This is a genomic window from Rhizobium phaseoli (assembly GCF_003985125.1).
Lineage (GTDB): Bacteria > Pseudomonadota > Alphaproteobacteria > Rhizobiales > Rhizobiaceae > Rhizobium > Rhizobium phaseoli.
Genome location: NZ_ML133565.1, coordinates 57,672 through 115,342 on the forward strand (window position 1 = coordinate 57,672; position 57,671 = coordinate 115,342).

Here is a 57,671-nt window from a genome sequence, read left to right on the forward strand (position 1 = left end):
GTATGCCGGCAAGAATGTGCTTGTAGGGATCCGCCCGGAGAACTTCACACCCGCCTCCGCTGGAGCTGGCAACCACATCGCAGTGGATGTCGATGTGGTCGAGCCGACAGGACCTGATGCCCTCGTCGTGTTCCAGCTTGCAAACGTCGAAGTAACCGCGAGATTGCCCCCGAACGTCACTCAATCGCGCTCTGAAGCATCGCTCGCCGTTGATGCCTCGAAGATCGTCCTGTTCGACGCCCAGACCGAAGCCAGAATTGATTGAGGTATGCCATGCAGCAGACGGCGGATGTGGTAATTATAGGCTCAGGCATCGGAGGAAGTTCGCTTGCCTACAGCCTTGCCGAGAGCGGCCTCAAGGTCATCATCCTGGAGCGCGGCGGGTACCTCAGAGACAGCGTGGAAGCTCGCGACGACGTCGCGATTTTCCAACGGGGCTTCTATCGGCCAGCGGAAGAGTGGCTTGGAACCGACGGTGAAAGCTTCCTTGCCAACAACTACTACTATGTTGGCGGAAATTCGAAATTCTTCGGCGCTGTGATGTACCGGTATCGAAAGGAAGATTTCGAAGCGCGTCCACACCTCGACGGAAATTCGCCGGGGTGGCCATGCACATATGAAGAGCTGGAGCCGTGGTATGAGCGGGCTGAGAAGGTGTTCCAGGTACGTGGCGCGCTCGGTCAGGATCCGACGGAGCCTTTCCATAGCAAACCCTACGCCCATCCTGCCGTTCCCGACGAGGCGCCGATTGCGTCGGTCCGCGACCGGCTGAAGCGGGCAGGTGTCCATCCGGCGAGCCTGCCGCTGGCGATCGACATCGAGGCTTGGCTTCACCGCGCAAAGACGGGCTGGGATGCGTTCCCGAACACAGGTGTCGGCAAGATCGATGCCGAGGTCGGCCCGTTGACGGAGGCGCTGCGTCATCCAAACGTTACCCTCATGACCGGTGCTAACGTGTCCCGCCTGGAAACGGACGAGACCGGCACCCGCGTGACTGCTGCGGTCTTCGTCAAAGACGGGTTCGAGCAGCGGATCTCTGCCGGCATATTCGCTGTCGCCACCGGCGCGGTTCAGACTGCAGCACTTCTGCTCCGGTCGGCAAGCAAGGCTCACCCAACGGGCTTGGCCAACAGCTCAGACCAAGTCGGCCGGAATTTCATGAACCACAACACATCCGCGATGCTGGTACTCGATTATCGCCGCAATGCCTCGGTCTACCAGAAGACCATTGCCTTCAACGATTTTTATAACGCCGATAACGACTGCCGGGCGCCGCTCGGAAACGTGCAATTGCTGGGGCACATCACCGGCAATATTTTGAAAGCGAATTTCCCAGTGCCCGCACCCTCATGGCTGGTCCGCCTGATCGCGCGACACGCCTATGGGTGGTTCCTCACCAGCGAAGATCTTCCCAATCCGGAAAGCCGGGTGATGGTCCGCGAGGATCGCATCGTCGTCAACTGGATCCGGTCGAACATGCGCGCCCACCAGGCGCTCATCAAGAAAACAAAGAATGTCATGCGAAAAGCAGGCTTTCCGGTCGTGCTCACGCACACCTTCGGTCGAAAAACAACCTCTCACCAGTGCGGCACCGCTCGGCTCGGGCATGATCCGAAAACCTCGGTTGTCGATCTAAATTGCCGTGCGCATGACGTCGAAAATCTTTATATTGCCGATGCCTCAGTTCTTCCAACATCGGCGGCAGTTAACCCGGCCCTGACCATCGCTGCCCTCGCGATCAAGGCGGGTGCTTCGATACGAGGTGTGTGATGTTGCTTCCCCCGTTTGGCTCTGCGCGCTACGGAATCAAGCCGCATTCTGGCAAGCACCATCGCTACGACTATATTGTCGTCGGCGGCGGGTCGACCGGCTGTGTGATCGCCTCGCGATTGTCCGAGGATGAAAATCTCCGAGTGGCTCTCCTAGAGGAGGGGCCTACCGATTCTAGCCCATACATCCACATTCCAGGCGCCTACTACAAGACTGCTCAGGGAAGCCTCTTGAAGCGTTTCGCCTGGGAGGCCGGTCCGGAGCTTGCGCGCAACGAGCAGCAGACGATGGTACAGGCGCGCGTGCTCGGCGGCGGTAGTTCGGTCAACGCGATGATCTATATTCGCGGTGTTCCCTCGGACTACCAGCAGTGGGTGCAATTGGGCGCTGCGGGATGGGCCTATGAGGACGTGCTTCCATATTTCAGGCGTTCCGAGGACAATAACCGTTTTTGCAATGATGCACACGGCGTCGGAGGTCCGCTCGGCGTCTCCGACATCGATCACGTCCATCCCTTGACGCGCGGTTGGCTACAGGCATGCCAGCAGGCGGGTCTTCCCTATAACCCGGATTTCAACTCCGGCAGTCAGGCGGGGTGCGGGCTCTATCAGATTACCGCAAGGGACGGTAAACGCAGCAGTGCTGCCGTCGCCTATATCAAGCCAGCGAAGGGACGACCGAACTTGCAGGTCGTCACTCGCACCACTGTCACTCGGCTGATCATCGAAAACGGCAGGGCTGTCGGTGTCGAATACATCCGCAATGGTGAGAAGCATGTGCTGCGTGCGGAGCGCGAAGTCATCGTGTCGGCGGGCGCGATCGCCACGCCGAAACTCCTGATGCTTTCAGGCATCGGACCAGCCACCGAGTTGAAGCGGCACGGGATCACCGTGCATGCAGATCTTCCAGGTGTCGGTAAGAACCTGCAGGACCACGTGGAAATATCACTGATCTATCAACTGAGTGGTCCCTACAGTTACGACAAATACAAGAAGATGCATTGGAAGGCGGCCGCCGGTTTGAATTACGCGCTTTTCAAGGGCGGGCCTGCATCATCAAACCTCATCGAGGGCGGTGCGTTTTGGTGGGGCAATAAGAGCGAACATGTCCCCGACATCCAGTTTTTCATGGTGGTCGGCGCGGGCATCGAGGAAGGTGTCGATGCCGTACCGGGCGGCAATGGTTGCACGATCAACCTTGGTCAGATCCGGCCGAGGTCGCGAGGCGAAGTCACCTTGCAAAGCGGCGATTTCAACGCCGATGCCCGCGTTGCGCCCAATTACTTCTCTGATCCGTACGACCTGGAGGCAATCACCGAGGGTACAATGGTGGCGATGGATATCATGTCAAAACCGGCGCTCTCGAAATATCTCCAGTCACGATATGTGCCGGCCCCGAGCGTCAGCACGCGCGATGACATCCGCGCGTTCTGCCAGAGAGCCGCGCACGCAGCACTGCATCCGTCGGGGACTTGCCGGATGGGTATCGACGAGATGGCTGTGGTCGACCCGCAACTTCGCGTCAGTGGGATCGAAGGCCTTCGCGTCGCCGACGCATCAGTTATGCCGACATTGATTTCTGGCAATCCAAATGCCGTCTGCATCATGATCGGGGAACGGGCGGCCGACTTTCTGCGCCTCACACACTAGGGCGACAGAGACAACTTGATCGAGCGGGCGATGTTGGCAACGACATCGCCCGCTTTCGTTTATCGCGAAGGAGTCCGTTCCACCAAAAGGTCCAAGCCACCTCGTGTGTCGCCGCTCAGGTTTCGTGTCGGAGCTTGAGCCCATGAAGCGCCATGCTCTTGGCGACTGCGAAACCGACGATGGCGACAAGAACAAAGCCGCCCATGATTACGCCAAAGCTTGTTGCCAGGCTCGAATGCTGGGCGACAAAGCCGAGCAGCGCCGGTCCTAGAAGCAGGCCGCTATAGCCCATCGTCGTGGCGATCGACATCGCCCGTCCGGCCGAATCCCCTCCAAGATGACCGGCGGCCGCAAAGACGGCTGGAACCAGGTTTGCTACTCCGATCCCGCATAAACCAAGGGCAAACATCGTAATGCTAATGCTGCTCGACACGACGATGACCGAGACCGAGACAGCGCACACCACACCGCCGATGCGAATGACATTGACATGCCCAATGCGCCTCGTCGCCCAGTCGCCCGCAAACCGTCCGAGTGCCATTGTCGCGGAGAAGGTTGCGAACGCATAGGCTCCGACGCTTTCGGAGGCCCCGTGTTCGGTGACGAGAAAGATTGCGGTCCAGTCCATCACCCCGCCTTCGGCCAACATGGAGAGAAAGGCGATGGCTCCGAACATGATGACAAGAACCAGCTGTTCAGGGCTGAGTTGTATTTTCTTCATCGCGTTCGACTTGGTGCTGCTGATGCGATGTTCAAATGACCGTTTTCTTGCGATCAGACGTGAGCCGAAGGCAACGAGGACGACGCTTGAACCTGCAATGCCGAGGCATAAGTTCAACCCGCCACCGATCGAAACCAACTGGCCGACAAGAAGTGCGCCCAAGAGCGCCCCGACACTGAAGACCCCATGGAAGGAGGACATCAGGTGTCGTTTCGATGTCCGTTCGAGGTGCGAGGCTTCGGTGTTCATCGAGACGTCGAGCGTTCCGAAGCCTGCGCCTGCCGCAAGGATCAGAAGGGCGGCGGTCAGGACGCCGGGAGCCAATGGAACCAAAAGGATGCACGCCCCGAACACCACGCAACCCGCAAGCGAGAACTTGTCGCTCTGCAGTCGGTCAATAAACCGTCCGATCGTCACCATCAGAACAATCGCGCCCAGCGCGAACCCAAGAAGGAGGAAGCCAAGTTCTCCCTTGCTGATCGCAAGCCTCGTCGAAACGAGCGGAAGGCTGGAAGCCCACGCTCCGATGCCTATTCCGGCCGCGAGGAAGAAAGCACAACATCTTGCCCGCTTTGACGAGCCGATGCGCCGGAGCACGCCTGTTGGTGCTGGCCTGGTAAACAACATTGAGACACCTGATTATCGCGGAAGGTGGTGCTTGGCGGTCCCAGCTTGAAACAGTGAAGTCCGCCGTCGAAGGTAAGTTTTCTAGGGGGCGAGTAAGTCACTCATCAGGTCTTTGAGTCTACGAGCGACCGCAAAACTGTTTTCTTGGTGATTGCGACGGCAAAAGAGCTCGCAACTCCACCATCCCTCGTAGCCGGTTGCTCTGACGGCATCCGTCCACTCCTGAAGATTTAGCACCCCTTCTCCGGTAGGCACGTCCCGGAGTACAGGCTCATCCGGAATGCCGCCATCGAACTTCAGGGAGTCGCAGACATGAATGCCGTAGAGCAGCTCCTTGTCGAGCTTGGCAATCCTCTCCGGCGTGTCACCGGACGTGTAGCAATGCCAGAAATCCACGAGCAGCCGCAGATTATCGCGGCCCGCTTTCTCGATTACCCTGAGCTGCTTGTCCAGCGTATTGAGCGGCGTCCATGACAGCGCTTCGAGATAGAGGATAAGATTGTGGTCGGCGGCAATCTCCGACAGCTCCCGCAGATTGGAAGCGGTAAGGTCGACCTGCTCATCTTCTGGAAGGTCGACCAAACCCCTGTAGAGATCTGCCGCCGTTCGTTGCCCACGCGCGACCTCTAGACTCAGCGGTCCTGTAATCACTTCGACACCCTCAGCGCCCACGGCACCCGCGAGTTCGAACAGACGGTTTGCTTCCGCAAACAGTTTGGTCTTGTCATCCTTCTGGCGCTCAATATCAATGAGAAAGCCGATTCCCGGGATGAATGTATCACCAACAAGGGATCTGAGCTCGCTTCTCGATAAGCCAGCGTCAAGGCAGTTCGCGATTTTGTCGCCAGACGCCTCTAAGCCGTCGAAGCCTATCTGCCGTGCAATTTCGACATCGATCGCTAACGTCGAATGCCGGGCGACCAGAGAATGAAGAATGATCTGATCAGGCTTTCTCACCGTTGCTCTCCTTGATGATGTGCGTGCACGTTGCGGAGCAGCCGAGAACTCTGCTCATGCCGTGCCCCTCGGTTTGATGTCGACAACGTCGCCCGACTGGGTCGACGCAATGATCGAGTTAATGGCGGCAAGGTTTGCCACGCTGTCCGCGCCAGTCGAAAGCCAGGTCGGCCTTCCATGAAGCCCGGTGACAAAATCCTGAATGGCAGCCACGTGCACGTCCTTGTCACGGATCGGAATAAGCTCGTTCTTGCCGCCGATCCTGCGCGTCAAAGTGCCGGATCCGCGACCGTAGAGCGTCCCAATGGCGGTCAGCGATCCCTTCGAACCCGCAATCATGACCGTGTCTTCGATCTCGGCGGTCAGGAAGCTTTCATGTGCTTGGAAGATGCAGCCGTCATCCATAGCGAGGACGAAGGCAAGGTGTTGCGACCCACCGCCCATCGGCTTCGAAATCCCGGTGGCCCGATGGGGCTCCGCGTCGGTCAAGAACCGGACAAGATCAACGTCCTCGATTGCCGCGTCGAAGAAGATGTCGCCTTCCAGATCGGCGAGTTGACCACGGCGATTGGGTGAAGGATGAAATGCGCCGCCGCGCGCCACGACAATCGAATGAATCTGGCCGATCTCGCCGTCGCGGATCAGGCGCTTCATCGTTTGATGAACGCTAGAAGCGCGCGCGATGTGATGAACGGCGAGCGTGACCTTGAGGTCATGACAGAGCGACACGAGCCGGGCTGCCTCTTCACGCTCATTGCTGATCGGGCCATCACAGAGAATGTGTTTGCCCGCTTTTGCGGCTGCGGCGATGTGAAACGAGCGTCGCTCCCGCGTGGCGCTGACATAGACGAAACGCACATCGCGATCGGCCCACACTCGTTCGAGGTCGTCGGTCGCATTGGGGATGTCAAGATCGCCGGCAAACGTGCCTGCGTAATGGGCATTGCGGCTGACCACCCATAGCGGTTGATGGCCAATCGAGCGTATCGCGGAAACCATTTGCTCGGTCGCGATGGTTTCCGTGCCCATGATCGCCCAACCGACTCTCTCGTTGCCTGCCAAGTGGTGGATTCCCTAGTGTTTCATCGGCCACTATGGCGTTGGATCCCTTATCGGAGCAATTTCGCAACGGGTTGAAGATGTTCTCAAAGTGGCGTAGAATTAGCGTCAGAGTGCTTCAGGTTCGAGCTTTGGGATAGGGTCATGAACTATATGATGGACGATCCGGCGTCGTTTGCCGCCAACTTGCGAACGCTGTGTGATCGCCAAGGCTCGGTGGCGGCCGTGTGCCGCAAGATCAAGGTCAATCGCCAACAATTCAACAAATATCTTTCCGGTGCCCATCTGCCTGCAGCGGCTAATATGCGTATTATTGCAAATTATTTCGGCTTGAGCGTGCCGATCCTGTTTTCCGACCCCGAGGAGTTCCGAACGCTCGTTGATGGTAACTTCTTTCATGCTATGTCGGCGGTCAGGCAACTGCCGGAATTTGCGCGTTTCGTTTCCGCAATGCTTGTCGAAAATTCCGTTCCCGACAGCGATCTCGTCGGAGTCTACGACCGATACCAATTCTCCTCAATCTACAAGGGCTTCGTGTTGAAGTCCGCATTCTGCATATACAGAGCAAACCAGTTCCTGCAGCATTATTACGTCGAGCGTTTCCCCAGTTTCGATGATCCCAAGAAGATGGAATATGTCTTCAAGTATTATGGTTTCTGTTTTCCAGTGGCGGATCGGTTATTCACAGCCGATTTCGAGGGCATTCAGTCGAACGAGCTGACCTTCGGCGTCTATGCTCAGGTCAAGCGCAACTCCAAGAAGTTCATGTTCGGGATTTCGAGTGGAATTGCGGCGACAGTGTTTCGTCAGCCTTACTCGACTAAGGTCGCCTTACATTACAGGGGACCCGGTTTATTGAAGAGGGAGCAGCTGAAAGGGATCACCGTCATGGACAAAAACGATCCGGCGATCCCTCGAGAGGCACTTCAATATCTGGGCGATGGCTCAGACATGATTCAGATGTCATGATCGGCTAACCCTGGCGCCCTGTCGCAATCGTCGATCAGGGGTGAAGCTCGACGGCAAGCCACACGGAATCGGTATCACAGTAGTAGCGGTGCCATGGGTAAGTCCATTTGTTTTCGCCGGTAACGCGGCAGAAGGGGTCGTGTGAATAGCCGATCGGCATCACGACATCTTCGTACAGCGTTCCCTGATCGCGTTCGTGGAATTTCTGCATGCGACCAAGCCCATGGATCTGCGTATGGACCTCGAGGAAGGGGTGCTCGTTGTGGATGAAGCAGTCGGTGTCGCCTGGCGCCCACCACAGGTTGAGCTTGAGCGTGAAGGGCTGTTCCGCCGTTGGAGCTGCGTGCTCGTTTGTGAACACCTTGGGGTCGACCGTAACCGTTCCGATCTCGTCCTGCGCCGAAATGAACAGCGGCGTGTCGCGCGGGAAGCTGCGGATTCTGTTGCCGAGCCAGTCCCATCCTCGAAACTGAGCACCGCCCAAATTGGTCGCCTTGCGGACCTTGATCAATGCAGCTCGCTCTGCCGACTTGATTCTGCCGCCCTTCAACCATGTTGATTTCCACGCCGGAACGATTGCAGGATGATCGGTGCCGGTGATCATCGGCGAGGGGCTGATGTTGACAACGACAGCATCTTCGACGTCGAGATCGACGACGTTTTCTACAAGCTTCGCCGAGATGAAATCGTCTGCAAATGCGAGGTCTCTGGTCTGGTTATGCACGATCATGGATCCCGAATGATGGAGATGATTACATCAAGCCATTTCGGGCGCGCCAAATAAATTGCGCGATAGTGCGATTAGCGGCGCAAAATGATTATCTTTTTGCGTCAATATGCGAAGGGAATGCGTTGGCGCAGTGGCCCGCAGGCAAGGGCCACGGTGAGCCCGAACCTTTGCAGGGCGAATGTTTGTTGAATGCCAAGGCGGAAGGGCCTGCGATCCTTCGCGTTACTTGCGTCATACTGCTCATCGCTTATCACCGCAGCGAAATTTGATCGAGAAGATTGCTGAATTATTCTTCATCGACAACCATTGGGGATGGAAGATGGAAGACGCAGCACTGGTGCCTGAAGCATCGAGCATTCGCTTCGAGGCGGATTCACTCGGGCATGTCCCGGTCCCGGCTTCGGCCTATTATGGGGCTCAGACGGCGCGCGCGATCGCAAATTTTCAGATCTCCGGCATTCCGATCGGCCACTACCCCGACCTTATCCGATCTCTCGCCTATGTTAAGAAGGCAGCAGCCAGCGCCAACTTTATCCTTGGGGACCTGTCGGAAGACAAAAAGGACGCGATCCTCCGCGCGTGCGACGAGGTTGCCGAAGGACTGTTTGCCGATCAGTTCGTCCTTGACGTCTTCCAGGGCGGCGCCGGCACATCCACCAACATGAATATGAATGAGGTGATCGCAAATCGCGCGCTCGAGCACCTTGATCTGCCGCGCGGGCGATTTGACGTCATTCATCCAAACAACGATGTCAATTTGTCTCAGTCGACCAATGACGTTTATCCAACCGCCATCCGATTGGCCCTCGTCCTCTCGACACGGAAATTGCTAGATGCGCTGGAATACCTTTCGGCCTCGTTTGACCGTAAGGCAGGGGAGTTCGGCAGCATCTTGAAGCTCGGCAGGACCCAACTTCAAGATGCCGTCCCTATGACGCTCGGCCAAGAGTTCACCGCTTTTGCAGTGACCTTACGGGAGGATATGTCACGACTGACTGAGGCGGTTGCCCTGTTTCATGAGGTCAACCTCGGCGGTACGGCAATCGGCACCGGGATCACCGCCGATCCCCGCTACGCCTCAACGGCGATAGGTGAGCTGGCAGCGGTCTCCGGTGTGCCTCTGCGGCCGGCCAGCGACTTTGTCGAAGCGTGTTGGGATACCGGTGCTTTCGTCCTGTTTTCCGGTACCTTGAAACGAACCGCCGTCAAGATATCGAAAATTTGCAATGACCTTCGGCTCCTGTCGAGCGGGCCTCGCGGCGGCTTCGGGGAAATCACGCTGCCGCCGATGCAGCCCGGCTCGTCGATCATGCCCGGCAAGGTCAATCCCGTCATTCCCGAAATGGTCAACCAAGTCGCTTTTCAGGTCATCGGCTCTGATCTTGTCGTCACCATGGCTGCAGAAGGCGGGCAGCTGCAGTTGAATGCCTTCGAACCTGTCATTGTCTTCAATTTACTTCAGTCGATATCGTTGATGACGAGCGCTTTCCGCACATTGGCCGACAGATGCGTCGCCGGCATTGTCGCCAATGAGGAGGCTTGCCGGCAGAACCTCGAAGCGGGTACGGCGCTTGCAACCGCATTAACGTCGCTCATCGGTTACGAGAAGGCGGCAGAGCTCGCAAAGCAGATACTCTCCACCGGCAGGACAATGCGGGAATTGCTGGAGGAGGACAGCAGCCTCTCTTCGAGCCTTATCGAACAGGCTCTCGAGGTGAAGTCGTTGACGCAGCCTATCAGGCTTCGGCGGGTTTGAAGTGTTAGTCGGCGCGGATGATCCGATAGCCCGCCTGCTCAAGGGCATCGCCTTCGCTGGAGTCGAGCGTCTCGTCGAGGACCAAATGATCGACGTCCCTGGCGTCGCCAATCCTGTACGGCGCGTGTTCATGGAATTTACCCGACGTGGCCATCACGATGGTGGTTCGGCTGTTCTTGATCAGCGTCTTTTTGAACTGAGCTTCGCCGAAGTGATGGACTCGAATTCCCCATTCGGCTGAGATGGAGCAGCCTCCAACAAAACTTCGATCGATGATCGTGTTTTCGAGAAACGAGACTGCCGCGGCATCGACGCTGCCACCAATCGCATGGTCGACCAGTCCGCCCACCAGAATGAGAGGATGCGCTGCTCTCGTCTTCACGGCAAAAGCCACGTCGATCGAATTTGTCGCCACAGCGACCTGACGATCGGTGGGAAGGTAGTCGACCAAAGCGATGTTGGTGGTGCCACTATCGATGAAGACAAGCTCACCGTCCTCAATAGTCCGAGCTGCGGCGCGCGCAAGCCTGCGCTTCTCGTTCAGGTCCTGAGTCAGCCGCATCGAGAAGGGTAGAGCGGAGCCTGGTATCGGCAGCGCGCCGCCATAGACCCGTCTGCAACGGCCCTCCGCCGCAAGCAGGCGCAGATCGCGCCGAATGGCGTCTTCAGATACATCAAATTCGATCGCCAGCGATGCGGCCACGACGTTTTGCCCAGCGGCCAATCGCATGGCGATCATCTCTCGACGCGACAGGGAAAGCTCGAGCTTCATGGCAACAAACCGCAGGCCTCCGATGGTGGGGGCAAGACAGCGGACGAAACGCGGTCGCCGGCGTTGGGAGAGATCTTATCTGCAAACGTCGTCATGTGGCTGCCATCCTGCGAATTCGATCCGCGGCTTCCGCCAGTCGCGTCGCTGGGAGCGTGCCGCGTTCGACGGCATCGACTATCGATGAGGAAAGATTTTCAAGATTGGCGCTGCCTGCAACGAGCAAAAGATCGGCGCCTGCGACCAATGATGCGATTGCCGTTTCCGCGAGCGAGCGATCGCGCATGGTTGCAGGAGCGTCGAGGTCGTCGCTGACGATCAGACCTGAAAAACCGAACTCTTTTCGTAGCAAAGAGATGATCGCCGGAGACGTGCAGGCGGGCTCGGCTGGATCGATCGAGCGAACAACCGTCGGTCCGACCATGACCGCCTTTGAGCCGGCGTGAATTGCCGCCCTGAACGTGGCCGCGTTAGCCAAGATTTCGTCAAGCGGCGTTTCAAGAGCAACGTCCTCAACAGCCGGATCTCCCGCGAGATCGTTAAAGCCTGGAAAATGCTTGGTCGCCGAAGCAATTCCCGCGCGTTGCACCCCAGTTACAAAGGCCTGCACCAGACGCGCGACCTCAATAGGGTCGGAACTCATCGTCCGCTTTTCAAGCCACGGGTTCGTGCCGGTGACGACATCGGCTACCGGAGCGAGAAAGAGTGTGACACCAAGCGCTCGGGCGGCGACAGCCATCTCAAAGCAGCGATTTTCGAGTTCCTGTCTGTCCATCGCAAGGGCCTCATCGAGACGCGGCAGCTCCGGGACGATGCCCTTGAGACGCTCGATTCCAGCCAACTCCTGATCGACGGCTACAATCAGATCAGGCCGAAGCCTCGTCAGCTTCTCAAGACGTGCCGCGAAAATCTCAGCCGTCTCGGATCGCAGGCGGTCGTCAGACATCGATCTGGCGACATATTCAGCCCGCGTTTCTCCGATCAGGATGGACCAGCCCCCGTTTTCAACAAACGGTACCATTACCTCGTCGAAGTCGAGGTTGGCGAATGCTGGCAGCAGGACAGCATGGGCATCCTCACGGATTGTGAAATTCATGAGCTATTTTTCTCCTGTCGAATTGTCCGCTTTTGATCTGGCCTCGACTACCTCGACACCGGCTTCTCTTATCCTCGAGATCAACGGTTCGCTCGTCGTTGTGGTGTAGAGCGTAGATATCGTCGAGATCGGCGCAACTTCGTAAGTTGCATTGCGGCCAAGCTTGTCGTGTGAAGCCAGGAGAAGCGTCTTTCCAGCCGCCTTCATCATCGCAGCCTTTAAAAAGGCATCCTCAATGTCGTCGGCCCGCAGTGTCAGGTTCTCGTCGACCCCGCAGGTTCCGAGAACGCAGATATCTGCGCGGACGCCCCGCACGGTCTCCGCTGTGAGCGCTCCGGTGGCGCTCCGTGTCAGGCGGTTGAGTTTGCCGCCGAGGAACGTGACGTCGGCAATCGGATGGTCGAGTGCGGCGGCAGCGATGTCTATCGACGTCGTCAGGATCCTAACCTGCAACGACGGCGGCAGGTTGCGCAAGAAGTGGAGAACAGTCGTGCTGGAATCGACGAAAATTGTGACGTCGTTAGGAATGCTGGCTGCCGCCGCGCGCCCGATCGCTGATTTGTCAGGTGCATCCAAGGCTTCTCGCCGCCTGAAATCGAGGACGGGTGCGGAAAGGCGCATTGCCCCGCCATGGAATCGCTGCACCAGCCGGGCATCGACGAGTTCCTTCAGGTCGCGACGGATCGAATCTTCCGAGACGCAGAGTTCGCGGGCGATTGCTGTTGCGAGTACGCGGCCCTCTTTATTGATCCTCTCGAGCAAGATGGCCTGGCGTTCTTCCGGCGAAGACGTAGGCACGACCTCGTGTCTGTTCTTCATGGGCACAACCCGGTTTGCGAAAGTAGACCGAGCGCGACGAGTCGCCTCTCAAGATCCTCAGCCGTTGAGAAGTGGACGGTATGGAAACCCAGCTTGTTGGCGGCGGCGATGTTTGCCGCATTGTCATCAATAAAGATGCAGTCTTTTGCGCCGAGGCCGGACCTTTCCAGGAAACGCTGGAAAATCTCCTCTCCTGGCTTGATCGTCTTTTCTCGGCCCGAGACGACAAGCACATCGAAGAGGTGAAGGAAAGGGTAGAGTTTCGTCGCAATCGGAAACGTCTCGGCCGACCAATTTGAGATAGCATGAACAGGTATGTTCTCGCGCTTCAGGCGCCGCAAGATGTCCGCGGTACCGGGAACCTCGCCACCCAGCATCTCTTGCCACCGTTCCCAGAACGCCGAAATGAGGCCCGCCTTTTCCGGGTGCTTCGTGGCCAATGCCTTTATGCCCTCGGAAAAGACGTGGCCGGCGTCGAACTGCTGGTTCCACTCGTTGCTGCAGACATCGCGGAGAAAAGCTTCCACGCTCTCTTCGTCCGGAAGGAGCTTGCGGTAGAGGTATCGGGGGTTCCAGTCAATGAGAACGCCCCCAATATCGAAAACGACAGACGATGGCCCCACAGACGTACTCCTTGCGTGTTTGTGCGTTAATATGCTTGATCGCTCAGATAGTCAAGAGAAGCATGCAAGAAACCGCATGAGAAGCGGTGAAGGTGCGTCTCGGCGAGTTTTCCGCGTGGTAACAGTGAAAAAAACTGCTGCCGTTGAGAGGACCTCAACGGCAGCAAAATCGGCCTTGAAAGGGCCGAGGAAAGCCTGGGGAGGAGTAGCGAAGGCTATGCGCGAGAACCCAATGGAGTACAGCAGCGATCGCGATCAGGGCTTTCAATCGTCTTTTACATCGCAGGCGGCTCTACCACAATTTCGCAAGCCCATGCCTCAATGGTCACTCAGTCGTGCCAAGTGCTTCATCGTGCGTCAGTTCATTTTCCAAGCTTCCTCTCGGCGATGAGCTCGACTTGCGTTCAGATCAACGCATAGCAAGCTCGCATGACTAGTCACTCGGGAAATCGACTTTGGTCTTGGCGGCGCCGAGTGTTGCAAAGGCGCATTCGAAGATGAGCCGATCCACGCGATCTTGAAATGTCCTTGGTTTGGCACCGGCGATCGAATCAGAATCGCAGTAAGGGCAAATCTGGCCATTGGACTCGTTGCGATCGCGGCTGCAAGAAAGCGGTTATCCACGACGATCGTCGACAACTGACGGACGTCTGGCACGACGCCTAGCTCGACATATATACCGAAAACAGCGCAGCGGCATGGAGGCAACGGGAGTCAAGGGCTGTGATTATTGACCTCAATCCAGTATCCATCGGGATCCTGGATGTAGACTTGTCGATACCCGTCGAACCGTTCGCCAACCTTGTTGATATTCCCCGGCCAATCATAATACGCGATCGCCCGGTTTTGCATGTCGGCTAGAAATACGTCGAGGTCGCTCACTCGCAAGGCAAAGTGCGTATCCTTTCTTAGCGACGTGGTCGTCGTATCTCCTTCGCTCAAATGGATTGTGTCGCTGCCGCCGATTTTGAGCCAGCGAATCTTCGCATTGCTGGTTTCCGCAATGACTTCAAAGCCGAACACGTCGGTGTAGAATTTGATGCTTCGCGCAAGGTCTTTGACGAGAAGTGAAAAATGATCAATCCGGTATTCTAGGTTCACAACGTCCTCCATGCCCAGCTGCGTGTGTAGCTCTCAAGTGTTGAATCGATTAAGGTAGCTTAGGCTTCGTTTGGCAAATTCCAGTGGTTGGCGCGGATTGTCGTGCTCAACAACGAGCAACCAGGCGCCACACTCGGTTGCTGTCTTCCATAGCGACGGCCATAGCATGGTTCCACCACCAACATCAGACCATCCGTCTTCGTCCTCGTGAGTTCCAATGGGCGCCTCGTCCTTGATGTGAGCCGATACGAGGATGCTCCGATATCTTTTCAGCCAATCTGCTGGGTTAATTCCCGCTCGGCTCATCCAGGCAATATCCGCCTGCCACTTCAATGGGCTTCCTCGGGCGGCCGCAGTCAGGATCTCGAAGCCAATGCGCCCATCTGAGAGGGGCAAAAAGTCTTGGCGCATGTTGTGATAGCCAAGCCCAATCCCGGCACTGTGCAATCTCTCAGCTAAATGAGCCAACTCAGATCCCATAAAGCGCCAGCCACGCGCGCTACTCCTTGACGCACCAAACGCAATGCCTGGCACAAATAAATGTTTGATCTGGCAACGTTCACATACGTCAATCAACCGCACGAGGCCATTACGCAATGCCGGATAGCTCACATGGGCTGACGGTGCCAATAGATGGTGTGCGTCCAGCATGGCTTTTAGCGCCCGGGGATCAGCCAAATGCTCTTCCAAGAGTTCGACGGCCTTAAAACCCGCCCAAGCGGTCGCGGCCAACTGCTTTTCGAGCGGGCCTAGCGACCGAACCGAATACAGCTGCAGCGCTATAACGCTTCTTGTCATGTCCTCAACCTTCTCGCCGATCCGACAGGGACATTCTCACCTTTTCTTTAAGCGACGCTTGCCGAGAGCTATGAGAATTTCATAGACCTCGCCATGCATGCCAGCCCTATAACGGCCACAGCGGAAAAGGCCGCGGGCAGGAAAAACACATGTGGAAGACCGAATTGGGCAACACCCAACCCGCCAGCGGCTCCGCCAAGCGCGCTGCTAAGCGCCGTAGAACTCATGAAGATGGCTGACGCTGTTGCCACAGCCGTTGGAAGCAATCGTTGCGCGGCAATAATACCCAATGCAGCAAATACGCCCCACACGCCGCCCATGAGGATTTGCCCCGTGAACATACCCATGGCGCTGCTCCAAGCCGCAAAACAGATATTGGCGAGAACTCCAAGGACCGCAGCGGCACACATCAGCCAAAGCATACCTGTTTTGCGCGCGAGGGGGACGGCAAACGGCATAATCAGCAGCTCTACAAGAGGCTGAATTCCGATGACAGCCCCGCGTGTAGCAGCGTCAAGACCCAGGCCCTCGTCCATGTACAACAGAAGGAAGCCATATTTGATCGACTCTCCCGCGTAGACGAGGACAAACAGACCCGTGAAACCCAGGAGAGGGAGCATCTCCTTTAGATTTCGCTGGCGAAGTGGCGTTGCCGTTGTTCCAAACCCTTTTTCCGGCGGCGGGGTGGCGAGTGTGCCCAAAGGGGCAATTTGAAGGAGAAAGCACAAGGCGGTAAACCATAGCATGGCGCGAATTCCGAACTGCGCGGTTATCCACGTCCCCACCACGGGACCGACAACCCAGCCGGCGGTGAGCGCCATACGCACAATGGAAACAACGTCGTCACTCGCCACCGTCTCTCTGGCTTGGATGTCGTCATGAATTGCAGCAAAAAGCTGCGAGGCGGCTGCTCCTGAAAATGCCAGCACGGCAGCATTGATCACAAAGGGCATCCAACTGCTGATCGAGAGCGCGATGCCGGCCCAGCCGATGAAACCTGAAAGAGCACATAGGCGAAAAAGCCCAAGCCGGTCACCTGTTCGATCGGAGAAGCTGCCGATCGTATAACCGGCAATAGGTGCTGCCAAGTTGGTCAAGTAGAAGAGGCCGGCAGCGGCAATCGGCGCATTAAGTTCTCGCACGAGGAACAAAACAATCTGCGGGGCTGCGGCCGACATCCCGATGCCAGACAGGAACATGGCGATTGCTGCGCCCAGATAGAGGGGAGACGAAACGAACTGCCTGAGTGTGGATTGTTTTTCGAGGGCTTCCAATTTTGGCGTTCCGTTCAAGAGAAAGGTGCAGTGACCGCAGATGATGAGCACTACAGAAATCAACCGGTCGACAACATTGGCGGCAACCAGTAACCGGCCTGCCGGCTTCATCTGCCAGGCTGCCACTGTAACCCACCCATTTCTTCAGGTGACTAGGGCTCCAAGAGAGCTTTTTGGGCGTAGGCGACAGGCTCGCCATACCATCCGCTGCTTCGCTTATCCCAGTATGACCGGTGAATGCGGCGAGTTTGTTCACCCACTGATCCGAAACCGATTCCGGTTCCGTTCACCGAAGAGACCGGGATAATCCCGCCTGCGGTCGTCGTAAGGAAGATTTCCGAGGCGATTAGAAGCCGCTCCAAAGAAATGGTCTCTTGCGTGACATCGAGATTCAGCTCGTTGCACAGTTCCATAACTGTCCTCCTGGTCATTCCATCCAGCATGCCGAAAGAAGGGGTCCTCAGAACTCCGTCGATCACCGCGAAAACGTTGAAGCCGGGCCCCTCTGTGATATTGCCATCGAGATCAGTGAGAACCACCGTATCGGCACCGTTCTCGTAAGCTTCGAACAAGCCCATCTCAAAGTCGAGCCAATGGTAATGCTTCACCAACGGATCTACGGACTGAGGTGGGATTCGGACGCGCCGGCTGACGTGCACTGCCATGCCAATTTCCTGCTTTTCGGGGTTCGCGATCCACATGTACGGCACGCAGAATGCCTGGAAGCTGTTCGAGCATAAACGAAGATCCCGACTACCGATCGGGGGCCGCCCGCGGGTCATGATGATTTGAACGTAAGCATCACGGAAACCGCACACGGCAACGAGTTTGTGGACTATCCGGTGGATATCGCTTCTTGTAACAGGAGCTGTATCCATCCGAAGGCGCTGGACAGATCGCTCAAATCGATCCAGGTGGTCAGTCAAACGGAAAAAGCTGCCATCCCACACCGACACTGTGTCCTGACACGCGTCCGAACGCAGAAAGCCCCAGTCTAAAAGTGGTACCTTCGCCTCTTCGATTGGTATAATTTTTCCATCGACATAGGCGGAGCCTTTCTGAAAGGCGGATTCCTCGCCGCGATCGAGCACATCCGAGGTGGGGGCTGGCCAAACAAGCTTATTACTCATAACCTTCTCTCTCCGGCGGACCTGCGCTTTGAACTTCTCTCCTCGCATATATGCAGCTGTCTTTAGCCAGCAGAACTGCGGAATCCGTTCGGTGGTGTTGCCGCCTCCCAATCCCCAAACGGGATAATCCCGTTACAACTTCCGGAGCTTTCATAAACAAGCGCCACAGCAAACCTGTGCGATAGTTCTCGATCATTGCAACGATCGGCCCCTGGTTGATCGCCAGATTGCAATTGGAGACCCAATTTTGAGCGGGAGCGAAGGCATCAGCAAAGCCGAACGCTCCCCACAAGCGTCCGTTTCCATAAGAGAAAAATGCCCGTGCCGCAGCTTCTGCTTGGTCGGGCAGGAACGGGAAGCTCGATAGCGCGGCTGTCGGGGCAATAACGCCGACATCATTTTGGGGGCAACTCACGAGGTAGCCTTTGGGACCATCTGATGCCGTCAGGCCCCAACCATATGCTCCATAACCAATGTGTCCCTTCGGGTTTCGTCTGCAATGCTCATAGTTAATTCTGCAATGAGCGACGACTTGGTCCCAATAGTCGATGTGGTCATCGAAAAGACCCCGCGGATCTAAGCCGCAGAACGAGTACTGAGAGAGAAAGAGAGGACCGCCGTATGGCGAGCCGGCGGGAAGGCTATGGCCATAATAGCTGTTACCGTTTCGGTACTTTCCCTCGTTTCTCCATCCGAGTTGGAAGACCTGCGGGTCAATAAAGTGGTCTCGCGAACCCGCCGCGAGTACATAGGCAACGAGCCCCTCATTCCACCCAGTAATAGGCACATTCAGGGACCATTGGTATTTTGGACTCCAGTGCCAAAACAACGATGGCCGGGCTCCCGGATGTACGAAGCCGCTCCATTCGATCGCCGTGACAATTTCATCAACTTGTTGTCGGATGTTGTCTTCGACCCGCGTTTTCTCATCAAAATATTCGCGAGCGCATATAAGTCCCTGCACGAGTAAAGCTGTTTCGACTAGGTCCGCACCGTCGTCCATAGGCACCAGGGGGACTGAGTTGAGATCGCTGGCTTTCACAAAGTGCGGGAAACCCCCGCGATATCTTGTTATCTTCCGCAAAGCCTCGATGATTGTCGAAACACGCAAGGCGGCACGCTCCCGCGCCAACCATTCGCGATGAGCCATCACGATTATCGCCATTATCCCGAAGCCAACGCCTCCGAGCGAAACCAGATCCGATATCACCTCGCCGTTGGTTCCTCGCCTGTCATAGGGAAGGCCTGTCGCCATATCGGCATCCCAAAAATATGCGGCATGCTGTCGTTGAATGGTGTCAAGCAGGTTGGGAAGCGCTGTGTACTCAGGCTTGCTAGGTGGTGCCGCGAACAAAGACTGGTTCGCCGCACCGTCACTGTCCAAGGAAGCACTCACAGTCGTCATTTTGGCTCGCATTATTGAATGTTCGCAGGAATTCAGTCAGTCTCTGGTGCGCAGGTTTTGCGGGCACGTATCGATAGACACAGCAATCACGAGGATTACATCCGCAGCCATGTTTGCGCACTTCGCAACCTGCAATTTGTGGTGTCGAATGTGCGCAGAGTTCGCGTCACATTGCTTCGATCGGCAGTGATCCGCCGCAATCAATCAAGCCAGGCCCGAGGGAAATTGGATCTCATCTGGCGCTTGCAGTGCCACTCAGCATGTCGTTGTCGGAGGCTGATGCGACGCTATTTCGAGATACGGAGTTGCCCATCGCATTCCGCAACGAGCCTGAGAAGGCGCAAACCGTCCGACACGTCGCAATAGGGTTCCGTGCCGTTTTCGCCAATCAGCTGACGTAGTGCCTCGTGGTAGGCCTCTGCAGCACCGCCATTTACCATGTCAATGTGCGGCAGCTCGACCTTGCCTCCACTCCAAGCGAAGGTGGTTTCGCTTGCGAGGTCCTCATCGAGGGCGCTTAAGGCCAACTCGGCATCCGAGGTGGCACCGCTTTCATGATGGGCGGAGAACAGAATATGACCTTTGGGATCGAGGTCGGCGGAAATCTTAGCAATGCTCCCAAGTACATACTGCAAGACGGAAAGTGCGTGTGGACCGAGATCATAAAGCGCAGCGCGCGGACTCTGTCGCCAAGTTCAATTGATGTATGGCGATGGAACTCTCATGGAATTCGCCACGATCCGCACTCGTCCATGCCTCAACCCGGGCGCTTTAGCAGCCTGCGCAAGTAGTGATCGAAGTTCGGGGTGAAATAGGCGCGTTAGGAAAAGAACTGAGCGTACGCCACTCTTGCGTATAGCCTCACTTAAGGCGAGGCCGTCGTCCACCGTGAGTGCGATCGGCTTTTCAAGAAGCACATGCTTTCCGTGTTCCGCGGCCGTTTTCGCCAATTTGGCTTGGGCTCCAGGCGCGACGGCGAAGGCTACAGCGTCTACATCGGACAAAAACCGGTCAAAATCATCATAGGCCGCAACCTTGTGTTCTGCGGCCAGCTCCGCTGTCTTGACGGGATCTCTTCCCCAGACGCCAACGAATGTTACGCCTGGGTCCCGGGAAAGCCCGGGAGCATGAATTTCCGATGCCCAGTGAGCGGTACCGACCAGACCTATTTTCATGCCGTTCGGATCCTGGGTTGCGGCGATTCTTGGTATCCCAAGGCGCGAGAAATTTCTTTTGCGGCTTCGGAGACAACAAGACCGATCGATGGGATTTCTTCGGAGACAAGGCGGCTGACGGGGCCGCTCATGCTGATTGCTCCTTTTGGACGCCCCGTCGCGTCAAATATAGGGGCACCGATGCATCGCCCCCCGAGGGAAGATTCTTCGTCATCGGCCGCGAAGCCTAGCGCGCGGATAGTTTGGAACTGTGCCTCCAGCGAGGCTCTTGTCGACAATGTCTTGCTGGTAAATGTGTCCAGCGCCGACGGAGGCAATAAAACGTTGAGTGTCTCCTCGTCCAACCAGGCCAGAATCGATTTGCCGAGCGAACTTGCGTGCCACGGGTTTGGCAACCCCACTGTTGCTCCCTGCTTAAGCGCCTGAGTGGCCTCGATACAATCAATGACCACCAGCTCCTTATGAACCCAAAGCGCAAGGCTGACCGTTTCATTATAGCGACGGTGAAGCGCTTCAAGCTGCGGCCGTGCCAGGTGTCGTACGTCTCGATGTTGGAGAGCTTTTTGGCCCAGGAGATAAACCCCAATGCCGAGGACATACCGGCCACTTCCGTCTCGTTCGACGTACCCGTGGCCTACTAAGCTGGATAGATAGCGAGACGTCGTCGGTTGCCCCAATCCTACCTCACGAGCGATTTGCGACAAAGAACTTGGACCGCTGGCGGAGCCAAGCGCCGCGAGGATTGCCACCGCTCGGTCGACTGCATCAAACTTGCTGGACTTTCCGCTTTCTGATTCCATCCGCCTATCCTTGCTAATTTGGAAACTGAACCACGCGAGGCGCGAGGCGCGTAGATTGAACTCTCGGAGCCGCATCCAAGAGCAGCTTGGTATATTCGTGCCGGGGAGCACGCAGAACCCCAGCGGCGGATCCGCGTTCCACCACCTCACCATTCTTCAATATGATGATGGATTCGGCAATCTCGGAGACGAGTGGGAGGTTGTGCGTTATGAATAGCATCGATAGCCCATCGCGCTTCAGCTCCATCAATAAATCAATAACGGCGGCTTGTACGGAGACGTCGAGTGCCGACGTGATCTCGTCGCAGATCAACAAATCGGGGTCCATTGCAAGAGCCCGGGCGATTGCGACACGTTGCCTCTCCCCGCCGGAAAGGTCGGCTGGATACAAGTTGGAAACCCGTTTGGGCAGGCGGACCCTTTCGAGCAATTGCGTCACTTTGGGCCCGATTGAGCTTCTATTCGCACCCGTGAGCATCGCCGCGCGGCCGACCGCATCCTGGATGGATTCGCGCGGGTTAAGGGAACGATCAGGGTTTTGAAAAACAATCTGAAGGGCTGACAATTGTGCCCGCGAGCGGTTCGCATAGCCGAAATTGAGAGCCGCATCTTGGAAAGTGATTCGACCCTGACCGCTCGCATGGAGACCGGCAATGCACCGTCCGGTAGTCGTTTTTCCGCTGCCGCTGCCGCCGACGAGAGCCAAGCATTCCCCATAGCCAATTGAAAACGAAATCCCATGAACAACCCGCATCGGGCCGTAAGAAACGTTCAAGTCCTCTACCTGAAGCAAAGCCGGCAACGCTCCGTCCGGCGCCCCGGATTCTTCCTCAGCCTTGCAGCGTTGGGGTAACTGCGGGACCGTGCTAAGGAGCATGCGAGTGTACTCGGTTGCTGGACTGGTGAAAATCTGTTCCTTTGTGCCACTTTCAATAATCTTGCCGCCGAGCATAACGGCGACCGTGTCCGCAATATTATGCACGACCGCCAAGTCATGCGTGACATAGACAAAACTTGCCCTCGACGTCTGGACTAGTTCGCGTATCAAATTCAAGATGGTTTGCTGTGTGGAGACGTCTAGCCCGGTCGTTGGTTCGTCCATGACGATCACGCGAGGACGAGTGATGAAGGCCATTCCGATTGCAACCCTCTGCAGTTGGCCGCCGCTAAGTTCAAACGGGTAACGGCGCAGGAAGCGGGCATCGGTCGGCAAGCCTACGTCCTTGAGCATATCCCGCCTCATTTCGGCGATCTTTGATGCCGGATAACCGTGAACATGCAGCAGTTCGGCGATTTGATCGCCGACCCGCCTGCGCGGGCTGAAGCTCGTTGTCGGGTTTTGGGGGACCAGTGAAACCCTGCTTCCGCGATAGTCGCGCAGCTCCCGCTCTGTGAGTGCCAGTAAATCCTTGTTATCGATTATTACCTTGCCACCACCAAACACCATACCGGGGCGCGCAAAACCAAGCAGGCCAAGGGCTAAGGATGTCTTACCAGACCCCGATTCCCCAATAATGGCGAGCACTTCGCCCTCGCCGACGGTAATCGAGGCGTTGTCTACGATGATGCGGCCCTCGGTGTCGCGCATCGACAAGTTCTGAACAAGCAACGGGGGATTAAGCATTTTCCTGCCTCTTCGAATGGCCGATGGAACGCGCGAAGTTGTCGGTCAGGACGTTCACGGCGACCGAGAAGATCGCAATCGCTGCCGCGGGCGCTATGGCAAGCCAGGGGGAAATCGTGATGCCCAAGCGGTTCTCACTGATCATCATTCCCCAATCCGCTGCAGGAGGTGGCAGCCCCAGACCAAGATAACTGAGCGAGGCGTAAAGGATGATCGATCCGCAGAGCCGAACGCCGTAATCCGCCAACACCGGAGGGAGAATATTTGGCAGAATATCCTTGAGACACACCGCCAGCCAGCGCTCACCTCTGACGAGTGCGGCTTCAACGTACTCGTTTCGAGATATGTCTATCGTAATCAGTCGAACAATTCTTAGAACGCGGGGGACATGGATGAAGACAATGCCAAATATCACAGTGGTAAGGCTTGGCCCGGTTGCCGCCAGCAGTACAAGCAGGAAAATTGCAGGAGGCAAGGCATAAATAATGTCGGAGAGCGCGACGAGAGTATGGTCTAACGAGCCCCGACGAAGACCTGACAATATGCCGATGGGTACTGCGATCAGAAAAGCCAAGGTCGTGGCCAGAACCGCTATCATCAAAACCGTTTGACCTCCGGAGAGAAAGCGGCTGAAAGCGTCTCGTCCCAGAAAGTCCGTTCCCAGCAGGTGGTCACGCGATAGTTGCGAAAAAGGGGGGCCGACGATTTCGTCGTACGCGTAGGGGGTGAGCCACGGTCCGATCGTCGCGACTCCAACGATTATGATCGTGAGAAGCAACGCGATCCATGATGCGCGTTTGGAAAACATGATCTGCATAGTTCGAAGCATTTGTTCCTCCTCACGGATCAAAGCGAAGCGTTTTGGGCTCGCAGTCGAGGATTGAGAAGCATGATGAGAACCTCGGACACCAGATTGATCAGCACATAAGTTCCGGTAATCAAGAGAGTTATGGCCAAGACCGTGGGCATATCGCGGTTGATAACCGCGTCTGCAAATGCGCTGCCGATACCAGGCAGTTGGAACACGGCCTCGGTAACGACGACCCCACCTGCGAGCCAGGCGGCGTTCAGTGCGATGGTCTGGATCGACGGCGTTAGGACATTCGGAAAGACATGGCGTATGAGCACACGAGCCGGGCTGAGGCCTCTAAGACGAGCCATGTACACATACTCCGCCGAAAGGACCTCGATGGCCACAGCCCGTACCATGCGAACGACCTGGGCTAGAGTGGTGCAAAGGAGTGTAACGACAGGCAGAATGAAGAGGGTCGACTGCGACAGCAGCGTTCTGTTGCCTTGGATCAGTGATACCGGCGGAAGGAAATTCAGACCGACGGCGAAGACAACGATCAGGACCGTGCCGACGACAAATTCCGGCAGGGCTACAAGTACGATTGTCGGGACCGTGATGATGTGGTCGGGCAATCTGTCCTTCCATACCGCAGCGGCGGTCCCGAGCAAAAACGAGAGCGGAATCAGCGCCAGAAGCGAAGAGACAGTGAGGATGACGGTATTGATCACCTTCGGCCGGATCATCTCCCAAACTGGACGACCCGATGGAATTGATCTGCCAAAATCCCCCGACGCTACGCCGGAAGCCCATGAGAGATATTGAGAGATTGCCGGTCGGTCCAAGCCAAACTCGGTGCGCAAGGCTTCCACGGCGGCAGGATCAGCTTTGGGGCCGAGTGCGGCCCTTGCAGGATCTCCCGGAAGAAAAAGTGTCGCCGTGAAAACGACAGCCGAGACGGCTATCAGCGTGAAAACAGACAGCGCTAGTCTTGCCATCACCAACTTTGAAAGACGGGCCGTAAGCATCCATGGCTCCCTTCTTGATGGTGCCCCACCTCGGGGAGGCGGGGCAATCGCTAGGTCCGGGCGAAACTTAGGCTTCGAGCGAAATCCCTTCGAACCGGTAGTAGCCGAGATTGCGTTGACTGGAAGGAGAAAGCCCCTTCACACGGACGTTTGTCGCATCCAAGAGGTCTCTAAAGCCCCAGATTATATAGCCGCCGTCTTCCCAGATGATCTTTTGCGCTTCAAAGAGGTAGTCCTTCCGCTGAGACGGATCGAACGTCGTGCGAGCCATGGACACCCACTTGTCGAAAGCGTCGTTCGTCCAATCCGGTTCGTTCCAATACGCGCCGCGGGCATAGGCCTGTCCAAAAACGGATTCGATTGTGTGTTGTCCCCAATCGGAACTGGCCATGGCCGTCTTCTTGAATTTCGGGCCGGAGTAATAACTGTCCGGCGGGACGACGGTTAGATCGATTTTCACCCCTGCCTGCTTCGCTTGGTTTGCAATGAGGGTTGCGGATGCCAACATCCCCGGCGCGGCGTCCGAAGTGTACAGCTCAAATGAAAGATCGTTGTCGTATCCTGCCTGTTTCAGGAGCGATCGGGCCTGATCCGGATCGTGCTGCCTTTGCGGCAGCGCGGAGGCGTAGTCGGGATCAGTTATGCAATGAAGATCGTTGCCGATCCTGCCGTAGCCGGCCAGGGCGTTAGCCACCAACTGTTCGCGGTCGACAAGAAGCCGCATCGCCTGACGTACGCGGACATCGGTGAACGGCTTCTGGGCGACCATCATGAACTGGTCTGTCGTCGCTGCGCTCGTTGAGCGCAGCAAAGCCATAGCAGGGTTCGCCTCAACGATACGCGCAAGGTTGCCATCGAGTTGTGCGACAACATCGACTTGGTCAGCAATTAGCGCGTTCATCCGCGCCGTCGGATCATTGATAGCAATGAATTCGACACCATCCAGATACGGCATTCCCGGTTTGCGGAAGGCATCGTTCCGCTTCAGCGTCACCCGTTGGCCCTGGCTCCATTCGACGAACCTGAAGGGTCCGGTGCCCACCGGCTGAGTAAAGTCCTTGGTGCCATCTTTTACAAGAAACATCACTTTGCTCCCAAGAACCTGGGGCAGAAGTGCGTAAGGTTTAGCGAGCGAGACTTCGACGGTGCTGTCGTCGAGTGCTCGAATATCGGAGGGCTTCATCAAGCCCGATAGGTTGGTGAAGCCGTCGGCCTTGTTTTCCGGCGTGAGCATGTACTGCAGCGAGTACACAACATCCTTGGCTGAAAACGGCGTTCCATCGTGCCATACAATCCCGCTGCGAATTCGAATTTTCCAGACATTCCCTTCCTTGTTGTGGCTGAAGTCTTCGGCCAGGCTGTTGTAGATGTGTCCGTTGCCGTCGAAATCAGTCAATCGGTCGTAGATCGATTGAGCGACGGCAAAGTCCATATCTCCCGTCGAGATGAAGGGATTGAGCGACGACTTAGCGCCTGCTGCGCCCAGACCAACACGCAGAGTGCCGCCGCGGGACGGTTCACCGGCATGAGCTCGATCCGCGATCGCCGGGGCTAGTGCGATGCATGACCCGACTGCCAGACCCGCTTTGAGGAAATTGCGGCGCGGCATGGTGGTGGATGTGAAGATGTTGATGCTCGTCTCTTTCATAACAGCTGCTCCCTTTTTTGTGTTGTAACGGCGAGAGGATGAGATGTCGGAACACTCATGGTGATCCGACATCCTTCGGCACGTCCTGGCCTAGGCGATAAGTCCGGCGTGGCGCAGTGCAGCACGAATATTGTCTTGATCTTCCATGGCCAGATCGCCGCTGGGCTTCCTGGGCTCGCCTACCTTGCGGCCAAGCAGATTGATGGCGAACTTGACGCGTGCGGGAAAGTTGGCTGGCTTGATCATCTCTCGGGCAAGAGGCGCGATTCTTTCCGTTAATTCACGTCCCCGCCTGTAATCACCTTCCAGGTGTGCCCGGTAAATTTCGCCGTATTCTTTCGGAATGACGGTGTTCACGCCGGAGATCGAGGCGTCTGCGCCCAACAAAAAACTTGCGATGTTCACGCTATCCGCACCGGCAGCAATCGCGACGCGATCTCCAACGGTTTGGACAAGCTCTGCGACCGGTTCAAGGGCGACCTCTTTTACGCAAATAACACCGGTTACATTGGCGATGCGCTGCATCACGGATGGGGGGCTGAAAAAGTGGTTATAGAAAATGATCGGCATTTGCGTCGCGTCATGGATGTCTCGGACGAACGCCTCGAGACCCTCCTGCGACGGCGTCGTATAGATCGGCGGCCCGACCATCAACGCGCTTGCGCCAGCCTCTTTTGCCTTCTGGCCCCTTAGGATAGCGTCCTTCGTCGTGGTCGTGATGACGCCGGCAATAATCCGAATTTTGCTGTTCTGCACAGCCTCATTGACAAGCTGGCCTAACTCCTCGGCGCTCAACTCGTCTCCCGAGCCCGTACTGCCTCCAACGACAGCCAGCCTCACACCGACGGATTCCATGAACCGCAGTTCATTTCGGAAAAGCTCGAAATCCAGGCTGCCGTCCGCCGCAAATGTGGAAACGAGTGGCGGGATGACGCCGCTTATCTCTTCCTTGGACAGCGTTTGTTTTGTCATGGTCTCTTTCCTATTTCACTGAGTGAAAGTAACTCTCGTACAGTGAAATAATCCAGAAGCAGACATGGTGTGTCAACGCGCCTTTAAGGCAGGCGCGTCACATTGCGTCACTTATCATCAAAGTGCGAACGCCCGTAGGAAGAGGTCTTTGACGTCCAAGCCGGTCGAATGGACCTCAGGAAGTTGCGTCTATGCGCTTTCATACGAGAAAGGAGACGATGAAAGGGCTGCAGGGAGCTCTCGATTTCAGTTGCGCTGCCGCAGAACCCAGCCGTGTCTGGCTGTTGCCGCTTCGAACACACCTGACGCATGCACGGAATACGACAATATTGCCAGCGGCGATGCCCTTTCACGGCCCCGTCGTTGCAGCTGATCAAGGACGGCAGTATCCACCGCCATGTCTCACGGATTGAGAAGTCCGGCACTCGTTGTCCGGACTTTGCGATTAGGAGGTTATCTCGACGCGCGAGCCGTCAGGCGTCGCGATGACGGCCTCGTAATAGCCGTCGCCCGTCATTCGTGGACCCGAAACTAGGATCCCGTCGACCTTGCATCTGGCGGCCATTTCGTCGACCGCCCTCTGACTCCCGAGAGATATGGCAATATGATCCCATCCGCTTGCTTCCCGATCTTCACTGGGATCAATCCACGGTCCGGTCATGAGCTCGATTTCGGCACCTGTGTCGGCAAGCTTGATGAAGCGCGAAACGAAACCTTCTCGGCGCTTGCTATGATAGGGCTCCCCAATCTCGGCATCGAAATACGTCTGCCAGAATGCAACCTGTCGGTCGAGGTCGGGAGTCCAAATCGCAACGTGTGCAATATGCAAGTCATTTCCTTTCCGATTCAAAACGACAAGGGTTTCCGCAGCAACACGGCGTAGGCGCAGCGGTTGCACAAGCGTCAGGGGCACGGGTTCCCCGACCGATCCTTCCGCTTGCGGGCCTCTCTTTCGCCTACCACCGAGCCAAATGTAAAATAGCAAAATGTGTTCGCCTGTTGCGAGGCGTCATTGCGGACAGCCTCGGTCACCTCTCGATGTGGAGCGGGGACGTAGCGGATGCAGAAGGTATTCTGTCTGCACTGCGTTCGATAAAGTCTCCGGCCTCAGCAGCGTTGTCAGAGTAGCATCGTGGTCGCTCAGATCAGGCTTGGTTTCAGAGTCAAAGCTTCCGCAAAGGCTTCCGCGCCAAGGGCGGGTTTGAAGCAGCGTATGTCATATTCGACCAGATTCTGCCTGTGGAAGGAGTCGGTTTTCAGCATTGCGTCGAGTTCGTCCCGGCTGGCGCAATGGGCAAGGACGATTCCGCCAACGGCCGGCTCCATAGGGCCAGCGGCGATGATTGTTCCCGCCTTTAAATGTTCGGCGAGCCATTCGCGATGGGTGTCGAGATGGGCTTTTATATCATCCATGGGGCGGATGTAGGTGAGAGTAACGACATAAAGCATTGGTGGATTTCCTTAAAGGAGTGGAAGAATTATGCCACGAGGTTCAGGATCTGCTCGTCGGCGTCGCGGAATGCTTTGGCGGTCATTTCCGGGCCGCGCGCCATCCCTTCAGCATAAATGAACTGGACGTCCGTGATGCCGAGAAAGCCCAGCATGTATCTAAGATACTGCGCCGGCGTGTCGGCGGGCGTTTCCCTGTAGAAGCCGCCCCGCGTCAGGGCGATGATCGCCTTCTTGCCCTTCACTAGGCCGATCGGTCCGGTCTCCGTATAACGGAATGTCGCACCCGGCTTGGCGACGGCATCGATCCAGTTCTTCAACTGGGATGGAATGTTGAAGTTGTACATCGGCGCACCGATGACGATGATGTCCGCCGCCAGGAGTTCAACGACGTGACGTTCGTCTTCGAGCGCTCGGGCGGTCTGATCTGGCGTTCGCGCGTCGGGAGGGAGCATCCGTGTCGCGACGGCCAGTTCATCGAGCGGCTGGACCGGATCGCGGGCCAGGTTCTTAATTTGGACGACAGCGTCCGGATCAATCCTTCTCAGATGGCGGACGATGGCGTCGGCCACAGCGGAGGAGGCGGAGCCGTCAATTCGCGCGCTGGAATTGATTTGCAGTATCTTCATGAGAATTCCTTTCATGCGCCTCTCGCGGCGCGTTCAGTCGATGAACAACGGACGCGGATCATCGCCGGCATGGCGAGCATGGCCGCGGTCACTCGGGGATAAGGAGGCGGGTCGCCTGGTCGACGTGCCCGCAGCTCAGGCTTGTGCGGCGTCTTCGATCAGTGCGGTGACGACATCTGCATGGGATATCAGGGACATGTGGCTCGAGAAGACCTCCGTTATGGCAGCCTGACTGCGGTGAGCCATCCAGCTCTGGAGTTCGGGCGCAAGCGCTCGGTCGTTCCTGGACAGAAGATACCAAGACGGCTTTTTCTTCCAAGCGGTGCCGACTACCTTTTCACCGAACGAGGTTGCGGCGATAGGCTTCTGTGTGGCGGCAAGAAGCTGGATCCTCTCGGGCGGAAGATCGCCTGCGAGCGCGGGCCCATAGTAAGCCGGGTCGAACCAGAGCGAATTGCGGCCGTCGGGGCGCGCTCCTTCCATGCCGGAAGAAGGCGAACCATGATTTTGAAGGTCAATGGCCGACTCATTCTCATCAGGCACCAGCGCCGACACATAGACGAGAGACGTGACGTTCGGCGAAAGCCCGGCCTCAGTGATGACCATGCCGCCCCAGCTATGCCCCACCAATACGACAGGGCCCGACTGGCGGCTCAGGACATTTTTGATGTAGGCGATGTCATCGGCGAGCGATGTCATGGGGATTTGTGCGGCCGTGACGGTGTATCCCTTTGAGGCAAGCCGGAGGATGACTTCGCTCCAGCAATTGCCGTCTGTAAATGCGCCATGCACCAGCACGACGTTTTTCGTTTTCTGTTCAGCCATTTCGTTTGTTCCTGTCTGCGCGGATGCCCGCTGCCGCATGATTCCCGCAAGAGCGGCGGCCGCTGACATCGCGATCAAGCTTCTTCTATTCAGGACGGACATGTCGTGTCTCCGGCGGATTTGCGGTCGGCGTCTTGCCGATGTGAGTTCGATTGCAAGATAGCGGGTTGGCAAATGTCGCAGTAGGGTTATGAATCGGGACTGATTGTTCTATTGAAGCAACAATGCGATAATACGGGGTGGCAGCGTTGGAAGACTTGAATGACCTGATGCTGTTTGCCGCTGTCGTGCACCATGGAAGCTTCTCCGCTGCGGCATTGGCACACGGACTGCCGAAATCCAAGGTAAGTCGCCGTATCGCCGGCCTGGAGCGACGACTGGGCGTGCGGCTTCTGCAGCGCTCGACGCGGGCTCTCCACGTGACGGAAGTCGGGCAAGCGCTCCTGCCGCACTGCGAGTCCATGGCGGAAAGCGCCCAGGCGGCACTCGAAGTCGCAGCCTCAGCAGGAGAACATCCCTCAGGTCGGCTGAAGGTCAGTTGTCCGATTGGTGTCGCGCACCTCTACCTCGCACCGTTGTTGGGCAAATTCCTGAAGGCACATCCCGCAGTCCAGTTTGAACTCGATCTGACGAATCGGCGCGTGGATGTGATCGCAGAAGGCTATGACGTCGCCCTAAGGATCAGATCGAGTCTTGACGATTCCAATCTTGTCGTTCGCAATTTGGGAACGAGCGAGCAGATGCTTGTGGCAAGCCCGGAATTCATAGCCACCCGCGGTCCTTTCGGCAGCGCGGATTCTTTGCAGCGGAAGCCAGGCGTCGGGCCTGCCGGCGTGAGAGGCGAGAGGAACTTCTGGAGTTTGCTGAAGCCGGATGGTGTTTCCATCGACATCGAATATCTGCCGACGCTCATGACCGACGATGTCTATGTGCTGTGTCAGGCTGCGTTAGCCGGAATTGGTGTCGCTCGTCTGCCGGTCAATATTTGCGGAGACGCCATTCGCGACGGCCGTCTGGTGAAGGTCTTGCCGGATTATCGATTGCAAGCGCACGGTCTTCATGCCGTGTTTCCGTCCCGTAGGGGCCTCGTGCCAGCGGTGAGGGCTTTCCTCGACTTCCTGGCTGAAGAGCTGCCGGGGATGCTTGCGGCGGTGACTGGGGGATATGACCATGGCTATCGCCCGGGTAGCCTCCGTTCAAATGGGACATCGTGACCGCTTGGTGTAGAGGAGGCCTGTAGCTTCGACCCGCATCGATCGATCCTCAAGATGAGGCAACAAACAGGTCGGCTGTCATCTTGGACGCGTTGTTGATGATGCAGGCGGTTTCGATACCCTGCTTTGCCGAGAGAACAAACCTGTCGTCAGATAGCTTGCGACATCAGCCAATCGGCGAAGATCTTCGATAGCCGCCGCTGGCTGCCGGCTTTTGGATAGGCGAGGTAGTGGCCGATGTAGCGGTTGTCGCGGCTGTCCCTGAACGGCCGAACCAGACGCCCGCTGTCCAGTTCGCGCCGCGCCAGAGTGTTCGACTCTAACGCCACCCCCAGCCCGTTCGCCGCGGCATCGACTGCCAGAAAGCTTCTATCGAAGCTCATGGCGGGGAGGGGCGGGGGGCCGAGATTATTAAGTTCAAACCAGTCGATCCATTGAATTCTTTTCAGGTCGCTGCGGATGAGGGGAAGACGCGCGAGATCGCGCGGAGTTTCCAGTCGTTCAGCCATCTTTGGAGAACACAGCGGAGAAATGATCTCCTCTCCAAGCGGCACGACGATCAGATCTTCTCTGTTCGATGGTTCGCCGTAAACGATGTCGACATCGAAGAGGCCGTCCACGAAACGCGCATAGTTTGTGCTTGCCGCCACCCGGACTTCAACCCCCTCATTCTTGCCCAGGAAGTCCGGAAGAAGTGCCGAGAGCACCTGCGCGGCATAGCTCGGCGCGCAGTGAACCCGCAGCAGGTGGGTCTTGTTGGATGAAATCATCTCAACACCGCGACGAAGCTCTTCAAAGGCGTTTGAGGCATGGGAGAGGAGCGTCTGCCCCGCCAGGGTCAGGGTGACCTTTCGCGTGCTTCGCTCGAAGAGCGAGATGCCAAGGTCACGCTCGAGCTTTGCAATGGCGTGACTTACGGCGCTGGGTGACAGGTGCAGTTCCTCGGCTGCAGCGCGGAAAGATGCCAGCCTCGCTGCGGCTTCAAAGATGCGGACCGCGGAAAGTGAGGCCATCTGTAACATCGGATTAGTGAACCAGATTCACCCACCGTTGTAAACTTCGCGTTTGTCGAACGGCGTCAACTCGATCAGTTTCGATCTCGCAAGCCAACTGACTTGTCGAAGATTTGCCAGATGCTCGGGACGCATCGGGAGGAGATTACATGCTACTGAATGGGAAGACCGCGGTCATTTCGGGCGCGGCGAGCAGGCGCGGCATCGGCCGTGCAACGGCCCAGCTTTTCGCCGAGCATGGCGCTCGCGTCGCCATCCTCGATATCGATGCTGACGCGGTTGCGGAGGCGGCCGCGTCGCTGCCCAGCGTCAAGTCCGGTAACCACATGGGCCTGCGATGCGACGTCGCCGACAAGTCGTCCTGCGCCGAGGCCGCATCCAAGGTGATGGCCTCCTTCGGTTCGGTAAACGCGCTCGTCAACAATGCCGGCATCACCCAGCCGGTCGGCACGCTCGATATCACCGAAGCTGACTGGCAGCGGATCGTGGCGGTCAACATGACCGGTGTGCTCTTCCTGAGCCAGGCCTTCATCCCCTACATGCGCGACAATGGCGGCGGATCGATTGCCTGCATGTCCTCGGTATCGGCACAGCGTGGCGGCGGCATCTTCGGCGGGCCTCATTACTCCGCAGCCAAGGCGGGTGTGCTCGGCCTCGCCAAAGCGATGGCCCGCGAATTCGGTCCAGCCGGCATTCGCGTCAACTCCGTCACGCCTGGCCTCATCCAGACAGATATCACCGGTGGCAAACTCACCGATCAAATGCGCGCCGACATCATCAAGGGCATCCCTCTGAGCCGGCTCGGAGAGGCCGCCGACGTCGCGAATATCTACCTGTTCCTCGCCTCGGATCTGTCCGCCTACGTCACCGGAGCGGTGATCGACGTCAACGGCGGCATGCTGATCCACTGAGGCCCATCTGGAGAGACACCGACATGAGCCAGATCGGCCACAATATCAGTCTGACAGCGCGCGCCCGGCGCATCCGCCGTCACGCGCTGCGCATGGGTGAGGTACAGGGGCAGGGTTATATCGCCCAGGCGCTCGGCGTCGCCGACGTCCTTGCCGTATCCTACTTCCACGCCACGAACTACCGGCCGGAAGATCCCGAATGGGAAGGCCGCGACAGGTTCCTGTTGTCGATCGGCCACTATGCGATCGCGCTTTACGCAGCTCTGATCGAAGCCAAGATCATTCCCGAGGATGAGCTGGAGACCTACGGCACGGATGACAGCCGGCTGCCGATGTCCGGCATGGCTGCCTACACGCCCGGCATGGAAATCACCGGCGGGTCGCTCGGACACGGACTAGGCATCGCGGTCGGCATGGCCTTGGCGCTGAAGCGGAAGAAGTCCTCTTCCTTTGTCTATAATCTGTTTTCCGACGGCGAACTCGACGAGGGTTCGACCTGGGAGGCCGCGATGTCGGCGGGTTCCTACAGGCTCGACAACCTGATCGGCATTGTCGACGTCAATCAGATGCAAGCCGACGGCCCGTCCATTGGCGTGCTCAATTTCGAACCGCTCGGCCCAAAATTCGAGGCCTTCGGCTGGTTTGTCCAAAGGGTGGACGGCAACGATATCGATGCGCTCGTAAAGGCCTTCGACGCCGCTCGTCACCACGCCGAGGCGAAGCCTCGCATCATCATATGCGACACGAAAATGGCGAAGGGGGTGCCCTTCCTCGAGGCGCGCGATCGAAACCACTTCCTGCGCGTCGAACCCCACGAATGGGCCGAGGCCCTCAGGATCATCGATGCGGGAGTGGAGGCATGAGGCGTTCCAAGTACATCCGGCCTGCCCATCTTGAAAGCGGCATCGACAAGCCCCGCCTAACGACGTCGGCGATGATCGCATCGATTGCCGGTCCCGATCAGCCGACGAGGCCGGCACCCTTCGGCAACGCGCTTGCCGCCCTGGCGCGGAATGACGAGCGTATTGTCGGCATGTCCGCCGACCTTGCGAAATACACGGACCTTCATGTGTTCCGTGCTGCGCATCCCGACCGCTTCTACCAGATGGGAATGGCGGAACAGCTGCTGATGATGTCGGCGGCGGGCATGGCGCGCGAAGGCTTTCAGCCTTGGGTAACGACATATGCCGTCTTCGCCTCCCGGCGGGCCTACGACTTCATCTGCCTGGCGATTGCCGAGGAGATGCTTGATGTGAAGATTGTCTGCGCCCTTCCGGGCTTGACGACGGGATATGGGCCGAGCCACCAGGCGACGGAAGATCTCGCAATGTTCCGCGGCATGCCGAACCTGACGATCGTCGATCCGTGCGACGCGAGCGAGATCGAGCAAGCGGTTCCGGCGATCGCCGCCCATAAAGGGCCGGTCTACATGCGCCTGCTACGCGGCAACGTTCCGCTGGTTCTGGAGGAATACGGCTACAAATTCGAACTCGGCAAGGCCAAGCTCCTTCGTGATGGCAAGGACACTCTCATCATCTCGTCGGGCCTGATGACGATGCGCGCGCTCGAGGCTGCCAAACAGCTTCGAAACGACGGAGTCGACGCTGCCGTCCTGCACGTCCCGACCATAAAGCCGCTCGATGAGGCGACGATCGTCGCCGAGTGCCGCAAAGGTGGGCGGCTGGTGGTCGTGGCGGAGAACCACACTCTCATTGGCGGCCTTGGAGAGGCAGTCGCCGGCACGCTGTTGCGTGCCGGCGTCGCACCGCCGGCCTTCCGCCAGATCGGCCTACCCGACCAGTTCCTGGAGGCGGGCGCCTTGCCAACGCTCCATGACCAATACGGGCTATCGACCGTGAGGGTGACGGAGGCGGTCAAGGCCTGGCTCTCGACCTGACGGACATCGGCCGGTTGAGGAGATGCCGGCCGTTTAAACAAGCTTGTGATGGAGGATGAAATGAGCTTGCAGATCAATCGAAGATCTTTCCTGGCGACCGCGGCTGCTGCGCTCGCGGCCCCGGCAATCGTGCTTTCAAGCCGATCCGCCAGCGCTGCCGCCACGACCCTGACCCTTGGCCATGGCGCCGCTCCCGGCAATCCCAGAACCGTGGCCGCGGATAAGTTCGCGGAACTCGTCAAAGAGAAGACCGAAGGTCGTATCCAGATCAACGTCGCAGGCGCCGAGACGCTTGGCAGCGACTCCGCGATGCTCACCAGTCTCAGGACAGGCGCGCTGGATTTCACTGCCAACAGCCAGGGCGCAACTTCGGCGATCGTTCCGGAACTCAGCGCGCTCGGTCTGCCGTTCCTGTTCGAAAACACCGACAAGGCCGTCGCTGTCCTGAACGGTCCGGTGGGCGCCGAGCTCAACCGCCGCTTCGAAGCGGTCGGAGTCGTACCGCTCGACTGGTGGGACAACGGCATCCGGCACCTGACGAACTCGAAGCGGAAGGTGACTTCGCCTGCCGACCTGGCGGGCATGAAAATCAGGACGCCGGCCGATCCGATGACCATCGACATCTTCCAGGCATTGGGAGCAGGCACCGAACAAATCGCCTTCGGCGAGCTCTACATCGCCTTGCAGCAGGGCGTTGTCGACGGGCAGGAGAATCCGCTCGCCAATATCGAAAGCTCTAAACTTCACGAGGTCAACAAATACATCAGCCTGACCGCCCACAAATGGGAATCCACACCGTTCCTGATGTCGAAGATCGCTCTGGCCCGCTTGGGGTCTGATTTGGAGGCGGTCAAGGCCGCGGCGAAGGAGGCGGGTGCTCTGCAGCGGAAGCTCTCGAGCGAGAAGGCCGCTGAGGTGCTCGAGAACTTCAAGAAGAACTCCGCCGTCGAGGTCGTGGAAGTCGACCACGACGCTTTCGTCAAGGCGACCGCGTCCGTCGCGGACAGCTGGAAGAAGAAGCCTTTCGGCGATTTTGTCACCCAGGTGGAAGCAGCTGCGAGGGGCTGAGGCTCCTCTCACGATCCGGAGGCCCCATGAGCAGGTTTTATTCAGCCGTCGATCTGGTCGCCGGTATCATCGTCTTATTCGCCCGTTTGGTGATCATCGTCAGCGGCATCGCGCTGACGGTGGTCACCTCGGCCAACGTCGTGGCCCGATATGTTTCAGCGAGCGGGGGACTGTCGTTCGCCCAGGAGCTGCCGATGCTGATGTTTCCATGGTTCATCATCGCCGGGATCATCATTGCGGCCCATGCGGGCGGGCATATGGCCGTCGAATGGCTCTACGAAAAGCTCGACGGCAGTGCTCGGACGACGGCCCTCATCATAGCAAACGCGATCAGCGTCGCCGCCTTTCTGGTGCTGGCATATCAGGCGACCGTGGTGGCCGAGATTGCCGGGGCAGAACACAGCCCCGTTCTGCAGCTTCCGAACAGCATCGGCTATTACTCGCTGTCGATCGGCGCGGTGCTGGTGTCCATCGTCACCATCGCCGCGACCGTCCGCGTTCTCCGCCTGGGCTGGGATCACCGCCTCGAGATCAAGCCCGAGGAGATCGCGCTATGACACTCGTCATGATCATTTCCTTCTGCATCCTCATGGTCCTCGCCGTTCCCGTCGGCTATGGGCTGATCATTGCAGCGGGGCTTGGAGTCCTGTTCAACGGTTACGTTCCGCTCTCGGTGGTCGCCCAGCAGGTCTACGACCAGACCCAGTCCTTCCCGATGCTGGCGCTTCCGTTCTTCATGCTTGCAGGCACGCTGATGCTTGGCGGCGAGTTGGGGCGTCAGCTCCTTGAACTCGCCTCGCGCGCCATGCAGCGGTGGCGAGGCGGACCGCTCTCGACCACCGTCGTATCCTCGGTCGTCTTTGGCGGCGTATCCGGTTCGGCCGTGGCGAATGCGAGTGCGCTCGGCTCCGTCCTCATCCCCTGGCAGAAGAAGCACGGGTTTCCGCCGGCGCTCTGCGCCGCCAACAACGCGACCTCCGCTGTCATCGACGTCCTCATCCCGCCTTCGATTCCGATGATCCTTTACGCTCTGATCAGCGGCGTCAGCGTCGGTGATCTGTTCATCTCCGGCATTGTTCCGGGGCTGATCATGGCGGCGAGCTTCGTGTTCGTCTGCTGGTACGTGTCAGTAAGGCGGGGGTATGCCATTGAGGCCGTGAAGGTCCGCAAGCGCGAGCTGGCGCGGCTGGCAGTGCAAAGTTTCCCGGCAATCCTGCTGCCGATCCTGATCATCGTCTTTCTGCGATCCGGCCTGGCGACGCCGACAGAGGTCTCGGTCCTGTCGGTCGTCTACTCGCTGCTGCTCAGCATCCTCTTCTACCGTGACCTGACCTGGAAACGCTTCTGCGAGAACATGGTGGAGGCGGGCGTCGCGACGGGCGTCGTCATGCTCGTGATCATGGGCAGCGCGGCGGTCGGCTGGGTGCTGACATTCGATCAGGCTCCGCAGCACATGGCCGAATGGGTTTCGACGCACATCTCCAGTCCGATCGTCATCATTCTCATGATGAACCTGATCATGCTGGTGGTCGGCATGCCGCTCGATATGCCGCCGGCGATCCTCCTGCTCGGGCCGATCTTCGTTCCTCTGGCCGATTCCATCGGCCTCGACCGGGTCCAGCTTGGACTGATGATGGTGATCAACCTCGGGATCGGGCTCTACACGCCGCCGATCGGCACGACCCTGTTCATCTCGTCTTCAATCGCAAAGGCGCCGCTTGGCACCACGACGAACGAGCTCTGGCCGTTTTTCGGCATGGCCATGTTGCTCCTCCTTGCGGTCAGCTTCGTGCCGGCGCTGACGATCTACTGAGGAGCGTCCGATGAGCGAAACGTCCAAGAACGTCATCACCGTCCGAGGACTTACAAAGTCCTACGGTGCGACCTCGGTCCTCAAAGGCGTCGACTTCTCCGTTGCGCGAGGGGAAGTTCATGCGCTGCTTGGCGGTAACGGCGCCGGCAAGTCGACGATGATCAAGATCATCACGGGCGCGGCCTCGCGCAACGATGGAGAGATCCGCTTCTTCGACAGCAAGGGCAGCGAACGGAGCGAGGCCGAGGGCAGGGCGAAGGTCGCGGTCGTGCACCAGGAACTTGCGCTCCTGCCGCATTTGACCGTCGCCGAAAACATTGCCCTGCCGCATCAAAGGAGAGGTTCGGGCTTGTTTCGGCGTGTGGCCGCAGCGGGACAGGCCTACGATGCGCTGAGAATGATCGACCAGGATTTCGCCGCCAAGTCTCTATACAGGCTGGTGGGCAGCCTGAGCCTCCACGAAGGTCAGATGGTCGAAATTGCCAGGGCTCTTTCTTCGGGTGCGGAATTGATCCTCCTCGACGAGCCGACCGCCAATCTCACAACTCTTGAGACGGAGAGGCTGTTTGCGGTCCTGAGGCGGCTCACCCGGGATACCGGTCTGTCGGTCGTGTTCGTCTCGCACCGGATGAAGGAAATCAGGCAGATCGCCAATGTCTGCACGATCATCCGCGACGGCCGGACGGTAGCCGATCGTCAGCCGATGGCAGAGCTGACGGACGCCGGCATCATCGAAAAGATGGGACAGGTGGCAGCCTCTCATGCACCGGAACGGACGCCGCGGCCCGAATACCGGTCGGACGCCTCCGCTGCGACGGACACTATTACCATCGAGGAGGCAGGTGTCAGACTGGAACTGCAGCCAGGCACCGTCCTCGGCGTGGCCGGCGCACCGGCTGGACCGGCGGCACTGATCGAAGCGCTGACAGGCGCCGCCCGGAAGAAGCGATGGACGGTTGCGCGTGCGGGATGGCCGGACCAGCTCCGATCGCCGCGCAAAGCCGCCCGCCTGGGAGCGGGATATGTGACCGGCGATCGGGCACACAAGGGAGTCCTCCACAGTCTTCCGATCATCGATAACGTGATGGCGTCCCGCCGTGTGACCAGAGGCGCGCTCCTCGCCGGCGGCTCTGAAGGGGGCGAATGCCTCGATCTGCTGAAGGCCTTGAAGGTGAAGGCCGCTTCCGTCTGGGATCTGCCGAGCACGCTGAGCGGTGGCACGCAGCAGAAGCTGCTGCTTGCCCGCTGGCTGGGCTTGCCCTCCCGGCTGCTCGTCCTCGAGGAACCGACCAGAGGCGTCGATATCGGAACCAAGCGTGAGATCTATCAGCTCATCAGACAGATGGCTGCTTCAGGCACGGTGATCGTCTGGTGGTCCACGGAAAATGTCGAACTGCTGGAAGTCTGCGACCGCGTCATCGCCTTTGACACCGAGGGACGGTGTGCCGGCGTGATGGACCGCGACGACTTCAGTGAAGAGAAACTTGTTACCTTGACTGGAATGGCCGCATGACTGGGACCCGGGCACACATCGCGCCGACTGAGGCGCCGGCAACACAAATCAGGCAGAGGGAAAGCCTCTTTAGCGCCTACAGGACCGAGATCGCGATCGCTCTGGCCATCGTGCTGCTGGCCCTTGCGGTCGGCTCGCAGGTTCCTCAGGCGCTCACCTGGGGCAACTTCGCCAATATCACGCAGGCCGGTGCGCCTCTTATCATCATGTCGCTGGGCGTCCTGCTTGTCGTCATCACCGGCGGTATCGACCTATCCGTCGGCTCGGTGTTTTCCTTGACCGGCATGGTGACCGCGCAGGCGATGGCAAATGGATTTGGCGGCATCTCGGCAAGCCTGATCGGTCTCGGCGTCGGACTTGTTTTCGGATCGATCAACGGCTTCCTCGTCACGATCGCCGGTCTGGCGCCGTTCGTCGTAACCCTCATCACCTTTGCCGTGGCCGGCTCGCTCGCCTTTATCGTCACCAGCGGGCGCTCGATGCCGATCGGCGATCCGGACTTCTGGCTTCTCAACAGCGGCAGCCTGATACCGGGCGTTCCCAATTACATCCTCTTTTGCGTGATCCTCCTGATCGCAATCGAGCTCTTCCTGAAGAAGATGGTGGCGGGCCGCTGGTTCTATGCCGTCGGCAGCAGTTCGACGGCTGCCTATCTGCTTGGCATTCCGGTCAAGCGCACGAAATTCGTGGCCTACGTTGCGTCCTCGCTGCTTGCATCGTTCTCCGGCCTCCTGACGATCTCCTACATCCTCAACGCAGAATCCACCGCGGGATCAAGCCTCATGCTCCAGGCCATCGCGGCGGTCGTGATCGGCGGTGCAAGCCTGCTCGGCGGCACGGGCACCGCTGTCGGCGCGGTGCTCGGAGCTCTGATGATCACCGTCATCCAGAACGGCGTCAATCTCATCGGCATCAACAGCTTCTGGCAGGGGTCGGTCACCGGCGTCGCCATTCTCATCGCGGTCCTCATCGACCGCTTCAGCAAGTCGCGGCGGGGGGCCGTTTGACATCAACCCGGCAAAGCCGGTCTTTGGAGGAGTAATGAAAATGAAAAGCACGAAACACGCAGTAAGGTTGTTTGCCGGCGTTGCAATGGTGGCCCTTTCAATTTCGGCTGCCGCTCATGCTGAGGAAAAGAAGACAGTGGCGTACCTGGCGCCGTCGCTTGACATCTCCTACTGGCAGTGGGTCGGCTACGGCGTGAAGGAAAAGGCCAAGGAACTCGGCATGGACTATGTCGAGTACACGTCCGAAAATTCGCCGGCAAAACAGATGGACAATGCCCGCACTGCCGTAACGAAGGGCGTCGACGCCGTCGTGATCGGCCCGGTCAGTTCGACGAGCACGCCGCCGCTCCTCGCCTACTTGAAATCGCAGAACATCCCCGTCGCCTTCGCCGGCATCGGCCCGCAGCCCGGCCAGACCGACTACACCTCGTCGGTTACGGCAAACAATTACGAGACCGGCAAGGCGCAGGGCGAATTCGTCTGCAAGCTTGCCAAGGACCGTGGCGGCAACCAGGTCGGCATGCTCTCATTGCCGCAGGACCGCGAGAACGCCCAGAAATATCTGAAGGGTGCCGAAGAGGCGTTCAAGGCGAGTGGCTGCGATCTGGCACAGATGCTGGAGACAAGGGGGCTTACGGTCAATGAGGCGGTCACGCAGGCCAATGACATGCTCACCGCCCATCCTGACATCAAGGCCATTTACGGCATGTATGATGAGGCCGGGACCGGCGCTGCCAAGGTCCTTCAGACCCGCGGTCTTACGGGCAAGGTCGGCATCGCGGTAGCGGACGGCAGCCCGACGACGATCTCGCTGCTGAAGTCGAACGCGATCCAGGGCATCTTCTTCCAGGAGGCGGTCGGACAAGGAATCGACGGGACGCAGCAGGTGTTCAACGCAATCTCCGGTGCGCCGGTCAAGAAAGACCTCGCTCTCGTTATGCCACTGGTGACGGCTGACAAAGTCGATTCGCCGGAGGCGAAGGCGGTCATCGCACGGGTGTTCCCGCCCGCCAACTAAGCTGGTGCCGACGCCGGCTGTTCTGGCCGGCGTCCTTTTCGGCAATCTCTTGAAAGGCAACAGGCATGAAAGACCTCCCGATCATCGATCCGCATTTTCATCTGTGGGATCTCGACAACAACTACTATCCGTGGCTGTCGGACGGCGTGAAACCGTCTGCCTTCGGCGACTACACCGCGATCAACAAAACCTACCTCATCGACGACTTTCTGGCGGACGCCAGGAACCAGAACCTGGTGAAGGCAGTCCATCTCGACGTCGGATACGATCCGAAGGATCCGGCCGGTGAGACGCGGTGGCTGCAGGGCGTGGCCGACAAGCACGGTTTTCCTCACGGCATCGTCGGATATGCCGACTTTAGGAAGCCGGACGTCGGCGACCTCCTCGACGAGCACATGACTTACGCGAACTTCCGCGGCATTCGGCAGTCGATGAACCATCACCAGGATTCTGCCAAGACCTACCTGACCGAACCTGGCGTTAGCCGCACGCCGGAATGGCGCAGGGGTTTCAAGGAACTTGCCCGACGGGATCTCAGTTTCGACCTCCAGCTCTACTATTGGCAGATGGAAGAATTTCTCGATCTTGCCCGCGACTTTCCTGGCGTGCAGATCATCCTGAACCACACAGGCATGCAGGTTGACGGCCCAAGCCATTTCGAGGGGTGGCGAAGTGGGATGCGCATGCTTGCGCAGGCGCCCAATGTCGCCTGCAAAATCTCAGGTCTCGGAATGGGCGACTGGACCTGGACGGTCGAAAGCATCAGACCCTATGTCGAGGAGGCGATTGCAGCGTTCGGCGTAGAGAGGTGCATGTTCGCTTCGAACTTCCCGGTCGACAAGCTGTTCGGCAGCTACGACAAGATCATGGACGGCTTCAAGTCCATCACCGCCAGCTATTCTCCAAACGAGCGCCTCGCACTGTTTCACGACAACGCCGCGCGCTTCTATCGGTTATAGCGGTGTTCCGGGGCCGGCGTAAATGTCGGCCACTACCTGCACCCGACAGCGGCTAAACGCCAAGCCGCTGATGATGCAGTTCAATGCAGTTCCATAAATCTGCTTACGCCGCAAACGGTGATTTTAGGATTTCGCGAACTTCGCTGACAGCCGACAGGAGTGTGCGCACCTTGACTCCGCCTTTCGCCGGATAATCCTCAGCACCTGCGCCAACGACGATCCTGCTTTCTATTCCGAGATCGTCGCAGGCCACAAAGAAGCCGCGCTCAGCTTGCGGAGCGCTGGCGCGCTTGACCTCGATCGCCACCTTAGGTTTGCCAGCCTGTTCAAGGACAAGGTCGATCTCGGCACCATCGGCTGTCCTGTAATAGAAAGGAACCACGTCGGGACCAGCTGCGACGATAAGCGTCTCTAGTACAAAACCTTCCCAACTTGGTCCGACTACGGGGTGACCTAACAATTGATGAAGCGTTCCTATTTCCAGGAGGGCATGAACGAGCCCGCTGTCGCGAACATAGATCTTCGGCGACTTCACAAGACGCTTGCCGAGATTGCCGCTCCAAGGCTGGAGACGGCGAACCAGCATGAGATCAACAAGGAGATCAATATACCGGCCAATCATAGGCGCAGATACTCCCAAACCCTGGGCAAGCCGCGCGCTGTTAAGTGTATTTCCTTGGCCGTTTGCCAACATCGTCCAAAACCGTCCTATTGTTGCGGCCGGCATACGGGGCGCAAACATCGGAACATCACGTTCGAGATAACTGCGGACGAATGCCTGCCGCCAGAGGTAGCTATCTTCATCCGTCACCGCAGTCAGACTATCGGGAAAGCCACCTCTCAACCACAACTCGTCTATGCTGATAGAAGCCGCCTCAGCCTCTTCCGCACTGATTGGCGGCATCTCGAGATAGATTATTCGTCCGGCCAGCGTTTCGGAAACCTGTTGGATCAAGTCCAACGACGCCGATCCCAGTAACAGGAATTGCATTGACCGCTCGCCGCCAACGCGCCGATCGTCAACGATCCCCCGCAGCTCTGCAAACAGCGCCGGCAATCGCTGTACCTCATCGAGCACCGTTAAATGCCCCGCTTGAGCTTGGAGGAACGCTTCCGCATCTTCCAGTTTGCGTCTGTCACCTACGCGTTCCAGGTCCAGATAAATTGTGCCTTGTACTCGATCCGCAAGTTTGCGAGCGAGCGTGGTCTTGCCAACCTGACGTGCGCCGATCAGCGCGACCACGGGTGCGCGCGCCAAGGCCCGTTCAAGAGCAGTCTCAATGGAGGGTCGGGGTATAATCATTACCGTAAATCATAAATCAGAGTTTCGATATACGGTCAATCTTCTTTTGCCTAAATGGTGTATGGCTTGCCATACCAGCCATATCGCTTTCGCACGTCTCCATTTCGCGAACTCTATTGCGGACAGCTTTTGAGCCCCAGTATGGGCCTCATAGCGTTCCCGATCGCCGCCGGCGGTCGACAGTAAAGTCATCAAATGCAAAAGCATCGGTCTTAAACACGCTCCGTTCTTATGTGTCGGAAGTCATTGACGCGAAGTAGAATTTTGCCCGCTGAACGGCGGTTCGATTCGGTTCAAGGCGACCACCGTCGGTTCTGCTGCACTTCGCCTGCTCGCCTCTAGGCAAGCGACTCCACGACACCGCCATCGGCTCTCAGCGCCGCACCGGTCGTGGTGGACGACGCATCGGCCGACCTCCATCATCCAGCGGCCGGCAACGGTCGAGGAGATTGCGAACATGGTGGTCTACGTCGCCTCGCCACTTGCGACACTCGCCATCCCACTTTCGTGGGCTGGCTTCGATCAGGCAACCAATGCGCTGCAAAAGCGGATGTGAGGATAGAGGAGGCCGCGACTGGCTCCAGTCAGTCACAACGCGACCGTTTCTGACCGCCTGCGATCGCGCATGCGGACTAACGCCGCATGCATTTGTCAGCCCTCGCTTCCCTGCCGGGCGGCGGCAGCATCGAAGCTCTTGTCGTTTTTTCGGCGGTCATGCCGCGGCTATTTTTCATAGGAACACAAATTGATCTCGTCGGTTGGCTCAGTCGGTGCGGCGGTTACTCCAGAAATCTCCGTTTGCCGGGAACAACGACTGCCGTTCAGGCACGCGAAGACGTCGCGGCGCAAGTTCGAACCGCTGAGCAAAGCGGAGCCTCGACGAACGAGCTCGAGCAGATTGTCGGCCGTGCCGGTCCGCCGAGCTACAGTGAAGAAGAACTGGTCGCCAACGAAAATGAGATCAACCACCGGGAATCCCTGAAAGAGAAACTACGTGCGGGCATTGCTGATCCCGACGAGGAACTGAAGGTGAAGGCTGCATTGGTCTACCCTTCGTCCTGGCCTGACGAACAAAAGCTGGAAGCTGCTCGGACAGCCCAAGCTAACGGCAATCTGGACAGTGCAGTTACGTTCTGACGGGATTGGCAAACCGCCGCCAATTCACCAGCGATCTCGAGACAAGCTTTCCCATGCCGAAGGGTCAAAAGCTGGCGCTGATGCTGCTGGATCTGGATGACTTCAAACCGGTCAACGACACCCTTGGGCACGGCGCCGGCGACACGGTGCTCAAGATGACGGCGGAACGGATCCAGGCCGTGCTTCGCCGACGACCTCTCGTTGTCTTCCTCGAGCAGCAGACGACACCGTCCAACAAAACATGAAGTTGGCGAAGTTCGCCCTGAAGCTTGAGGGAAGTTTCTTGGAGTTCGAAGCCTGAAAAGGTGAAGGAGTTGGCAGCCCAAGCGTTCCGTCCGCACGAACTGACTGCGACGGACGCTCGGCTAGCGATGAGCCGGGCGTAGCACTAACGCCACCGGGGCTTTCGCTGAGCGTTATGAAGAAGTTCGGATGCTGTAGCAAAGGGGCCGAATAGCTGCAGCAGGCGGGCTTCCTCAATGTCAGTGAGATGGTGGCGCTTGGCGAAATCCTTTACCGACCACACCGGTCTGGTTTCGACATTCTCGAGAGATTTAATACGCTGCATGCTTTCTCGGTCCTCCTACTGCCAAGTAGTTTTAAGCATTTCTAAATTAGAATGCTATTAAATAAGACATGTCGAACCACGTGGTACGTTGTCGAACACTTGTCTGAGATCTAATGGACAATGATTGCGGCCTTGCCCATCTGCGCATCGCTGACCGCTGTCGATGGCAATACCATATGCGACGGCCGAAGATGCGTGGCTGCTGGGGAAAGTGTACCGCTCAGGCATCGACATACCGGAGACCGGATCGCACGCGAAGCATCAAGGAACGGAAGAGGAGCTGGTCGCCAAGGGCCGGCTGAAGGAGCTCCTGGCTGAAAAGGGCCTGCGGGTGCTTTTCAGTGGCCCGCTGGAGAAGACATTGGGAAGACGCTGCTTCAGGAGGGCGTTCCCTAAGCGGCGCAACAATTGGCGTGACTGACCAAAGACCGGATCGCCGCCCGGCGCAGGAGACAAATGCTTGGGGTTAGCAAATAATCGCCGAGCGGCCTCTAGATAATAGGATGTGTCAATTCGATTTCTAGTTGCCTTCCCTCTATTGTCCGATAACGTACAACAAGTTACTTTACATCGGGAAGCATAACTCGAAAAGGGTAAAGTACTACTTATTGCAATTAAAATAATGTCGCGCAAAATAGTCGTGCACCCTGGTGCGCAATGCTTACAAACCAACCCCACCCACTCATCCCCGCTAAAGCGGGGATTTTTCGTCCGGCATCGTACGGGAACCGTGGAGCGACAATGAGGTTAGTTCGTCGGTGTCGACGCTGTGCTCGACTACAGGCAGCCAATTCCGCCTGAGCAGTACGGAAAGTTCGATGTCGTTTTCGACACGCATGGTGGGTTGACGGTCCGGGAGGAGAGCAGGCTCAGCAAGCCTGGAGGCGTAATCCTCGATATCAATTCTTCGTTCGCAAAGATCGTGTGTATCTTCCTCTCGCGCTCCCGCAAATTCGTGATGGGCAAACAGGACGAGACGACGATGCGTGAAATCGTCGCGCTCGCGGCCCAGGGAAAGCTCAAAATCTCCATCGGCCGCACGGTGCCGCTTGATGGCGCTATCGATCTCATCCAAAAAATGGAAGGTGGGGAGCGCATCAAAGGCAAAGGCCTGATCGTCATGAATGCCCAGTGATAACGATATGCGGCGTCGCAGAAAAGGTTCCGTGACGCGGCAGCGGCGGGCTGCAAGGGGAACTACGTCTTCGCTAACGCTAGGCAAAAAAGGGGGATCTCTCCGACGGTGGGGTCGCCACAAACATTGTGTTGGTGAATACGGCAGGGAAGTAATCATGGCACGAAAGAATACCGATTGGATTCTTTACATCTGCTGTTCTGGCCCCACGATCCTCTACTCTTGCACTACCAAATAGGCGCCAGAAGTCCGAGTTTCATAAATAGGCGTTATCCCACGTGATTGAGATTACGCCGCCTGTTCAGATACATGAGCAACTAAAAGAAACGAGAGGGGCGAAGGCCGCTCAAAAAGCGCTGTGGCATTTGTCATTCATTTGCATTACCATCGCATCGAAAAGTGGAGATAGCTATGGCTGCAAATGCACTCGTGCAAACTCGTATTGATGCCGAAGTTCGGGATCGGGCCTCCGCAGTGCTTGAAAACATGGGGCTTACAGTGTCGGACGCGGTTCGTATCTTGCTCACCCGGACGGCCAACGAGGGTGCGCTGCCACTCGAGCTTTTTTCAGGCAGCGAGGCCCATGACGCTTGGTTTCGCACCAAGGTGCTTGAAGCGCTGAACGATACTCGACCGGACGTTTCGGATGATGAAGTCGAGGCACAATTTGCTAAACGTCGAGCGGCAGCCCGACTTAACGCGGGTTCTCGAAAATCGTGAAGCTTACCTGGTCTGCCTTCGCATTATCGGATCGCGACGCCATATTCACATACATAGAAGCGGAAAATCCGTCAGCCGCTATTCTGGTCGACGAACGGATCGTTGCTGCCGTTCGTCGGTTGATAGATTTTCCCGCGAGCGGTCGTGTCGGCAGAATTGCTGGGACCCGCGAACTGGTAATTAACGGTACGCCGTACGTCGCGGCGTATGCAATTACCGAAACAGCGGTCCGCATTCTTCGCGTCCTCCATGGCGCGCAGGAATGGCCAGACACTTTGCCAACGAGCTAGGCTTTGTTGTCGGTGCTGAGAATTAATGGGTCGGTGGTTCGAACTGGTTCAAGGCGCTCATTCGCAATTTCCGCCTTGAGCCTGTTATTCCGTCCGGTTGAAAGATCATGCACCTTCTAAATTTAGCTTAATCTAGACTCTTGAGTTCTGTCCGGCATGCAGCTTCTACAAACGGAAGCGCGTATTTAATATCGGGACCGCTCGAAATGCGGATTTCGTCCTTCAATCGCCCCCATCCGTGCGTCTCGGGTATCTTTCGCACTTTCTCTTCAGCGTCCACCAAGCTGGTCTCGGGCAGGCGAATCAGGATTGCCCTTCGCTGGACCTTAATCTCCAGAAAGTTCGTCCCGCCCGAAACCTTGTAGGCGATGCGTTGCCGAGGCGTGACGACCTCGCCCGAACGCAAGCGGCCATCGATCGCCAGGATATGGTCACGGAGCTCACGCAGAAGCGGCTGCCTGACCGCGTCGGCGTAGGCAATGTGATCCTCGAAAGAGGCAGGGCCTCCCGGCGTTTCTTGCCTTCTCCTCTGTGGTCCTACGGAAGGTTTACGCGGGACAAGATCGATGTCGCCTGTGGTCACAGTATCAGCCATCGGAGCGCTTGGTTCCTGTACAGCTGGTTTCTCCGGACGAAGTCCGACTGCGGCGGCAACTTCATTGAGGATATCAATCGCGAAACTGAGACTGACCTGAAAGAATTCACGGTCCGAACCGGACCGATGCTCCGCCAACCTCTGATGGATCAACCGTTCCGCCCGATGACAATCCGTCACCCGTCTGGACAACAGCACTTCGAAGTTTTGAGGCACTCCCGTCGCTGACGAGATCTCGGCGGCCCTTTCTTCGGGCGTCCGAGTCGTCATTCCGATCTTATACTGGTTTGCGCGATAGGCTGGATTGAATAGGATGTATATGTGACCTTCAGTCAAGACTTCCTCCCGTTTCAGGAATTTACAACGGTTAGCGGGTTCCTCGGTCCTAGGTTCCAACGCACCTCTGGGTGTCGGTCCGTCAATTTCGCCAGTGGCTACGCTAGCTCGACGGTGAACCCATTGCTGCCGTAGCAATCTTGTGATCGACCCATGCAGCAAGGCTGTTCCAGAGCGCTCGGTCCCGGCCGACTTGACAGGCGATCTCAATGATTTGCTGGTAGGAGATAGGCGTGATCGCCCCTTGGCCACCTAGACGAACTACGCCCTTGAAGTACTGCGGGTCGGCGGCAGCGATGAGCAGAAGCGATTCTTCTACGGCCGAGTCCTTGCAGGAGAACGGTTTGGCAACGCTCTGGCGGAAGTGGGACAGCGCGACTTCACGCGGCGAACGAGGCTTGTGAGCGATGAAGGCGGTGCTTTCGTCGAGGGGCGCAAGTTCTATTGCACCGGTGCGCTTTATGCGCATTGGATCCCAACTCTTGCGGTCGCGGTCGAAGACGGGCTTGAGACCAGCTATCTGGTTTTCATTCCCCGCAACGCGCCCGGTGTTACCATCACCGACGACTGGGATGGCTTCGGTCAGCGTGTTACCGGCAGCGGCTCGGTCCAGTTTGAGCATGTGCAGGTCAAACCCGAGTGGATCGTACCGTTCAAGGCGTCGTTCGACCGGCCGACGACGATAGGCCCACAGGCACAGCTCATGCATGCCGCGATCGATCTCGGCATCGGGCAGGGCGCCTATCGCGAGATGCTGCGGTTCATCAGGGAGCGCTCGCGTCCGTGGATTGACGCGAAGGTCGAGCGGGCCGTCGATGATCCGCTGACCCTTTATGGCGTCGGCGAGGTCAAGGTGCGGCTGCGGGCGGCCCAAGCCTTGCTCGCCAGAGCGGCGGCGCTGGTCGACACGGCACAGTGCGACATGACGGAACAGACTGTCGCCGCGGCATCTGTTGCAGTGGCGGAGGCGAAAATCCTATCGACAAAGGCGGGGCTATTGGCCGGCAGCAAGCTGTTCGAACTTTCGGGAACCTCGTCCACGCTCTCGGAGGACAACCTCGACCAATACTGGCGCAATGTGCGAACCCACACGCTGCACGACCCGGTTCGCTGGAAATACCAGGCGATCGGAAACTACTATCTGAGCGGAAAGCTACCGCCACGTCACGGCGCAATCTGAAGGCAAACGGAGGCGGAGGGAGACCTTGGCTCAGAAGAAGCAGATCTTACTAAACGCGTTCAACATGAACTCTGTCGGCCACATCAACCACGGGCTCTGGACCCATCCGCGCGATCAGTCACACCGGTACAAGACCCTCGACTACTGGACGTCGCTCGCCCAGACGCTGGAACGCGGCCTGTTCGACGGCGTGTTTCTCGCCGATATCATCGGCGTCTACGACGTCTATCAAGGCTCGGCGGATCTTACAGTGAGGGAGTCCATCCAGTTACCCATCAACGATCCGCTCTTGCTGGTTTCGGCAATGGCCGCGGTGACGAAGAATCTGGGCTTTGGCGTCACTGTCAACGTCAACTCAGAAGCGCCCTACCTATTTGCCCGGCGGATGTCGACGCTCGACCACCTGACGGACGGCAGGATCGGCTGGAATATCTCACCGGCTACCTCGACAGTGCGGCCAGAGCTCTAGGAGAAGACGCCCAGGCCGAGCATGACAGTCGCTATGATCGAGCCGACGAATATCTCGAGGTGCTTTACAAGCTCTGGGAGGGAAGTTGGGATGACGATGTCATCTTGCTCGACAAAGCCTAACCGCGTGTTTGCAGATCCGAACAAGGTTCGGCCCATGGAGCATGACGGCCGATACTATCGGTCGAACGGATATCATCTCAGCGAGCCGTCGCGGCAAAGGACGCCAGTTCTATATCAGGCGGGAACCTCGGGGAGGGGACGGCAGTTCGCCGCCCGTCACGCCGAGTGCGTGTTTATCACCGGCAGCGACAAATCGTCGGCCCGAACCGCAGCCCGTGCTCTCCGCCAGGAAGCTGTCGATGCAGGACGCAGAGCGGAGGACATCAAGATCCTAGTAGGCGTCACCGTGGTCACCGGTGCAACGACTGGTGAAGCCAAAGACAAGCATGCCGAATATCTCCGTTACGCAAATCCGGAAGCAGGCCTCGCTCATTTCTCGGCTGGTACCGGCATCGACTTCTCGAAATACGATCTCGACGAGGAGATCGCCTACGGGACGTCCAATGCCATTCAGTCTCAAACCCAGCTTGCGAAGCAGCGTGGATGGACTAAGCGCCAGTTACTTGGCGAACTCGCCATCAGTGGGCGCTATCCAACGATCGTCGGCAACGGCTCCCAGGTCGCGGACGAACTTGCGTCGTGGATCGAGGAGGGCGAGATCGATGGGTTCAATCTGGCCCGCACCGTCGTCCCGGAAAGCTACGAAGACTTTGTCGAGCATGTGGTACCTGCCGTGCAAGATCGTGGGATCTACAAGACTACCTACCAGGAAGGCTCGCTGCGGCAAAAGATCTTCAGAGACGGCGACAAGGTGCCCGATCGGCATCATGCGGCCAGCTATCGGGCTGCGCGAGACAGGTAGAACGCATAGCGCCGCAAACGGCAGCCGAGCGGATCTCCAGGTGGTTATCGCGATTCATCGACCGCACTTTGCTGCAGATTGGGGCTTCCTTCGATGCTCCGAACGAGCCGTTCTTCTGGCGCCTAAGGCGCGAAAGTTACCTGGGATTTTGGATACCAGGATAGATCCGCGACCGCCGGCCCAATGAAGTGGAAAATAGAGCGCGTGTTTAAAATCGAAATCGCCGCGCGTTGTAGCGAAGCCATCCGGATTTTGGCTGCGTTTACCTTAAGTCTGTAAATTTATTATATAACTTCGATATGGGCGGCTTGCTGAGGTCGCCCGTCCTTGTGCTCAAGAGCCCGGAGATGCACATGAGCTACGACCCGATCATTGAAGCCTTTTCCATAAAAGATCGTCCAAAGATGCACATCCTGGATGTCCGGGTTGCCGAGGCATTTGGCCGCGATCATGCGCCTCGATCTGTCCGCGTTCCCATCGAAGACTGGGAAGTCGCCGCGAGGTCCGGCGAGACGTCGTTTGACAACATGGATTACTGGCAAAAAGCAATTACCGAACTGGGGATCGGCGAAGAGGGAGTGGTCCTTGTTTACGATGACGGGCAGATGACTGAAGCCGCACGGGCCTGGTTCATATTGCAGTATTACGGTGTCGAGACATTTATCCTGAACGGAGGCTGGCGGGTAATCGCGGGGCGGCCAGAGCTTCTCGATGCCGCTAGACCGCTTGAAGGCGGTTCTTTCAAGGCCGTGCCGGGTGCTGGCAGGGTCGGCCTGGTGGATCGCCGAATCTTGAAGGGGCAGATTGGCAGTGATGTCCGAATCTTCGACGCCCGAACCAGGGGAGAGTTTGACGGTGAAGACCTACGCCCTTGCAGCAGCTGCGGCTGCAAGCGCGGCGCGCCCTCCCCCATCACAATGGGTTGAGCGTGGCGCGCTGCCTGTCCATTTAACCCCGGATCGATTGCAAGCCTTCGCCGGTTCAGATCCCGTCAAGGCGGTCGAACGTGGCGAGGCTTATTTAAGAGGGCTTACCTTAGTTTTCTCCTTATTTAAATAAAGCCACGCTTGCTTAAATAGCGGCCGAAACCCATACTCGCGTCATGTCTGTCCGAACCCAATCAGCGGCGCGGGCGCTTTGTCGAAACATCAGTTGCCGGCGAAACAGTGCGGGCGTTCATACCACCTGCGTTGCCGCCGCTACCTGCCATTGACGTGCTTTCACTCTTGGAGCGCCTTAGCTTGGCAGAGCGAGCTCTCGGACGGCTCGATGGCATCACGATGCTGCTTCCTCGTCAGGAACTCTTCCTTTATATGTATGTCAGGAAAGAGGCTGTTCTATCTTCGCAGATCGAAGGGACGCAGTCGACACTGTCCGATCTCCTGCGTTTTGAGACCGAAGCCTAGGCAGGCCAGCCCATCGACGATATTCGCGAAGTTTCTAATTACGTCGATGCCATGATGTATGGTTTGGAGCGACTAGAAGCGCTGCCGATGTCGCTGCGTTTGATCCGCGAAATGCATGCGCGATTGCTGCACAGTGGGCGTGGTGGCACCAAAAATCCGGGAGAATTCCGGCGTTCGCAAAATTGGATTGGCGGGACGCGGCCTGGCAACGCCCTCTTCGTCCCACCGCCTGTCATGGAAATGGACGCCTGCCTGGATGCCCTTGAGCGTTTCATGCATGAAGATCGGTCGAGACTACCGGCACTAATTAAGGCTGGCCTTCTCCACGTCCAATTCGAGACGATTCATCCATTCTTAGATGGCAACGGGCGAATCGGTCGCCTCCTTGTCACGTTGTATCTTTGCACGAACGGGGTTCTGCGTAAGCCGCTGCTCTACCTGAGCCTTTATCTGAAGGCCCATCGGACGGAATATTATCGACTGCTTCAGGAGGTTCGCGAACAAGGCAATTGGGAAGCGTGGCTCGACTTCTTCCTCACTGGCGTTGCCGACACCGCCAACCAGGCGTTTCACGCGGCGACCCAGATCGTCGACGTATTTAAGGAAGACCGCGAGCGCATCACATCCGAAAGCGACCGAGCGGGCTCGGCGCTTCGGATCCACGACCTTTTTCAGCAAAATCCGTTTATGACGGCCAATCAGCTCGTTCAACAGACAGGCCTTTCCGCGCCCACCGTCAATGCGGCACTTACAGACCTGGAGCGTTTCGGTGTAGTTGAGGAGGTCACTGGCCGCAAGCGAGGTCGCGTATTTAGCTACCGGCGGTATCTCGCGATCCTTAGCGAAGGCACTGATCCTTTGCCCCCAACCGCGTGAACATACCAATAATCTATGGGTCGACGGTTCGAACCCCATCAAGGCGTAGGAAGGTTGGCCCAATGGTGGCTGCGAGCGGTGTCACTTGGGGATAGTCCCATGCTGTGCAACGGCTGATGCGTGTCGCCTGCCAGATGACGGAGCCACACGAGATCATTGAATGGAAACGCTGTCGCGCAGGCCGGAGGCGGCGGACAATGCCGACGCCGACCATCTCATTTCAAGTTACCGGATCACTCTGCGCTTTGATCATGTCCTCCAGGAAATGGTGTTGTCCTTGGGTCATGGGGCACTTCGCCGAGGGTGTCCTCGGACCCAACCGATTTGCGGTTGCGATCGGCATCACCTGCCGCTCGCATCCTCGGTCGGATTAAAATGCCTGTTGGGCGCCTTTCCTGTCGGGTGCCCGCCTCACACCCTTGGCTCCGCCTTGCCACGTCTCTCGCGATGCGCAGGAGCCCAGCGATCAATCTATAGCCCTGTGCGTTCAGTAGATTGACTGCAATACTTAAAGACCGTGCCAAATCGTGATCGCCCGCCACCATGGGGCATTATTGGAAATCTCCGCACACCGTGCTCACGCGGAGACGACTGCCGCAGGCGCTCATGACATCAAGTTGCCAGTTCTGCGAATGTATGATGCCATCATGCCGCGGTCTCGTAGCGTGCTGAAGCCGGGCTCTCGCGGCCTTCAAGCCGAAAGCGTGCGATCATGTCAGTAAGTGCGAGCGTCTCTGACGAGAGCTGTTGGGTGGCAGCATTCGTCTCTTCCACCATCGCCGCATTTTGCTGCGTCATACGATCAATATCGTTCACCGACGCGTTGATTGACTGGAGTGTTGTTGCCTGTTCGCGGCTTGAGGAGGCGATCAGTTCAATATGGCCAACGATGTGGACGATCTCGCTAGAAATCCCAATCAGCGCATCGCCCGTGCGGCCGACGAACTCGGAGCCAGACGCAACCTCTCGGACGGAATTGTTGATAAGTTCGCCGATTTCCTTGGCTGCGCGAGCAGATCGCTGCGCCAGTTCCCGCACTTCCTGCGCCACGACAGCAAAGCCCTTACCGGCCTCACCCGCTCTCGCCGCTTCAACCCCCGCATTCAGGGCCAAGAGATTGGTCTGGAAAGCGATGGAGTCAATCGCGCTGACAATCTGAACGATCTTGCCCGACGCGTCCTCAATCCGCCCCATGGCCGAGACCGCGTTTCGGACCACTGAAGCCGAGGCGTCCGCGCCCTGTTTGGCGCGTTGGACAAGCGCAAGCGCTGCTGCTGCCCGTCCTGAAGAGGTGTTGACGGCGGAAGAAATCTCCTGCACTGCCGCTGCGGTTTCCTCAAGGGCAGCCGCCTGCTTCTCCGTTCGACTGGCCAGGTCATCAACGGCTTCCGCCATCTGGCGGCCATTGTCGCTGATGAGGGAAGACGTCTCGCGGATCTCGCAGAGCGTCTCTCTGAGACCCGCCACAGACATGTTGAAATCGATGCGGATCCGGTCGAGTTCGGGGGCAAAGGGCGTATCGATCGCAAAATTCAGGTCTCCGCGTGACAGCCGCGTGAGCCCTTCTGCAAGCGCCTCGATTGCAGCGTCAACCTGGACCTTCGCGCTACGCCGCTCGAGTTCGTTGCGGGCGCGCTCGGATTCCGCGTCGCTACGCGCGATCTCGGCCTGTTGTTCCATTTCGACCTTCGATAGCGCATTTTTTCTGAAGACGGAAAGCGCGCGGGCCATTTCCCCGATTTCGTCGCCCCGCTTCTCGCCGGTTATTGCTGTGTCGAGCCTTCCCTCTGCGATCTTGCGCATCGCTGCGGTAATCTGGGTGATCGGTCCCTTCAAGGTAACGACCAGCGCGGCACCCGCGGTCATAGCAATCAGAATGCCGATCACAATGGCGCCGCCAGATATCCTGTTGGCCTGTTGACGATCCTGGCCAGCATTTTGCTTCTGCGTGTCGGCGAATTGCGCAAGGAGGTTCCAAGTGTTGTCGATCTGCCCCGCAGCTCTGTCGAACTCAGCCAGCTTGCGCGCCGCACCTTCAGAGAGCGCTGCAGCGTTCGCCGCAAGCAGATCGAGGACGGGCTGAGCCTTCTTCGGAATTTCGGCAAAAACCGGATCGTCGGTAACCACGCCGGCGAGACGGCCGAGCTCGGTCTGATACATGTAGATCGATTGCTGGACTTTTTTCACTCGCGTGTCGTCTGGTTTGCCGGCGAGTTCGGCAAAGCCGACGCGGATCTCGTTATTGCTGTTAACGATAGCACGCAGTTCGTTGCCGACATTCGTCGCTTGAGAGATATCCTTATCAGACGCGGCAAGCGCGAGTACGGAGGCCCGCATCAGATCGTCCCCAATCGTCTTGAGACTGTCGCCAGTTGCAGCAAGATTGGAGACGGCGGCATCCGTTTTCGAGACATCCAAAGTGCCCGGCGGCGCCTTCGAAGCGTTGGCGATGGCATCTACAGCAGCGGCATACTGAGTGGCGAGGGCTTGTCGGTCGGTCCCTATCGCAGGCGAAAGCTGCTCCTTTGCGTTCTGCAAATCGGGCGCATATTTGGCTAGAAGGCTAAGCTTGTCAGGCGGCGTTGTAGCGTTTGTATAATCATTGCGAAATTTCGTCGCAACACTGGCGGCCGCGATGATGGAGACGGAATTACTCAGGCCACTCTTGTTGGCATTTTCCATCTTTTTCGCACTGGCCATCAGCATGAAGGAGCGCTTGCCAACCTCCCCTTGCAGGTCAAGAAGTGCCGCGGAAGCAGCGTCCACATCACTGAGAATTTTCTGCTGTCCCGTTTCGATTTGCCAGATCGCTTCGATCTTTTGCGGGATGATTTGCGACTGATCGAGCGCCCGTTCGAGAAGCTCCACATCGGTCGTCGGCCTTAGAGTCTCAATCGTCTCGTTCAGGTTTGCCAATTGCTGTTGGGCGTCCGCAAGCGCGGTATCACGAGCTTCCTGCGACGGCTTCATCAGAAAACCTGTCATGCTTGAAGAAACATGTTTGAACCCGTTCAGGGATTGCAAAACATGGTTGGAGATCTCCATCCGTCCTTCGAGAAGGCTCGACGCGTAGTATCCCGTCAATCCCACTGCGCACAAGCTAATGACGAATGGCGCCAAAAGCACGAGCACCTTCGTCTGAATGCGAACCCGCGACATCAACCCATGTATCATGAATGCACTCCCAAATCTGAAGTGAAGCTGCCATCATTTTCTTAAGGACGCATGAAGCGACTCCCATGGACCTGGACCGCGCAGAACAACACCCGTGACTGACTCTGTTGCGCGGATCAGGTGGTATTCAGGATTCAAAGTCTACGAATCAGCCCCTGACGCGTTCGCAGTTTGCCCGCCCGAAGGCTGACATTCGGTCCAGCGCTGGCGGCTGTGCTTTTCGATGGTTTGCTTTTCGGTGTTCTTGGCATGCCGCCAGCCGCTGACGACGGGCTTCCGGCGATCCCGGATCTCTCGTTGTCGCCGACCGCGGCCTGCCAGGCTATGCGGCAATGTTCGGCAACAGGCTCGATATGCTGGTTCCGTTGACAAACCTGACATGGACTTCGGATGCGGAAGCAGCCGTCCGGCGATCTGAAATCCGTGGACCAACCGGTGCGTCGACACGTTCGAGAAGACCTAGCAGCGACGGTCTCGTCGCCGACGTGCTCGGTCGTCGGTTCGGATGTGAGAATGTTGCCGCGGCAAAGGTGGAGCTTTCGCCAGGTCTTACGAAACCATTGCGTCGTGCCTGTGCCCGTTCCAGGCAAGCCCGAACGCATCGATGAGCCTCTCAAAATCAATCGCGCCTTGTGCTTCGGGCGTCAATTCGGAATGGCAATGGCGTGGAATCCATTGACCTCGTGAGAGGGCGCAAAACACCAGCTAACGGGGAGGTCAAACTACGTGACCGCAAAGCGTGGAAGCGAAAGCCGAATTGACAATCCACCAGGCGTCCACATCCGATTAATACGGCAACAGGATTGCGCCATAGTCCGTGGCGCCGTGCAGGACATGGATGATGATCACCTTCGCGTTCTCGACGGGGTAGAAGATCAGGTAGTTGCCATGAACGTGTCGGCGGATACCATGGTGCTCGTAGCGGGGAACGAGGGCGAAACCGTTGGGGCTG

General features: G+C 57.8%; 52 protein-coding genes and 5 pseudogenes (2 of these 57 cut by a window edge). 25 read left to right on the top strand and 32 right to left on the bottom strand.

The window, feature by feature from the left end:
- The 3 genes in view from EFD56_RS00240 to EFD56_RS00250 are tightly spaced (at most 8 nt apart) and all read left to right on the top strand, a layout consistent with a single transcriptional unit that may run on beyond the window.
- Positions 1-265: the 3' end of an ABC transporter ATP-binding protein gene (locus EFD56_RS00240; RefSeq protein WP_004670017.1), read on the top strand. 836 nt of this gene lie to the left of the window's left edge; only the last 265 of its 1,101 coding nucleotides appear in the window; its start codon lies beyond the left edge, outside the window; the stop codon is at positions 263-265.
- Positions 266-273: 8 nt separating this feature from the next.
- Positions 274-1,770 (top strand): FAD-dependent oxidoreductase, encoded by a 1,497-nt coding sequence (locus tag EFD56_RS00245; RefSeq protein WP_126904406.1) that lies wholly within the window; start codon positions 274-276, stop codon positions 1,768-1,770.
- Positions 1,770-3,419: a GMC family oxidoreductase gene (locus EFD56_RS00250; protein WP_012490237.1), complete on the top strand. Its 1,650-nt coding sequence runs from the start codon at positions 1,770-1,772 to the stop codon at positions 3,417-3,419. The genes EFD56_RS00245 and EFD56_RS00250 overlap by 1 nt, the downstream gene beginning before the upstream one ends.
- A 115-nt stretch (positions 3,420-3,534) precedes the next feature.
- On the opposite strand, the gene EFD56_RS00255 is transcribed toward EFD56_RS00250, so the two are convergent.
- From EFD56_RS00255 to EFD56_RS00265, 3 genes are all read right to left on the bottom strand, one after another.
- A complete protein-coding gene (locus EFD56_RS00255) occupies positions 3,535-4,767 on the bottom strand; it encodes an MFS transporter (RefSeq protein ID WP_126904407.1) in 1,233 nt (410 codons plus the stop codon).
- A gap of 81 nt (positions 4,768-4,848) precedes the next feature.
- Complete coding sequence (locus EFD56_RS00260; protein ID WP_126904408.1) at positions 4,849-5,724, bottom strand: sugar phosphate isomerase/epimerase family protein; 876 nt, start codon at positions 5,722-5,724, stop codon at positions 4,849-4,851.
- A 54-nt stretch (positions 5,725-5,778) separates the two neighbouring features.
- A complete protein-coding gene (locus EFD56_RS00265) occupies positions 5,779-6,786 on the bottom strand; it encodes a Gfo/Idh/MocA family protein (protein ID WP_225881828.1) in 1,008 nt (335 codons plus the stop codon).
- A gap of 141 nt (positions 6,787-6,927) precedes the next feature.
- Here EFD56_RS00265 and EFD56_RS00270 point away from each other — a divergent pair, with 141 nt between their 5' ends.
- On the top strand, positions 6,928-7,752 hold the full coding sequence (locus EFD56_RS00270) for a helix-turn-helix domain-containing protein (RefSeq protein ID WP_004670035.1): 825 nt from the start codon (positions 6,928-6,930) through the stop codon (positions 7,750-7,752).
- A gap of 34 nt (positions 7,753-7,786) precedes the next feature.
- Here EFD56_RS00270 and EFD56_RS00275 read toward each other — a convergent pair whose 3' ends face one another.
- Positions 7,787-8,482, bottom strand: coding sequence for a hypothetical protein (locus tag EFD56_RS00275; protein ID WP_004670038.1), 696 nt, complete (start codon positions 8,480-8,482; stop codon positions 7,787-7,789).
- A gap of 319 nt (positions 8,483-8,801) precedes the next feature.
- On the opposite strand from EFD56_RS00275, the gene EFD56_RS00280 reads away from it, so the two are divergent.
- Positions 8,802-10,238, top strand: coding sequence for an aspartate ammonia-lyase (locus EFD56_RS00280; RefSeq protein WP_126904586.1), 1,437 nt, complete (start codon positions 8,802-8,804; stop codon positions 10,236-10,238).
- Between the two features lie 4 nt (positions 10,239-10,242).
- Here EFD56_RS00280 and EFD56_RS00285 read toward each other — a convergent pair whose 3' ends face one another.
- The 22 genes and pseudogenes from EFD56_RS00285 to EFD56_RS00380 form a co-directional block, all read right to left on the bottom strand.
- Positions 10,243-11,010 carry a DeoR/GlpR family DNA-binding transcription regulator gene (locus tag EFD56_RS00285; RefSeq protein ID WP_126904409.1) on the bottom strand — a complete coding sequence of 256 codons (768 nt, stop codon included), beginning with the start codon at positions 11,008-11,010 and terminating at the stop codon, positions 10,243-10,245.
- A gap of 91 nt (positions 11,011-11,101) precedes the next feature.
- Entirely contained in the window at positions 11,102-12,103 is a 1,002-nt protein-coding gene (locus tag EFD56_RS00290) for a glycoside hydrolase family 3 N-terminal domain-containing protein (protein ID WP_126904410.1), read from the bottom strand.
- Positions 12,104-12,106: 3 nt separating this feature from the next.
- Positions 12,107-12,724, bottom strand: a complete 618-nt coding sequence (locus tag EFD56_RS00295) for a DeoR/GlpR family DNA-binding transcription regulator (protein WP_245440560.1) — start codon at positions 12,722-12,724, stop codon at positions 12,107-12,109.
- A gap of 6 nt (positions 12,725-12,730) precedes the next feature.
- Positions 12,731-12,922 (bottom strand): annotated as a pseudogene (locus EFD56_RS33040) (DeoR family transcriptional regulator); the annotation flags it as partial.
- A complete protein-coding gene (locus EFD56_RS00300) occupies positions 12,919-13,545 on the bottom strand; it encodes an HAD-IA family hydrolase (RefSeq protein ID WP_126904412.1) in 627 nt (208 codons plus the stop codon). The pseudogene EFD56_RS33040 and the gene EFD56_RS00300, both read right to left, overlap by 4 nt.
- A gap of 714 nt (positions 13,546-14,259) precedes the next feature.
- Positions 14,260-14,646 carry a VOC family protein gene (locus tag EFD56_RS00305; RefSeq protein ID WP_245440526.1) on the bottom strand — a complete coding sequence of 129 codons (387 nt, stop codon included), beginning with the start codon at positions 14,644-14,646 and terminating at the stop codon, positions 14,260-14,262.
- A gap of 33 nt (positions 14,647-14,679) precedes the next feature.
- Entirely contained in the window at positions 14,680-15,444 is a 765-nt protein-coding gene (locus EFD56_RS00310) for a sugar phosphate isomerase/epimerase family protein (RefSeq protein ID WP_126904414.1), read from the bottom strand.
- A gap of 68 nt (positions 15,445-15,512) precedes the next feature.
- Positions 15,513-16,844, bottom strand: a complete 1,332-nt coding sequence (locus tag EFD56_RS00315; RefSeq protein WP_245440528.1) for an MFS transporter — start codon at positions 16,842-16,844, stop codon at positions 15,513-15,515.
- Positions 16,845-16,870: 26 nt separating this feature from the next.
- On the bottom strand, positions 16,871-17,848 hold the full coding sequence (locus EFD56_RS00320) for an aminotransferase class IV (protein WP_100225613.1): 978 nt from the start codon (positions 17,846-17,848) through the stop codon (positions 16,871-16,873).
- Complete coding sequence (locus tag EFD56_RS00325; RefSeq protein ID WP_100225616.1) at positions 17,841-19,253, bottom strand: glucoamylase family protein; 1,413 nt, start codon at positions 19,251-19,253, stop codon at positions 17,841-17,843. Before EFD56_RS00325 ends, EFD56_RS00320 begins: the two co-directional genes overlap by 8 nt.
- Positions 19,254-19,540: 287 nt before the next feature.
- Positions 19,541-19,888, bottom strand: a complete 348-nt coding sequence (locus EFD56_RS33045; protein ID WP_245440532.1) for a hypothetical protein — start codon at positions 19,886-19,888, stop codon at positions 19,541-19,543.
- A 60-nt stretch (positions 19,889-19,948) separates the two neighbouring features.
- Positions 19,949-20,428, bottom strand: a complete 480-nt coding sequence (locus tag EFD56_RS33050; protein ID WP_245440534.1) for a Gfo/Idh/MocA family protein — start codon at positions 20,426-20,428, stop codon at positions 19,949-19,951.
- The gene (locus tag EFD56_RS00335) at positions 20,425-21,228 is read right to left on the bottom strand and encodes an IclR family transcriptional regulator (protein WP_206513404.1); all 804 of its coding nucleotides are present in this window, start codon (positions 21,226-21,228) and stop codon (positions 20,425-20,427) included. Before EFD56_RS00335 ends, EFD56_RS33050 begins: the two co-directional genes overlap by 4 nt.
- 13 nt (positions 21,229-21,241) lie before the next feature.
- Positions 21,242-22,852: an ABC transporter ATP-binding protein gene (locus EFD56_RS00340; protein WP_004670071.1), complete on the bottom strand. Its 1,611-nt coding sequence runs from the start codon at positions 22,850-22,852 to the stop codon at positions 21,242-21,244.
- On the bottom strand, positions 22,845-23,681 hold the full coding sequence (locus EFD56_RS00345) for an ABC transporter permease (protein ID WP_012490222.1): 837 nt from the start codon (positions 23,679-23,681) through the stop codon (positions 22,845-22,847). The genes EFD56_RS00340 and EFD56_RS00345 overlap by 8 nt, the downstream gene beginning before the upstream one ends.
- 17 nt (positions 23,682-23,698) lie before the next feature.
- Complete coding sequence (locus EFD56_RS00350; RefSeq protein WP_004670075.1) at positions 23,699-24,670, bottom strand: ABC transporter permease; 972 nt, start codon at positions 24,668-24,670, stop codon at positions 23,699-23,701.
- A gap of 67 nt (positions 24,671-24,737) precedes the next feature.
- Positions 24,738-26,318 (bottom strand): ABC transporter substrate-binding protein, encoded by a 1,581-nt coding sequence (locus EFD56_RS00355; RefSeq protein ID WP_225881471.1) that lies wholly within the window; start codon positions 26,316-26,318, stop codon positions 24,738-24,740.
- A 90-nt stretch (positions 26,319-26,408) separates the two neighbouring features.
- Positions 26,409-27,290, bottom strand: coding sequence for a dihydrodipicolinate synthase family protein (locus EFD56_RS00360; RefSeq protein ID WP_085740299.1), 882 nt, complete (start codon positions 27,288-27,290; stop codon positions 26,409-26,411).
- 445 nt (positions 27,291-27,735) lie between these two features.
- Positions 27,736-28,203 carry a VOC family protein gene (locus EFD56_RS00365; RefSeq protein WP_245440536.1) on the bottom strand — a complete coding sequence of 156 codons (468 nt, stop codon included), beginning with the start codon at positions 28,201-28,203 and terminating at the stop codon, positions 27,736-27,738.
- A gap of 227 nt (positions 28,204-28,430) precedes the next feature.
- Positions 28,431-28,739: a YciI family protein gene (locus EFD56_RS00370; RefSeq protein ID WP_126904416.1), complete on the bottom strand. Its 309-nt coding sequence runs from the start codon at positions 28,737-28,739 to the stop codon at positions 28,431-28,433.
- Positions 28,740-28,768: 29 nt separating this feature from the next.
- Positions 28,769-29,383, bottom strand: a complete 615-nt coding sequence (locus EFD56_RS00375; RefSeq protein WP_245440537.1) for an FMN-dependent NADH-azoreductase — start codon at positions 29,381-29,383, stop codon at positions 28,769-28,771.
- Between the two features lie 120 nt (positions 29,384-29,503).
- Positions 29,504-30,295 (bottom strand): alpha/beta hydrolase, encoded by a 792-nt coding sequence (locus EFD56_RS00380; protein WP_126904417.1) that lies wholly within the window; start codon positions 30,293-30,295, stop codon positions 29,504-29,506.
- Positions 30,296-30,432: 137 nt separating this feature from the next.
- Here EFD56_RS00380 and EFD56_RS00385 point away from each other — a divergent pair, with 137 nt between their 5' ends.
- Positions 30,433-31,407, top strand: coding sequence for a LysR substrate-binding domain-containing protein (locus EFD56_RS00385; protein ID WP_245440538.1), 975 nt, complete (start codon positions 30,433-30,435; stop codon positions 31,405-31,407).
- 149 nt (positions 31,408-31,556) lie between these two features.
- Here the strand turns inward: EFD56_RS00385 and EFD56_RS00390 are convergent, their stop codons facing one another.
- Positions 31,557-32,429 (bottom strand): LysR substrate-binding domain-containing protein, encoded by an 873-nt coding sequence (locus EFD56_RS00390; RefSeq protein ID WP_085740295.1) that lies wholly within the window; start codon positions 32,427-32,429, stop codon positions 31,557-31,559.
- 140 nt (positions 32,430-32,569) lie between these two features.
- On the opposite strand from EFD56_RS00390, the gene EFD56_RS00395 reads away from it, so the two are divergent.
- From EFD56_RS00395 to EFD56_RS00440, 10 genes are all read left to right on the top strand, one after another.
- On the top strand, positions 32,570-33,331 hold the full coding sequence (locus tag EFD56_RS00395; RefSeq protein WP_010069390.1) for an SDR family NAD(P)-dependent oxidoreductase: 762 nt from the start codon (positions 32,570-32,572) through the stop codon (positions 33,329-33,331).
- A gap of 23 nt (positions 33,332-33,354) precedes the next feature.
- Positions 33,355-34,194 (top strand): transketolase, encoded by an 840-nt coding sequence (locus EFD56_RS00400; protein WP_012490213.1) that lies wholly within the window; start codon positions 33,355-33,357, stop codon positions 34,192-34,194.
- Entirely contained in the window at positions 34,191-35,228 is a 1,038-nt protein-coding gene (locus EFD56_RS00405; RefSeq protein WP_012490212.1) for a transketolase family protein, read from the top strand. The genes EFD56_RS00400 and EFD56_RS00405 overlap by 4 nt, the downstream gene beginning before the upstream one ends.
- Positions 35,229-35,288: 60 nt before the next feature.
- On the top strand, positions 35,289-36,296 hold the full coding sequence (locus EFD56_RS00410; RefSeq protein ID WP_041684146.1) for a TRAP transporter substrate-binding protein: 1,008 nt from the start codon (positions 35,289-35,291) through the stop codon (positions 36,294-36,296).
- Between the two features lie 26 nt (positions 36,297-36,322).
- The gene (locus EFD56_RS00415) at positions 36,323-36,853 is read left to right on the top strand and encodes a TRAP transporter small permease (RefSeq protein WP_010024246.1); all 531 of its coding nucleotides are present in this window, start codon (positions 36,323-36,325) and stop codon (positions 36,851-36,853) included.
- Entirely contained in the window at positions 36,850-38,109 is a 1,260-nt protein-coding gene (locus tag EFD56_RS00420) for a TRAP transporter large permease subunit (RefSeq protein WP_012490211.1), read from the top strand. Before EFD56_RS00415 ends, EFD56_RS00420 begins: the two co-directional genes overlap by 4 nt.
- 10 nt (positions 38,110-38,119) lie before the next feature.
- Positions 38,120-39,622: a sugar ABC transporter ATP-binding protein gene (locus tag EFD56_RS00425; RefSeq protein WP_126904419.1), complete on the top strand. Its 1,503-nt coding sequence runs from the start codon at positions 38,120-38,122 to the stop codon at positions 39,620-39,622.
- Positions 39,619-40,629: an ABC transporter permease gene (locus tag EFD56_RS00430; protein WP_126904420.1), complete on the top strand. Its 1,011-nt coding sequence runs from the start codon at positions 39,619-39,621 to the stop codon at positions 40,627-40,629. Before EFD56_RS00425 ends, EFD56_RS00430 begins: the two co-directional genes overlap by 4 nt.
- A 40-nt stretch (positions 40,630-40,669) precedes the next feature.
- Positions 40,670-41,647 carry a substrate-binding domain-containing protein gene (locus EFD56_RS00435; protein WP_126904421.1) on the top strand — a complete coding sequence of 326 codons (978 nt, stop codon included), beginning with the start codon at positions 40,670-40,672 and terminating at the stop codon, positions 41,645-41,647.
- A 65-nt stretch (positions 41,648-41,712) separates the two neighbouring features.
- Complete coding sequence (locus tag EFD56_RS00440) at positions 41,713-42,606, top strand: amidohydrolase family protein (RefSeq protein WP_126904422.1); 894 nt, start codon at positions 41,713-41,715, stop codon at positions 42,604-42,606.
- 103 nt (positions 42,607-42,709) lie between these two features.
- Here EFD56_RS00440 and EFD56_RS00445 read toward each other — a convergent pair whose 3' ends face one another.
- On the bottom strand, positions 42,710-43,909 hold the full coding sequence (locus EFD56_RS00445; protein WP_126904423.1) for an ATP-binding protein: 1,200 nt from the start codon (positions 43,907-43,909) through the stop codon (positions 42,710-42,712).
- A gap of 642 nt (positions 43,910-44,551) precedes the next feature.
- Here EFD56_RS00445 and EFD56_RS00460 point away from each other — a divergent pair.
- Both EFD56_RS00460 and EFD56_RS32905 read left to right on the top strand, forming a co-directional pair.
- Positions 44,552-45,046: a hypothetical protein gene (locus tag EFD56_RS00460; RefSeq protein ID WP_206513396.1), complete on the top strand. Its 495-nt coding sequence runs from the start codon at positions 44,552-44,554 to the stop codon at positions 45,044-45,046.
- Positions 45,040-45,240 (top strand): annotated as a pseudogene (locus EFD56_RS32905) (diguanylate cyclase domain-containing protein); the annotation flags it as partial. The gene EFD56_RS00460 and the pseudogene EFD56_RS32905, both read left to right, overlap by 7 nt.
- Before the next feature lie 194 nt (positions 45,241-45,434).
- Here EFD56_RS32905 and EFD56_RS33055 read toward each other — a convergent pair.
- On the bottom strand, positions 45,435-45,614 hold the full coding sequence (locus EFD56_RS33055; protein ID WP_004669396.1) for a hypothetical protein: 180 nt from the start codon (positions 45,612-45,614) through the stop codon (positions 45,435-45,437).
- Positions 45,615-46,383: 769 nt separating this feature from the next.
- Between EFD56_RS33055 and EFD56_RS00475 the strand changes: the two genes are divergently transcribed.
- The 3 genes from EFD56_RS00475 (at position 46,384) to EFD56_RS00485 (ending at position 47,759) form a co-directional block, all read left to right on the top strand.
- On the top strand, positions 46,384-46,749 hold the full coding sequence (locus tag EFD56_RS00475) for a zinc-binding dehydrogenase (RefSeq protein ID WP_012490206.1): 366 nt from the start codon (positions 46,384-46,386) through the stop codon (positions 46,747-46,749).
- Between the two features lie 411 nt (positions 46,750-47,160).
- Positions 47,161-47,469 carry a type II toxin-antitoxin system RelB/DinJ family antitoxin gene (locus EFD56_RS00480; protein ID WP_004669386.1) on the top strand — a complete coding sequence of 103 codons (309 nt, stop codon included), beginning with the start codon at positions 47,161-47,163 and terminating at the stop codon, positions 47,467-47,469.
- Positions 47,466-47,759: a type II toxin-antitoxin system RelE/ParE family toxin gene (locus EFD56_RS00485; protein ID WP_080574712.1), complete on the top strand. Its 294-nt coding sequence runs from the start codon at positions 47,466-47,468 to the stop codon at positions 47,757-47,759. The genes EFD56_RS00480 and EFD56_RS00485 overlap by 4 nt, the downstream gene beginning before the upstream one ends.
- 127 nt (positions 47,760-47,886) lie before the next feature.
- Here the strand turns inward: EFD56_RS00485 and EFD56_RS00490 are convergent, their stop codons facing one another.
- On the bottom strand, positions 47,887-48,690 hold the full coding sequence (locus EFD56_RS00490; RefSeq protein ID WP_126904424.1) for a GIY-YIG nuclease family protein: 804 nt from the start codon (positions 48,688-48,690) through the stop codon (positions 47,887-47,889).
- Between the two features lie 274 nt (positions 48,691-48,964).
- Between EFD56_RS00490 and EFD56_RS00495 the strand changes: the two are divergent.
- From EFD56_RS00495 to EFD56_RS00510, 4 genes and pseudogenes are all read left to right on the top strand, one after another.
- Positions 48,965-49,870: pseudogene (locus EFD56_RS00495) on the top strand (SfnB family sulfur acquisition oxidoreductase); the annotation flags it as partial.
- A 64-nt stretch (positions 49,871-49,934) separates the two neighbouring features.
- A pseudogene (locus tag EFD56_RS00500) lies at positions 49,935-51,263 on the top strand (LLM class flavin-dependent oxidoreductase).
- Positions 51,264-51,616: 353 nt separating this feature from the next.
- Complete coding sequence (locus EFD56_RS00505) at positions 51,617-52,189, top strand: sulfurtransferase (RefSeq protein ID WP_225880660.1); 573 nt, start codon at positions 51,617-51,619, stop codon at positions 52,187-52,189.
- A 180-nt stretch (positions 52,190-52,369) separates the two neighbouring features.
- Positions 52,370-53,545, top strand: a pseudogene (locus EFD56_RS00510) (Fic family protein).
- 645 nt (positions 53,546-54,190) lie between these two features.
- On the opposite strand, the gene EFD56_RS00515 reads toward EFD56_RS00510, so the two are convergent.
- Together EFD56_RS00515 and EFD56_RS00520 are read right to left on the bottom strand one after the other, a co-directional pair.
- A complete protein-coding gene (locus EFD56_RS00515) occupies positions 54,191-56,719 on the bottom strand; it encodes a methyl-accepting chemotaxis protein (protein WP_012490202.1) in 2,529 nt (842 codons plus the stop codon).
- Positions 56,720-57,505: 786 nt separating this feature from the next.
- Positions 57,506-57,671: the 3' portion of a type II toxin-antitoxin system RelE/ParE family toxin gene (locus tag EFD56_RS00520; protein ID WP_012490200.1), read on the bottom strand. It continues 131 nt past the right edge of the window; 166 of the gene's 297 nt are visible here — the last part of the coding sequence; its start codon lies beyond the right edge, outside the window; the stop codon is at positions 57,506-57,508.

Bases quoted from the DNA above. Each gene is read 5' to 3' on its own strand.
- EFD56_RS00245 (WP_126904406.1), top strand. From the start codon at position 274: ATGCAGCAGACGGCGGATGTGGTAATTATAGGCTCAGGCATCGGAGGA.
- EFD56_RS00250 (WP_012490237.1), top strand. From the start codon at position 1,770: ATGTTGCTTCCCCCGTTTGGCTCTGCGCGCTACGGAATCAAGCCGCAT.
- EFD56_RS00255 (WP_126904407.1), bottom strand. From the start codon at position 4,767: ATGTTGTTTACCAGGCCAGCACCAACAGGCGTGCTCCGGCGCATCGGC.
- EFD56_RS00270 (WP_004670035.1), top strand. From the start codon at position 6,928: ATGAACTATATGATGGACGATCCGGCGTCGTTTGCCGCCAACTTGCGA.
- EFD56_RS00275 (WP_004670038.1), bottom strand. From the start codon at position 8,482: ATGATCGTGCATAACCAGACCAGAGACCTCGCATTTGCAGACGATTTC.
- EFD56_RS00280 (WP_126904586.1), top strand. From the start codon at position 8,802: ATGGAAGACGCAGCACTGGTGCCTGAAGCATCGAGCATTCGCTTCGAG.
- EFD56_RS00285 (WP_126904409.1), bottom strand. From the start codon at position 11,010: ATGAAGCTCGAGCTTTCCCTGTCGCGTCGAGAGATGATCGCCATGCGA.
- EFD56_RS00290 (WP_126904410.1), bottom strand. From the start codon at position 12,103: ATGAATTTCACAATCCGTGAGGATGCCCATGCTGTCCTGCTGCCAGCA.
- EFD56_RS00295 (WP_245440560.1), bottom strand. From the start codon at position 12,724: ATGCGCCTTTCCGCACCCGTCCTCGATTTCAGGCGGCGAGAAGCCTTG.
- EFD56_RS00310 (WP_126904414.1), bottom strand. From the start codon at position 15,444: ATGACAAGAAGCGTTATAGCGCTGCAGCTGTATTCGGTTCGGTCGCTA.
- EFD56_RS00320 (WP_100225613.1), bottom strand. From the start codon at position 17,848: ATGAGTAATAAGCTTGTTTGGCCAGCCCCCACCTCGGATGTGCTCGAT.
- EFD56_RS00325 (WP_100225616.1), bottom strand. From the start codon at position 19,253: ATGACGACTGTGAGTGCTTCCTTGGACAGTGACGGTGCGGCGAACCAG.
- EFD56_RS33050 (WP_245440534.1), bottom strand. From the start codon at position 20,428: ATGAAAATAGGTCTGGTCGGTACCGCTCACTGGGCATCGGAAATTCAT.
- EFD56_RS00335 (WP_206513404.1), bottom strand. From the start codon at position 21,228: ATGGAATCAGAAAGCGGAAAGTCCAGCAAGTTTGATGCAGTCGACCGA.
- EFD56_RS00340 (WP_004670071.1), bottom strand. From the start codon at position 22,852: ATGCTTAATCCCCCGTTGCTTGTTCAGAACTTGTCGATGCGCGACACC.
- EFD56_RS00345 (WP_012490222.1), bottom strand. From the start codon at position 23,681: ATGCTTCGAACTATGCAGATCATGTTTTCCAAACGCGCATCATGGATC.
- EFD56_RS00350 (WP_004670075.1), bottom strand. From the start codon at position 24,670: ATGCTTACGGCCCGTCTTTCAAAGTTGGTGATGGCAAGACTAGCGCTG.
- EFD56_RS00355 (WP_225881471.1), bottom strand. From the start codon at position 26,318: ATGAAAGAGACGAGCATCAACATCTTCACATCCACCACCATGCCGCGC.
- EFD56_RS00360 (WP_085740299.1), bottom strand. From the start codon at position 27,290: ATGACAAAACAAACGCTGTCCAAGGAAGAGATAAGCGGCGTCATCCCG.
- EFD56_RS00370 (WP_126904416.1), bottom strand. From the start codon at position 28,739: ATGCTTTATGTCGTTACTCTCACCTACATCCGCCCCATGGATGATATA.
- EFD56_RS00375 (WP_245440537.1), bottom strand. From the start codon at position 29,383: ATGAAAGGAATTCTCATGAAGATACTGCAAATCAATTCCAGCGCGCGA.
- EFD56_RS00380 (WP_126904417.1), bottom strand. From the start codon at position 30,295: ATGTCCGTCCTGAATAGAAGAAGCTTGATCGCGATGTCAGCGGCCGCC.
- EFD56_RS00390 (WP_085740295.1), bottom strand. From the start codon at position 32,429: ATGTTACAGATGGCCTCACTTTCCGCGGTCCGCATCTTTGAAGCCGCA.
- EFD56_RS00395 (WP_010069390.1), top strand. From the start codon at position 32,570: ATGCTACTGAATGGGAAGACCGCGGTCATTTCGGGCGCGGCGAGCAGG.
- EFD56_RS00400 (WP_012490213.1), top strand. From the start codon at position 33,355: ATGAGCCAGATCGGCCACAATATCAGTCTGACAGCGCGCGCCCGGCGC.
- EFD56_RS00405 (WP_012490212.1), top strand. From the start codon at position 34,191: ATGAGGCGTTCCAAGTACATCCGGCCTGCCCATCTTGAAAGCGGCATC.
- EFD56_RS00410 (WP_041684146.1), top strand. From the start codon at position 35,289: ATGAGCTTGCAGATCAATCGAAGATCTTTCCTGGCGACCGCGGCTGCT.
- EFD56_RS00415 (WP_010024246.1), top strand. From the start codon at position 36,323: ATGAGCAGGTTTTATTCAGCCGTCGATCTGGTCGCCGGTATCATCGTC.
- EFD56_RS00420 (WP_012490211.1), top strand. From the start codon at position 36,850: ATGACACTCGTCATGATCATTTCCTTCTGCATCCTCATGGTCCTCGCC.
- EFD56_RS00425 (WP_126904419.1), top strand. From the start codon at position 38,120: ATGAGCGAAACGTCCAAGAACGTCATCACCGTCCGAGGACTTACAAAG.
- EFD56_RS00430 (WP_126904420.1), top strand. From the start codon at position 39,619: ATGACTGGGACCCGGGCACACATCGCGCCGACTGAGGCGCCGGCAACA.
- EFD56_RS00435 (WP_126904421.1), top strand. From the start codon at position 40,670: ATGAAAAGCACGAAACACGCAGTAAGGTTGTTTGCCGGCGTTGCAATG.
- EFD56_RS00440 (WP_126904422.1), top strand. From the start codon at position 41,713: ATGAAAGACCTCCCGATCATCGATCCGCATTTTCATCTGTGGGATCTC.
- EFD56_RS00445 (WP_126904423.1), bottom strand. From the start codon at position 43,909: ATGATTATACCCCGACCCTCCATTGAGACTGCTCTTGAACGGGCCTTG.
- EFD56_RS00460 (WP_206513396.1), top strand. From the start codon at position 44,552: ATGCATTTGTCAGCCCTCGCTTCCCTGCCGGGCGGCGGCAGCATCGAA.
- EFD56_RS33055 (WP_004669396.1), bottom strand. From the start codon at position 45,614: ATGCAGCGTATTAAATCTCTCGAGAATGTCGAAACCAGACCGGTGTGG.
- EFD56_RS00480 (WP_004669386.1), top strand. From the start codon at position 47,161: ATGGCTGCAAATGCACTCGTGCAAACTCGTATTGATGCCGAAGTTCGG.
- EFD56_RS00505 (WP_225880660.1), top strand. From the start codon at position 51,617: ATGAGCTACGACCCGATCATTGAAGCCTTTTCCATAAAAGATCGTCCA.
- EFD56_RS00515 (WP_012490202.1), bottom strand. From the start codon at position 56,719: ATGATACATGGGTTGATGTCGCGGGTTCGCATTCAGACGAAGGTGCTC.